The 44,299-nt window shown below is 70.4% G+C and carries 24 protein-coding genes and 4 pseudogenes; 7 read left to right on the top strand and 21 right to left on the bottom strand.

Annotation, left to right across the window (positions count from 1 at the left end; all coding sequences use genetic code 11):
* Positions 1–89: 89 nt before the first annotated feature.
* Positions 90–859 (bottom strand): annotated as a pseudogene (locus tag KUM03_RS38235) (IS5 family transposase); the annotation flags it as partial.
* Positions 860–880: 21 nt separating this feature from the next.
* Positions 881–4,453 (bottom strand): hypothetical protein, encoded by a 3,573-nt coding sequence (locus tag KUM03_RS11645; RefSeq protein ID WP_217246965.1) that lies wholly within the window; start codon positions 4,451–4,453, stop codon positions 881–883.
* 298 nt (positions 4,454–4,751) lie between these two features.
* Here KUM03_RS11645 and KUM03_RS11650 point away from each other — a divergent pair, with 298 nt between their 5' ends.
* Complete coding sequence (locus tag KUM03_RS11650; RefSeq protein WP_164273729.1) at positions 4,752–4,943, top strand: hypothetical protein; 192 nt, start codon at positions 4,752–4,754, stop codon at positions 4,941–4,943.
* 202 nt (positions 4,944–5,145) lie between these two features.
* Here KUM03_RS11650 and KUM03_RS11655 read toward each other — a convergent pair whose 3' ends face one another.
* The 5 genes from KUM03_RS11655 to KUM03_RS11675 are packed head-to-tail and all read right to left on the bottom strand — an operon-like array spanning position 5,146 to position 10,298.
* Positions 5,146–5,874 (bottom strand): type I-E CRISPR-associated protein Cas6/Cse3/CasE, encoded by a 729-nt coding sequence (locus tag KUM03_RS11655; protein ID WP_217246966.1) that lies wholly within the window; start codon positions 5,872–5,874, stop codon positions 5,146–5,148.
* Complete coding sequence (cas5e, locus tag KUM03_RS11660) at positions 5,871–6,716, bottom strand: type I-E CRISPR-associated protein Cas5/CasD (protein ID WP_217246967.1); 846 nt, start codon at positions 6,714–6,716, stop codon at positions 5,871–5,873. The genes KUM03_RS11655 and cas5e overlap by 4 nt, the downstream gene beginning before the upstream one ends.
* Positions 6,713–8,083 carry a type I-E CRISPR-associated protein Cas7/Cse4/CasC gene (locus KUM03_RS11665; protein WP_217246968.1) on the bottom strand — a complete coding sequence of 457 codons (1,371 nt, stop codon included), beginning with the start codon at positions 8,081–8,083 and terminating at the stop codon, positions 6,713–6,715. The genes cas5e and KUM03_RS11665 overlap by 4 nt, the downstream gene beginning before the upstream one ends.
* Positions 8,080–8,679, bottom strand: coding sequence for a type I-E CRISPR-associated protein Cse2/CasB (gene casB, locus KUM03_RS11670; protein WP_217246969.1), 600 nt, complete (start codon positions 8,677–8,679; stop codon positions 8,080–8,082). Before casB ends, KUM03_RS11665 begins: the two co-directional genes overlap by 4 nt.
* Positions 8,676–10,298 carry a type I-E CRISPR-associated protein Cse1/CasA gene (locus tag KUM03_RS11675; RefSeq protein ID WP_254399211.1) on the bottom strand — a complete coding sequence of 541 codons (1,623 nt, stop codon included), beginning with the start codon at positions 10,296–10,298 and terminating at the stop codon, positions 8,676–8,678. The genes casB and KUM03_RS11675 overlap by 4 nt, the downstream gene beginning before the upstream one ends.
* Before the next feature lie 392 nt (positions 10,299–10,690).
* On the opposite strand from KUM03_RS11675, the pseudogene KUM03_RS39190 reads away from it, so the two are divergent.
* Together KUM03_RS39190 and KUM03_RS11685 are read left to right on the top strand one after the other, a co-directional pair.
* Positions 10,691–11,096, top strand: a pseudogene (locus tag KUM03_RS39190) (Tn3 family transposase); the annotation flags it as partial.
* Between the two features lie 2,184 nt (positions 11,097–13,280).
* Complete coding sequence (locus tag KUM03_RS11685; RefSeq protein ID WP_217246971.1) at positions 13,281–13,418, top strand: hypothetical protein; 138 nt, start codon at positions 13,281–13,283, stop codon at positions 13,416–13,418.
* 495 nt (positions 13,419–13,913) lie between these two features.
* Here the strand turns inward: KUM03_RS11685 and KUM03_RS11690 are convergent, their stop codons facing one another.
* Positions 13,914–14,741, bottom strand: coding sequence for a sugar nucleotide-binding protein (locus KUM03_RS11690; protein WP_217246972.1), 828 nt, complete (start codon positions 14,739–14,741; stop codon positions 13,914–13,916).
* A gap of 146 nt (positions 14,742–14,887) precedes the next feature.
* Positions 14,888–15,103 (bottom strand): annotated as a pseudogene (locus tag KUM03_RS11695) (GNAT family N-acetyltransferase); the annotation flags it as partial.
* Between the two features lie 100 nt (positions 15,104–15,203).
* Here KUM03_RS11695 and KUM03_RS38240 point away from each other — a divergent pair.
* Positions 15,204–15,437 (top strand): annotated as a pseudogene (locus KUM03_RS38240) (DUF4158 domain-containing protein); the annotation flags it as partial.
* Positions 15,438–15,667: 230 nt separating this feature from the next.
* Here KUM03_RS38240 and KUM03_RS11705 read toward each other — a convergent pair.
* The 8 genes from KUM03_RS11705 to KUM03_RS11740 all read right to left on the bottom strand — a co-directional run bounded on the left by KUM03_RS11705 (position 15,668) and on the right by KUM03_RS11740 (position 36,601).
* Positions 15,668–15,808 carry a hypothetical protein gene (locus KUM03_RS11705; RefSeq protein ID WP_217246974.1) on the bottom strand — a complete coding sequence of 47 codons (141 nt, stop codon included), beginning with the start codon at positions 15,806–15,808 and terminating at the stop codon, positions 15,668–15,670.
* Positions 15,809–15,818: 10 nt separating this feature from the next.
* On the bottom strand, positions 15,819–18,125 hold the full coding sequence (locus KUM03_RS11710; protein WP_217246988.1) for a UvrD-helicase domain-containing protein: 2,307 nt from the start codon (positions 18,123–18,125) through the stop codon (positions 15,819–15,821).
* A gap of 119 nt (positions 18,126–18,244) precedes the next feature.
* Complete coding sequence (locus tag KUM03_RS38860) at positions 18,245–25,051, bottom strand: DEAD/DEAH box helicase (protein ID WP_217246975.1); 6,807 nt, start codon at positions 25,049–25,051, stop codon at positions 18,245–18,247.
* Positions 25,048–30,573: a hypothetical protein gene (locus KUM03_RS11720; protein WP_217246976.1), complete on the bottom strand. Its 5,526-nt coding sequence runs from the start codon at positions 30,571–30,573 to the stop codon at positions 25,048–25,050. The genes KUM03_RS38860 and KUM03_RS11720 overlap by 4 nt, the downstream gene beginning before the upstream one ends.
* Positions 30,570–33,707, bottom strand: a complete 3,138-nt coding sequence (locus KUM03_RS11725) for a DEAD/DEAH box helicase (protein WP_308406302.1) — start codon at positions 33,705–33,707, stop codon at positions 30,570–30,572. Before KUM03_RS11725 ends, KUM03_RS11720 begins: the two co-directional genes overlap by 4 nt.
* A gap of 119 nt (positions 33,708–33,826) precedes the next feature.
* Positions 33,827–35,062, bottom strand: a complete 1,236-nt coding sequence (locus tag KUM03_RS11730) for a serine/threonine-protein kinase (protein ID WP_217246977.1) — start codon at positions 35,060–35,062, stop codon at positions 33,827–33,829.
* Between the two features lie 262 nt (positions 35,063–35,324).
* Positions 35,325–36,032 carry a class I SAM-dependent methyltransferase gene (locus tag KUM03_RS11735; protein ID WP_217246978.1) on the bottom strand — a complete coding sequence of 236 codons (708 nt, stop codon included), beginning with the start codon at positions 36,030–36,032 and terminating at the stop codon, positions 35,325–35,327.
* A gap of 104 nt (positions 36,033–36,136) precedes the next feature.
* Positions 36,137–36,601, bottom strand: coding sequence for a hypothetical protein (locus KUM03_RS11740; protein ID WP_217246979.1), 465 nt, complete (start codon positions 36,599–36,601; stop codon positions 36,137–36,139).
* Positions 36,602–36,785: 184 nt separating this feature from the next.
* Between KUM03_RS11740 and KUM03_RS11745 the strand changes: the two genes are divergently transcribed.
* Positions 36,786–38,081 carry a helix-turn-helix domain-containing protein gene (locus tag KUM03_RS11745; protein ID WP_217246980.1) on the top strand — a complete coding sequence of 432 codons (1,296 nt, stop codon included), beginning with the start codon at positions 36,786–36,788 and terminating at the stop codon, positions 38,079–38,081.
* A gap of 105 nt (positions 38,082–38,186) precedes the next feature.
* Here the strand turns inward: KUM03_RS11745 and KUM03_RS11750 are convergent, their stop codons facing one another.
* The 3 genes from KUM03_RS11750 to KUM03_RS11760 form a co-directional block, all read right to left on the bottom strand.
* A complete protein-coding gene (locus KUM03_RS11750; RefSeq protein ID WP_217246981.1) occupies positions 38,187–38,963 on the bottom strand; it encodes a hypothetical protein in 777 nt (258 codons plus the stop codon).
* Between the two features lie 189 nt (positions 38,964–39,152).
* Positions 39,153–39,995, bottom strand: a complete 843-nt coding sequence (locus KUM03_RS11755; RefSeq protein ID WP_217246982.1) for a hypothetical protein — start codon at positions 39,993–39,995, stop codon at positions 39,153–39,155.
* 282 nt (positions 39,996–40,277) lie between these two features.
* Positions 40,278–41,006, bottom strand: a complete 729-nt coding sequence (locus KUM03_RS11760; RefSeq protein ID WP_217246983.1) for an SDR family oxidoreductase — start codon at positions 41,004–41,006, stop codon at positions 40,278–40,280.
* A 75-nt stretch (positions 41,007–41,081) separates the two neighbouring features.
* Here KUM03_RS11760 and KUM03_RS11765 point away from each other — a divergent pair, with 75 nt between their 5' ends.
* A complete protein-coding gene (locus KUM03_RS11765; protein ID WP_217246984.1) occupies positions 41,082–41,459 on the top strand; it encodes a MerR family transcriptional regulator in 378 nt (125 codons plus the stop codon).
* Between the two features lie 45 nt (positions 41,460–41,504).
* On the opposite strand, the gene KUM03_RS11770 is transcribed toward KUM03_RS11765, so the two are convergent.
* Complete coding sequence (locus tag KUM03_RS11770) at positions 41,505–42,887, bottom strand: PIN-like domain-containing protein (protein ID WP_217246985.1); 1,383 nt, start codon at positions 42,885–42,887, stop codon at positions 41,505–41,507.
* A gap of 502 nt (positions 42,888–43,389) precedes the next feature.
* Between KUM03_RS11770 and KUM03_RS11775 the strand changes: the two genes are divergently transcribed.
* Positions 43,390–44,299 (top strand): hypothetical protein (locus tag KUM03_RS11775; protein WP_217246986.1); only part of this gene is annotated, 910 nt, incomplete at its 3' end.

Here is a 44,299-nt window from a genome sequence, read left to right on the forward strand (position 1 = left end):
TTCGGATCCAGGTAAGCCATCAGGCCCAGGAATATCCCTCCAATTCCTCCCGGCTGTGCCGGGGATACAACAAGGCGCCTCGTGGCGCACATGCACCGTTCGATGGTGTTGCGTTGTTTGTAGATCTCTCGGTCGAAGGCCGGTGGCCTGCCGCCCTGGCTGCCGCGACGCAGCCGATGACGTTGCTGGTCCGCAGGGATGGGGATCACCGCTCGGATGCCGCGCTTGCGTAGGTGCTCGCGAATCGCACGGGAGGAGTACGCCTTATCCGCCAGGACCACGTTCGGCCTGGTGCGGGGTCGCCCACGGCGTCGGGGAACGCGTAGCCGGGCCGTAACGTCGGTGAACGCGGGTGCGTCGCCGGATTGTCCGGCGGTGAGAACGAAGGCGAGAGGCCGACGGTGTCCATCGGCCGCGAGGTGAATCTTCGTGGTCAGCCCGCCGCGGGACCGGCCGATGGCATGGTCGGTTGGCTCGTCGGCCAAGGCCCCTTTTTGCGGGCCCCAGCTGCATGCTGGTGGGCCCGCACGATCGTGGAGTCCACCGAGACCGCCCACTGCAGGTTCTCGGCTGCGTCGGCCTGGGCCATCAGCGCGTTGAACACTCGCTCCCACGTACCGTCGACGGCCCACATCCGCAGCCGGTTGTAGACGCCTCGCCAGTTCCCATACCTCTCCGGAAGGTGGACCCACTGCGCACCGCTCTGGAACTTGAAGGCGATGGCATCGATCACCTCACGGTGATCCCGCCATCGACCACCCCGCTTCGGCGTCCGGTCCGGGAGTAATGGCTCGATGTTCTCGAGGCCGTACTCACATCCGAGGGAGCCCTGTCCCGTCGGCCTGTCATAGGCGTGCATGTTCCGCCGTCACCTCGAAGGTCAGCGGTCCAGTACGGCGCGGGCATGTACGAGCAAGATGTCCCGGACGGGGGGTATCGCACTTGGTTCGACTTGAGCCAGTACCGGCAGGCCGTGGTACCAGCCGGAGGTGTTCAGCGCCTGTGAGAGGAAGGGGACAGCCGTTCTCCTGTCTGCCGAAGCGGAGGGGGTCACGGTCAGCGCGAGGTGCTGGATGGTACGGGTGAACGGATCCGTGCGGGCGGGGTCGGTGCCTGGGAGGGGGCGGGCCGGGATGCGGGTGAAATGGCGGGCGACCGCGCTCGACGCGGCTGCGCGGCGCCGCGGATCCGGGATCCGGCCGGCGACGCTCTCAGCGGCTTCGGCGTCACCGCGGGCCGCATGGAGGACTGCGAGGGCGGCGACGGGGGAGTGGGCGGCGCCGCGGTGTTTCATGTCCAGTTCCAGCCAGTTCAGTTGCCGGCCGGGGTCGTGGCCGTCGCCGAGGCGCAGAAGGGCGTGCACGAGGACCTCTTCGGGCTGCCAGGTCGGCGGGCCGCCTCTCGTCATGCGGTCGAGGGCTTCCGCCTTCACTTCCGAGGTCAGCTCCTGCGAACGACCAAGGCTGTGAGGAGTAGTGGCTGGTAGGAGTTCGGCGAGGCGGACCAGTAGGCCCTGGCTGCGGGGCGAGGTGCGGCCGGCGTGGAGTTGCTCGAGAAGCGGGAGCAGCAGGTCGGTGGACATCTGCGGGTGGCTGGGGCCGAGTTCCGCAGCGACGGCGACGCGGGCCGAGCGGTCCGTCTTTCGCCACTCGGCCCGCCGGCTGCGGTCGGCGGGCGGCCGCTGCTGCTCGATGAGAGCGAGCGCGGCTTCCGCGTCGCCCACGGCTGCCAGCGCCTGCGCCGCGAACGGCCAGTGCGTGTTCGGGGCCGAGCGGAGGGCCGCCCCCAGGGCTGCTTCCCGCGCGTGCTCCCGTGCCTGCGCGCTCTGACCGGTGTCCGCGTAGGCCAGAGCCACCGCGGCGTGGGCCCGTGTCCGGTCAGCGGGGCTCTGCGCCAGTTCGAGCAGCGCCTCGAGGTCTCCGGCGGCTTCGGCCCGGACGAGCGCGCCGGCGAGATCCGGCAACCAGACGGGCGCGTGGCCCGTGGCCGTTCCGGTGGACGGCAGGAAGACCAGCGCCTGCTCGAGGCAGCGCTCGGCTTCGCTGTCGTCGCCCTGGTCCGCGAGCCGGAAGGCTTCGTCGGCCAGCCGCTCACCCTCCGAGGCGTCGTTGTCGTCGGAGGCGTCCGGGAAGGTCCGCTCCGACGGGAGCAGCGCCTCCACCCTCGCCAGCACGTCGTCGAACTCTTCTCCGACCGCCCCGACGTCGTCGTGCGCCCGGGCGAGAGCGGCGAGCGTGTGGCGGAAGTCGAACTCGAGGTGGAAGGCATCGGCCGCAGTCAAAGGGTCGTCGCCCAGGACCGTGGAGGCGATGTGGCGGTGGGCTGTGCCCACCAGGTCGGTCGCCTCCTGCGGTCTGGCCTGCGACAAGAACGACGCGGTGGCCGCGAGGACGGCGACGTTCGCCAGAGTGGGCGCAGCCTCCCAGACCGCGTGAGCGTGCTGCAGAACGCGGTCGTACAGCCGGTTCACTCGTGTGTCGTCCGCCGCTGCGACGGTTGCCCAGAGTTCGAGGGCCACAGCACCGGTGCCGTCGCCTTCCAGGGCTTCGGCGGCCAGGGTCTCGGCCTGCTCCTCCAGTTCGTCAAGAAGCTCCGGACGACGCGAGGGCAGCATCCGCGCGGCTTCCGCGTAGGCCTCGTTCCGCGCGGTGCTCGAGCCGCGGGTGGAGCGCAGCAGGGCCAGACCGTCCCGCTCCTGCTCTGCCGCCAGCAGGGCGAGCGCGGCCTGCCCGGCGGCCGCCTCGGCCTCGTCCGTCGCGTAGTCGCGGCTTCCCGTCGCGGTGAGAGCCGTCCGGGCCCAGTGCGCCGCATCACGGGCGGTATGAGCGGCCTGCTTGTTTCCGATGGCAGCCAGTACGTGGGCCACGCCCGCCAGGTTGTCCGCCTTTGCCGCAGCGGATCCCGACGCCAGCGCCAGATTCCTGGCCCGGCGGACATCGCCCAACCGGGCGATGGTGCGAGAGACCGCGCCGGGAAGAGGGCGTACGCGCGGGACCAGCAGTTCCCGGGAGGCAGAGGCACGCGCCGCGGTGGAGAGGCTCGGCGACGAGCTGGACGGTGCGACGAAGTCCAGGTCCGCGAGGGCGACGTCCGGCCCGGAGCGCTCGGCGAGGCGGAGCTGGCGACGGGGGTCGAGTACGAGGTCTGCGAGTCGCCCGGTGTCTGCGCTTTCGCGGACGAGCCGGGTGTAGCCGGTCAGGAGGTAGTTGGGGGTGTCCTCCGGCCAGCCCTCGGCACGGAAACCGTCCGCCCAGGCGTGGAGTTGCATCGTGCAGGCGGTAAGGGTGGTCCTGCCGAGGGCGGTCACCGCGACCTTCTGCAGCTCGGTGTGGGCGAGAACGAACGTCTGGAGGCCGGCGTCGACTTCGGCCTGCAGCTGTGCGTCCAGGGGCAGGAGGTCGACGCGGGTCGGAGCCATGGAACGGCCGACCACGCTGCGCAGCTTCTCCTCCACCTCCAACGGCGGGATCCCGATGAGATCGGCAAGGTCCTGCCCGCTCAAGGCGCCCTGGGCGGAGGCGAGCAGCCCCAGGAGACGGCGGCCGACGGCCGGGTCCTTCACCAGCGCATTCAACTCCTGCATGGCGGAGTCCCGGATGATCCGGGCCGCAGGCGAGTCGGTCAGCCGACGAACGACGACGCCCGGGCTGCGCAGGGGATGGTCCGAGACCAGATCCAACGGAACGTGCGGGTGGTGCCGACCGGCCACGATGACCCGCATGCCGTGCGGCGGGTGCTTGGGCAGGAGCCCGGCGATTCCGTAGCCTTTCCGGTCGGCATCCGCGTCCTCGTCGAGCCCGTCGACGATCAGTAGCAGGCGTCGGTGCCGCGCCGCCCTGGCACGAGCGGCGGCCTCGTACAGGGGGCCGAGGTCCGGTGCTTCAGGGGCCACGGCCGGCGGTCGCCTCAGTCCGGCGGCGGACGCCAGCTGCTCGCCGACGACCCGGACGAACCCCTCGCGGACGTTGGTGCCGAGTCGGCCGACGATGAAGTAGTGCGCGGCATCCACCCCGGCGGGGAGGCGCTGAGCTGCGAACCAGGCGAGCAGGGCGGTCTTGCCGGCCCATGGCCCGGCCTGCAGCCAGAGATATTGCGGGGCACCGTCGGGTGCGGCGGCGAACGCCTCCAGCTCGGCGAGTTCCTCTTCCCGTCCGACGAAGTCGAGCGGAAAGACGTCTGTGAGGGTCTGCGACGCTCCCCTCAGAAGAGTGCCTCGAGAAGCGGCGTCGACGCGCGGCCCTCTACCTCCTTGCCCGCTTCTGCTGCGGGCCTGCGCGGCGTCGAGCAGGGCCTGCCAAGCCGCGGGCGGCTTCCGGCGGTGGCCGGGAGTGCGCCCCTCTGCCAGCTCCTCCAACCGTGGAATCAGCTTGTCGCGGACGTAGTAGTAGTGGCCGTTCTTCTTGTGCGGCACGCTCTGGTCGTTGAGCCATTCGCTGAAGCTGCTGTTTGACACCTTGTGGCCGCAGCTCCTGGCGTGGGCGACGAGGTCTCGCAGCCTGAGGTCCGTGCCTCCACCCGCGGCCTCGTAGAGCCGTTGCAGGAACTCGGCGAACGGTGTCTCCGGTCCGACGACGCTCTCCGCACCGTCCGCGGACGACTTCTCCGGAAGAATTCTTACCCCTCTCTGAGCTGCACCTGCACGGCCTCTCAGCCCTGTCGAACTTCCCCGGAACCTGGCCGGAAGGCCGATACCTGTGGAACCGCGCCCGGCGGAGCAGCCATCGGGCGACGACCCCAGGGGGATCCATCCCATGTCCGTCCTGCTGACCGTCCTCGAGTCCGTGCTCCAGGAGGCCGCCACCCTCTCCGCCGCCACCGGCCTCGCCTACACCGGCGGCGTCGTCACGGTTGCCGCGTCCTCCGTCCTCCTCCGCGACCCGCAGCGCCGGCGCGACGCCCGGGCGACGCTGCGGATCCTGGTCCGGCGCGGCGAGAAGCGCTGACTGCGGATGAGCCTGGCCCTACGAAGCCGTAGGGCATAGCCTCACCTGTGTTCGCAGCCCCGCGTACGCGGGGATGGCCCTCGTTACGGGCAGAGCCTCTCCTGACTCCCGCGCGTGCGGGGATGATCCGCAGGCCATCTGCGGGTTTAGCGGAGCGACCGACTGCTCCCCGCACCTGCGGGGATGATCCCCCGCACCGTTCTCACCGCGTGAGGACCAACCCGCAGCTGTACGCCCGCGCATGCCCCAGCCCACTCGCCAGCACCCCGACCAGCGTCTCCGGATCAGTGACCGTCAGGGACCCGCGGATCTCCGCCCGCCCGATCCGCACCGGCTTGCCGCGGTGTCCGCTGGAGACGGTCGGCAGCATGCGGATGCCGAGAGCGTCCGCGTCGGCCGTGGCGCCGATCCGGACGACGCCGTCCTCGGCGGTCGGCGGCTCGCCGTCGCCCTGGAGGCGGCGAACGAACCAGCGTTTCACGTGCTCCGGCGTCGTGTGGGCCGACCGCGTGCCGCGCACCTTCTCCGCAGTCGGCCTCCCCGGCCGGCTGCGGGTCGGGTTCACGACCGTACGGAAGCCCACGACCTCCCCCGCCTTGAACGTACGGTCCACGGTGATGACGTCCGGCGCCGTGGTGAACGCGGCCCGCGGTATCCGGGACCAGTCGCCCGGCACCCTGGACTGCACGACGAGCACCAGGGCGGCGGCCTTGAGATCCACCGACCACGTCGACAGGACGCCCATCTGGGACCGGGCGTCCGCGTCCCCGTCCTGGACCCAGCCGCGGAAGCCGCTCATGACGGTGCGGTGCATCTCCTGGGCGTCGACGAGCGATTTGGCGACGAGCGGGTGGCGGGCGTCGAGGGACAGGACCGAGTGGGTGGTCACGAAGCGCGCCGTGGAGGCGCGTGTGCTGTTCGCGGAGTTCACGGGATGAGGTCCCAATCGGTCGCGTTCGGGGCGATGGTGACGCGCGTACGGGTCTCCCAGCGCGTGGCGTGGGTGCGACGGGCCGGGTCGAAGGTGACGGGCTGGTCGTTGACCGGTGCCGCACCCCTGGTGCCGGGTGCCGCCTGGAGCCACGCCCAGGGCCGGCGACCGGAGGTGTCGGAGCCGTCGGGGCCCGGCAGCAGCCGCATTGAGGCGAACACCTCCGACACCGTGCCGGGCTCGATCCCCGCGGCGAGGGTCCCGGAGGGCGGGCAGGACTTCCGGCCGAGCCACAGCAACTGCTTCGGGTGCTCCAAGGCGTGCCCGATCTGCTCGAGCAGACCCTTGTCCTCGTGCTGGAGCCCCACGAGGAACGCGGCGTCCGACAGGTACCAGCGCTCGGTGATCATCGCCCGTCGCGAGAGCTCTCCCGAGACGAGAGTCCCGGACACCGGGTCGGCCGCGATCTTCTTCGGGGCGCCGTACCAGCCGGCCAGTTCGTGGTGGCCGAAGCCGGGGCCGTCGGCCGCCTCCATGCTCTCGGCGACGGCGGCGGCCCGCCGGTGGTCGGTGATGATGTCCCGCGGCCTGATGGGATACCTGCCGGCGCCGACGGTGTGGTAGTCCCGTACGGGAGTTCCCGGGTGGTCGGCGCGGACTCCGTAGACGAGCTCGGCGAGGTCGTCGATCGGGTCGGTCCGGTCCCGGCCGAGGGCCGCCGCGCACAGCCCGACGACGGCGGACTTGGTGGGGCGGGTGTGGGTGTCGCGCTGGGAGAACCGGGACACGACCCCCCAGGACTGCAGCGGGGCGGCCAGCCGGACGAGCAGGACGTGGCTCACGCCGTCAGCTCCTTGGCCGTGGTCACCGGGGTCGCGCCGAGGTCCCCCAGCGTGGTCAGGAGCTTCGCGATCTGCGGGTCGTAGGTCAGAACACGGCCGGAGACGATGTCGGGCCGGCGAGCGCTGACGAAGGCGTGGTGCTCCAGCAGCCGCCTGACCGCTGCGGGGCCGGCCGGCCCGTCGCCGCCGTTCTCGTCCTTGGTCGGGGGTCGCTCGTCGATCGGCGTCTGGAAGGCCGCAGCGTAGTTGTACGGGCGCTCCCCCTCGAAGGCGAGGACCAGCGCGGGCAGTGAGCCGGTGGAGGCGGTCGAGTTCCGCTTGGCCTCGGGGAAGGCGTCGACGAACGCGTTGACGAACTCCTCCTCCGCGGCGACGGAGGCCTCCTCCGCCTCCTCGATGCTCATGCCTGCGGCACGGAGGTTGTTGCGCAGTCGCACGCGATCGAGAACGGCGTGCCGGTAGAAGGTCCCGGTGATCAGCGACTGGTAGCCGGTCATGCCGGCGCCGGCGTCGTCGGCCGCGTCGAGGAAGTCCAGGGCGTTCTTCTTGCGGTCGAGCTTCGCGTCGTCGGCGGCGGCATAGAAGTCGTCGACCTGCTCCGCCTCGTGCACGGTGAAGGCGTGGCTGCTCTGGACGGCGCCGTCGACGTTCGGGGAGTCGGCGATCTCGGCGAGGAAGCGGCCGTAGAGGGCGATGTCGATGGCGTCCCGTGGGGCGAGCGCCGTGAGGACGGCAGCGCGAGTCCCGGAGGGCAGCGGGGGCAGCGGGGGCAGCTTTGAGTCGGCCGCGGCGTCTTCGACGGGCTCGTCTCCCTCACCCGTACCGGTGTCGGCGGGTTTGCGTCCGCCCTTCTTGCTCTTCTTGGCCGCTGCGGCCTGCGCGGCGAGGTACTCCTCCGTCCAGGACCGCAGCTCCTCGGCCTCCTCCTGGATGTGGGCGGCGATCCGCTTGCCCGCGTCGGAGGGGGCGAAGAGGAGCACCTTGGTCAGGTTCGCCACGGTCTTCTTCGACAGCTCGCCGAACTTCAGCCCGGTCGCCTCGATGACCGCACGAGCCGTACGGATGGCCTCCTCCCGGTCCCAGCCGTGCGTCTCCTCCAGCTCCCGGCCCGTGAGGAGCGCCCACTCGCGGGTACGGGTGCCGGTGCTGCGCCCCGCCAGCGAACCGACGCCGGCATTGGCGCGGTCCCGGGCGTGGACCCGTTCGGCCCGGCGCCGCGCCTGGCTCGTGATCATGTGCCGTTCGGCGCCGCCGTAGACGATGGACTTCGGGGAGCCGTTCTCGTCACGGACGGGGAGCACCGCGACCAGGGTCTCCAGCAGGTGCAGGGAGAGGAACTGGCTGCCGGCGGGGGAGTTGCTGGTCACGTGGTGGGGCCCTTCTGGCTCGTGTCGGTGGCGGGAGGCGTCTGCGGCGGGTTCCTTCTCGGCGGCGGCTCGTGGAAGGCCAGCGCCCACTCGTAGGAGACGCGCGCCTTGCGGTCGTGCCAGCGGCTGAGGTCGTCGGCGAGGTGGGCCCAGGACGGCGGCTGCCGGTCGCAGGCGCGTAGCCGGGCCACCGCGTGCTGCAAGTGCCGCCACGGGATGCGGCGGCTGGAGACGATGCGGTCGACGAGACGGGCCGCGCCCGGATCGTCGGGCCCCCGCTTGACACCACCGCCGATGCGGCGGGCGGCCTCCCCGAGACTCCCGTAACCGGGAGTGGGCTTGGAGCGGCCCTGGTGGTAGACCGCGAACAGGAAGGCGACCTGCTCGTAGACCTCCCGCTGCTCCGCGTCGTCGGTCGGGCTGTACCAGATGGCCCGGTAGTGGGGCTCCTTGCGGACGCGGGGCCGGCGGAGCTCGGCGAGACTGCCGTTGTCGTGATTGCGGACCAGAGAGATGAGCCACGAGGTGAGGGCGAGGGCGCTCTCGCTGGCCGGTCGGTCGGAGGCGGGCTCGGAGCTCTTGGTCTGGGTGGTCATGCCCTCTCCCTACGGAGTTCCTGGAATTCGGCCGGGGCCTTGGGCGACGCCAACTCGTCGTCGAACCGCCGCAACGCGGCGGCCCGTGCCTTCACCCCCTGCGAGTTCCGCGGCAGCGAGTCGAGCGACTCCGTGAGGAACCTTCGAGCATCGGCGGACACCCCGGCCGCGAAGTCGAGCAGGCTCTCCTGCACGGGCTCGCCGACGGTGGTGTCGTCCATCAGCAGGTCGAACGGTTCCCGCGTCGCCGCCCAGTGCCGGCCGCGTGCGTCGAAGCGGGCGATCTGGCCCGCCTTGTCGGCCGGCTTGGGGTTCGGATAGGCGACGGTCCAGGCCGCGTACGCCGCCTTGTACAGGGCCGAGGCCACGAACTCGGCGAGCTCGGACCCGCGGAAGGAGGCGTGGTAGAGCCTGGCCTCCAGACCCGGTGCGAAGGGGAACGTGCCGTCGACCCAGGTGATGGCCGTGGTCTGCTTCGCGACCAGCCCGACGGTCCACAGTTCGATGCGGCGCGCGGGCTGCTGACCGGGCTCCGGCGCCACGTCCTGCGGCGGGAAGAGAGCGAGGCGACGGTAGAGCGTGGATCCGTCGTTCCCGGCCTCGGAGGACCGGGCCTCGTCCACGGCGGCGTAGAGGGCATGGGCCTCACGCCAGACGGCCCGGGTCGCCGACGCCCACAACGGCTTCGCGCTGCCGTCGGCCTTCTTCGCGTACACGGCGTCCTGCATGTGCTCGCTGCGCAGGTCGAGCAATTCCCCCGCCCCGAGCAGGACCCGGTCCACGGCGTCCCCGTGCCGTGTCGGGCGGAGCAGTACGGAGCGGCCCAGACAGCTGTGCAGGTCGGCCGGGCCGCTGACGGGGCGGGCGTCAGGCTTGTGGGTGAAGCCCCGGCGCTCCTTCCCCGTCGTCCAGGAGAGGTTCAGCTCCCCGGGCGGCCCTGTGACGGGGGCGAGGTTGAGGCGCAAGGTCTCACCGAGCGTGGTGCCGAGCGCGACCACGCGGATCCGGGCGCCGAGGCGGGTGGCGGCGAGGTTCGTGATGGTGGCGCCGAGCGTCGCCTTCCCGGATATCCGGGCCCGTCCGGCCGGCCCGTACACGTGCTGCGTCAGCATCGCCCGGAAGGCCTCGGCCACGGGCAACGGACTGGAGTGGTCGAGGTGGTGGTGGTCGAAGAACTGGTTGTAGTCACCGACCCGCTCGATCACCAGCTGCGCGGGACCGGCACCGTGCTCGTCGAGGAACGGGGCGAGGAGGGCGTTCTGCCCGAGAGGGTGAGTGGGGTGGAACAGATCCCAGATCTCGTCGTCGGGACGCTGGGTGAGCCACCGGGCGGCAGGGCGGAGGGCGTGTTCCTCGTCCACCCAGGCCGGCCAGGCCGCGGCAGAGGCCGGGTAGACGCCCGCGGCGTAGCAGATGGCGAGCAGGAACTCGATGACCGCGACCTTCTCCCCGGGCGTCTGTCCTTCGACGGTCCGCAGCTCGTCGGCGTCGTGCAGGATCTCGACGAGGTTCCGCGCGACGAGCCGGCCGTCGAGCGTCAGAACCCGGACGCACGCCTCCTCCCGGGGGTCCCATCGGGGGCGTGTCGCCCCGGCGAGTGGTCCGCGTACGTCAGCCAAGGTGCATCGACCGCCTCTTTGCCCTTAACGGTTGTGTGCTGTGACGGGCATGACGCTAGCAAGCGGGAGGTGACCGCGTGAGGGATTCGATGACATCAACTCGTCGTTCACGAAACTGAGTTACGAGGTTCCGCTCGCCGTCCCTGCCTCCTTCGCCGTACTGCAGGTCCGGCTCCTTCTGGGGCTGCCTCTCGGCTCCCGTACAGAGGCTGAACAGATCACGACGACAGACCGGAAGGCCGCCGCGACGGCGGCACGATCCGCAGCACCTCCCACAGCGGTCGCCTCCCCGCCGCCCACTATTCGGTGCCGTCCTGGCCGTGATCGGCGTCCGGCAACGGCCCTCGAGCGACGTGGAACAGCCTCCCGGCCCATGACGGCCCGGCCGGCCGTTGCTGAACACGGCGAGGCGGAAGACGGAGAAGGAGCGGCTGTCGACGCACCCAGCTGGAGAAGGCGTCACGGGTGGTGCTCGCGCGGGCGGCGAAGGTGCTGCTTCGGGAGCTGGAGCTGGTCGAGGAGCACGGTGCGATGTGGACGTGGCCGCGCTGTGGTCGGTGGTGGAGGAGGTCACCCCGCGCGCCGCCGTGATGACCGCGGCGGCCACGGTGGTCTCGCTGGTGCCCGAGGACGAGAACTCGGCCGAGGTCGCCATGCGGGCCGTGCTCGCGAACCAGTACGCCACGGTGCGCCCGTTCCTGTCGCTGCTGGGCGAGTCGAAGGCGCTGGACGCGGCGAGCGCAGGGACGGGGCCTGGCCGGGGTCCGGGGTCTTCCGGCGCCGGCGCGGCGGAAGCTGAGGCCGCCGCAGCAGACGACGGCCTGCCGGCGCGGGAGCGCGTCCGCATCCGCCAGCCCGGAGAGCCGCTCACCGCCGAGGAGACGACCTACGCGAGCGACTCAGGCCAAGCCCCACCCGAACGCCGAGCTGCGATAGACCCGCCCATGACCTGCAGCGATCCCATGATCACCGGCTTAGCGTCAACCGCTGTACCGAAGCTCCCCGAGGCCGGAGTTGCATACCGCCCCTGGTGCTCACACGGGTCCTACGCCCACCAGCGAGCCATCGTGGCAGCCTGTCCTTCGCTCTCCCTCAAGGCCGGTGACCGGTTGTCGACCACCTGCTCCCGAACGACCGGGCCGCCCTCGCCCTTATGGGCCCCTGAGCTGCGGTTTCAGGAAACCGCGCACAGATATCAAACGGCGAAATCGTGCAGCGGGTTGCAGGCCCCACCTCGTCTTATCCACGTGGATTAAGCGGGTGGATTCGAAACACCTTCCCGCAGATGTTCCAGCGTTCACGACGTGGAGAGCATCACGCGGTTCGATAGTGTATTCTTCCGAACTGTTATCTCTTCGGTGCCCGGGTGGCATCCAGCTGGCTCCATCCGGCGAGAGGAGGTGACACAAGGTGGACAGCACCGCGCCTGAGCCTCGTAAGGGGGGCAAGGAGCCGGTGTGGACTCAGCAGCTTCGCCGGGCCGCAGACGCGGCCCGTCTCGTAGCAGCCGTCCTCCAAGCGCTGTACTACAGCCTGAGGATCTGGTGACCTGCGAGTGAAAGCAGATGAGCCCCCCTCGGCCAAGGGAGGCTCATCGTGAGTCCTACACCGCTTGGGAGCCCCGCACTTGCTGACAGGCGAGCCGCGGGGCTTCCTCATGTGGACTGTGAGACGACGACATCTAGTCGTCTGTGCGCCAGACTACCACGTCTCACTAATTTACCCATCCGGGGAAGCTTGGTAAATCTACAGCTTCCTAAGCGATCCATATTTGCTGGGACGCCATAGTTAGTCCGGAGCTAAAATTAGCGAACGGCCATGTTGCAAAAACGTGAGAGTCGCTGGATCTTGCATCTTGCAAAAACGCTCGTCCTGCGCAACCTCGAAGCTGGCTAAATACGTCAGGAACGGGATCGCTGCGTCTCCAGAAGATGCACATCACAGTCCGACCCAGTTCGCCGGCAACCGTCAGAGGCCCCGTCGACAGCGTTGACGCACGTCGGACCGTGACTGATGAACCGTCCTCCTTGACCCGCTCAACCGTCGGACAGCCCAGGGGCCAGCATCGACAGATGTATGACGCCCGCCGAAGGGCGTCATGCGGACGTCAGACAACGCGTTGCCAACGCCCGCTCTTGACTGGTGAACTGTCGTTGCCCCCCTCCAACGTGCGTCTGACGCCCCTCGACGGGCGTCAGACGGGCGTCAGACAACGCACCGGAAACGGTCGGACGGCGAAGGCCAAGGTGGTCCATGACCGAGCCTCGCAGTCAACTTCACCGTCCAGGTCGACGAGTCGCCAATCGTTGACCAGCGTCGTCGGGGGTCGTCAGCCACGGTGAGAGGGCCAGAAGGAGAGACCGGGTGAAGACCCCAGGCGATCGCACACGTAGACCTCCTGCGACTCCCCTTTCGCGAGGGGCTGGGGGTGGTTCCTCCACTACAGATTCAAGGCCTCCCGCACGCCTGAAGCCCCATCAGATCTGTTGCCGCCATGCTCCCTAGTCTCACCTGAATGGTGGACTGAAGGGCGGAGGGAGAATGACAGGTCACAGCCGCTACAGCCATAGCTCAACAGCAGCGTCACTGGTGCCCGACGGACGTCCGAATTAAGCGTGGACTCCTGCTTCCATACCCCCAACCCGAGTCGACTGACCACGTTTGATCAGCTCTGCTGGCGAGGCATCAGTCAGCCGCCGGCCATCCCCGCTCACTGGCCACAGGCTCTGGTGGAGAAGGTCAGGCCAGATTGAGGCCACCTCCCAGGCCGCGCCGGGCTCAAGAGGCGGAGGTAGAGGGGGCGTGACGGAGGACTGGAGACTACGTCCTGTAACGCCAGTCTGGTCGCCGGCCGACGGCGTCCTCGAGCCACGCCGTGCTCGGCGCTCCTCGATCTCCCGCATCATGCGCTCCCGCTCCTCCCGCACGGCCGGAACGGTCGCCTGCTTGTACCGGCCGACCAGCTCATCGAGGTGCGCGGAGATGCCGTCCAACGCCTCCTCCGGCCGCAGCGTCGGCCGCTCCCCCGCGAGGGACTCCGCCCACGTGGAGATATCGACGGTGTACTCCAAGGGCTCCACCGTGCCGTACGGGCCCTCGGCCCGGACCGTGAACACGTAGACGCTGGGCAGTTCGGTCCCCCACCGGTCGTGCTCGTCGAACAGGTAGGTCAGGTCGCCGCCCCGGCGGCAGCATCGGGATCGGACGAGTCAGTACCCGCTGGAGGATCTCGGCGGACTCCTCGCCCCAGGTCGTCTCGAGTGGCCGGTCCGCGCTGATCCGTACGTTGCGTGCGACCGTGGTGCCGATGTTCTGGATGACGAGAACCATCAGCGGGTGCCCGGGCATGGTGGGCTCGATGTCCACGATGACGTATGGCTCGTTCTGCTCGCGGTGGACGCGCTCCGCCAGCTCCAGCTGCTTCTTCACAGAACTGCGGGCGATGTTCGCTTGCCACGCGCTGATGAGGGCAGCGATGACGGCAACGACTGCGGTTCCGAGACCGATCCAGTCTCCGGCATCCAGCGCCTCGAGGTGATCCATGCGGGCACGCTATCGGCCGGTACCGACACCGGGGCGAGCATCCCGGCGATGGCCGGTACGGACCGGTCACGATCAGATCGCGGTCCTGCAGAACTCCCGCACGCCGCGCAGCGTCGTCCCCAGCTTCTGCTGGGTCGCCCGGCTGTCGAGGCGTACGTCCAGGGCGCCGGGCAGGGGGCTGTCGGCCCGCAGTCCGGCGGGCAGGCGTGAGGCGTCGAGGCCGTCCCGGCCGGCGATGAGCGTGCCCAGCTCGAAGCGGCTCACCGCGTCGGCTCCTGCGAGGTGGTGGATGCCGGCCGTCTCCAGCGACGCCAGCTCCAGCAGGGCGGCGGCCAGGTCGCCCACGTACACGGGGCAGCGGACGTCGTCGGTGAACAGGGCGCCGGCGCGGGTACCGGCGGCCAGCTGGTACACGGTCTGCTCGTGAGCGGACCGCCCGTGGCCGATGATCAGCGACGTGCGGGCGACGACGGCCTCCGGGTGCACGGCCAGGATCCCGGTCTCGGCCGCCGCCTTCGCTGCGCCGTACGGGGTGACGGGGTCCGGGAGGCAGGGCTCGTCGTAGTGCACTCGCGAGCCGGAGAACACGGCGTCGCTGGACACGTGGATCAGGCGGATCCCGTGCTGCGCGGCGGCCATTGCGAGCCGGATGGGGCCCTTGGCCGTAATTGCCCAGTCGGCGGCGCCGCTCGAGACGTTGATGATGACGCGTGGCCGGACCTCGGCCAGGACGGCGTCGACGAGCTCCGGGTCCCGTAGATCCAGGTGGTGCCAGGCCGCTGTGGAGGTGTCGCCCGGTTTCGTTGCGTACGTCGCGGCTGTGGGGTGGCCGGCTTCTGTCGCCTGCCGGACGAGTTCGGTGCCGAGGAAGCCGCTGCCGCCGATGATCAGAGTGGTCATGGTGCGACACGGTAGACCGCCCGGAGCCGGTGGCGATGGACCCTCGGCGGTCCCCAGAACGCTGCCGGCCCGTGGTGGCCACCTCGAAGTGCAGGTGACCGCCACGGGCCGACAGCGTTCGGTCCGGACGGGCGGTCTCAATCCGTCTACGCCGCAGGTGTCCAGACGTAGATGTTCGGCTCCCGCTCGTCGTTGCGGGTGCCATCGGTTCGGTCGGCCTCGACGAAGCCGTGCCTCTCGTAGAGGCGCTGGGCCGCACGGTTCACCTGGAACGTCCACAGCGTCAGTCCGCCCGGCTGCCGCTGCTTGGCCAGGTCCATGAAGCGGTCGCCCAGCCCGCGGCCGCGCCACGCCGGGTCCAGGAGAGTTGATCTTGAAGCCCTGAGCGTCCGGCCCGTCACCCGTTCGGCTCAGCGTCGTTGGTGGTGATGTTGACCATCGTCTTGGGGCCCGGGGTGGGTTGTGACCTCGATCGAGCGGACCGCGTATCCGCGGTTCAAGCGGCTGATCACCGCGCATGAGCTGCATCTGTTCTTCTCGCCGACCCGCGATGAGCTGGAGTGGGCGGCGGGGGCGGACAGGGATGAGCATCTGCTGACCCTGCTGCTGAAGTCGTATCAGCGCATGGGGTGCTTTCCGACGCTGGAGGACGTGCCGGAGCAGGTTGTGGAGTTCGTCCGCCGTGCGGTGGAGCTGCCGGAGGGCACGCTGCCGGTGTACCGGGCGGAGCGGACTGCCAAGCATCACCGGGGCCTGGTCTGCGGATCGGTCGGACGAGGTGAGAACGCTTCAAGAAACCCGAAGTTACGTCACAAGGTCACAGAGCACCCGAAGGAGGAAGAACCTCCTGGCCACGAGGCCAGAGACTCGGTGAGGCTCAGAGGAACTCACGGGATGTCGCACACTCGGGGCGGCGGGCTTCTGCCTCAGAACTTGAGCAGCAGCGCGAACCCGAGCCGAGCCACCCCGGACTTCTTCCGTAACCGGTCCATGTCGTCTTCCAGCGGCGTCCACACCTCGATCAGGTCCTCCCGTTCCCGGTCCTGCCGCGCCCCCGTACTCCTCACCCCGCGCCCATCAGACCGGCAAGTACGGGCTCGGCCTGTCGTACCAGCTGATGCGGAGCGCGTCGCGGGCGCGGGTCGCGGCGACGAAGAGGAGGGAGCGGGCCCTGAGTTCCTCGCGGGCGTAGCGGCGGGGGTCGGTGGTGCGGTAGCGCTCCAGGATGTCCGTGCGGGGGATGACGCCGTCGCGGGCGCCGACGATGGCGAGCTTCTGGTACTCGAGGCCCTTGAAGCGGTGCATCGTGCCGACGTGCACCTCGCCGTCTCCCTTGGGACCGTCCTTGGTGAGCTCGGCGACGGTGATGCCCGCCTTGGTGGCCAGGTGGAACATCACCTGGCTGACCATGTCCCGTTCCGCGACACACACGGCGATACTGCCGCGCGGATCGCGGCGCGGGCCGGCGCCGCCGTTGCCGGTGGTGATCTCCTCGCGCCAGGCGGTCAGGGCGGTGGCGAGCCGGTCGAGTTCGTCCTCCCAGGAGTCGCAGCGGACCAGGTCGGGCGCGGGTCCGCGCAGGACCGAGCGGTAGCCGTCGAGGGTGTCGGTGCTGTCGTCGAGGTCGTCGTAGGCGAGGTCCTTGCCGGTGAGGTCCACCACCCGCAGGGCCCGGGAGAGGATCTCCCTGGTGGTGCGGTAGCTGAGGGTGAGCCGGGAGGAGCGGCCCCGGATGTTGATGCCGACGGTGGAGAGGGTGACCTGCTGGTCGTAGATGCGCTGGTGGGTGTCGCCGGCGATGAACAGGTCGTCGGGGCCGGAGGCGACCATGGCGCGCAGCATCTTCCAGTGGGCGGCGCGCAGGTCCTGGGCCTCGTCGACGACGATGTGCCGGTAGCGGTGGTGAAGGAAGCGCATGCCGGAGCCGTCGTCGCGGTGGATGAGGTCCTTGCCGCCGACGGCTTCCTTGTGTTCCTGCCGGGCCCTGATCTTCGCGTCGCGTTCCGTCTCGAGGCGGGCGGCGCGCTCGGCGGCCTGACCCCAGGTCTCCAGGCCCTCCTTGTCCAGGCGGGCCGTGAACTGCTCCAGGATCTTCCAGATCTGCGCGCGTTCGGGGCGGGTGACGGAACGGCCGCGGCCGGCGCGACGGGCGTCGAAGTACGCCTTGCGGGTGCCGATGGACTGGCCGAGGACCACCTGGTCCCACTCCTCGTAGAGGAACTCGGCGTCCCAGCGGCGCTCGTCGAGCTCCAGCAGGAGCTGGCGCAGCACGGTGAGTGCGGTGCTGTCGTACACGCGCTGCCTGGCGGTGCCCTTGACGGAGTTCTCGCTGAGGACTCGCGCGGCGAGCTGGTCGATGTGGGCGATCTCCACGCGGGCGAGCAGCTCGGGTTCCATCAGCGAGGCGAGGCGGGCGCGCAGGTCGGTGGTGAGGTTCTTGGTGAACGTCGTCAGCAGGATGGGCTTGCTGTGTCCGGGCGGCAGCTGCTGCGCCAGGTGCTTGACCCGGTGCAGGGCGACGATCGTCTTGCCGGTGCCGGGGCCGCCCGAGACGCGGGCCGGACCGTTGTAGGCGCGGTGGACGAGCTTGGCCTGGGTGGGGTGCAGGAAGACCTTCCAGGCGCGGAAGTCGCCCTCCTCCAGGGCGGCCTGGATGTCGGCGTCGATGGTGGTGACGGTGGTGCGGGCGAGCGCGGCGCCGAGGTCCTGCGCGTAGTCCTGGCCGAGGTCGACCTTGACCGGGGCGGTGATCTCCTTGCGGACCTCGTCCAGGGGCATGCCGGCGGCGAGCCCGTACAGGATGTCCTTGGACAGCAGGGGCGCGCCCTCGACCAGCTGGTCGAGTTCGTCGCTGCCGGTTACGGCGAGCGCGAGGTCGATGAGCTGGTCGGCGACGCCGAGGTCCCGCAGGTCCTCCGCGGTGACGCCGGTGAGCAGGGGCGCGGCGGCGGGCGGGGCGGCCTCGGGTGCGGGCTGCGGGGCGGGCTCGGGCTCGGGTTCGGTGGGAGTGAGGGTGACGCCCGCGCGCCGCAGCACGCTCTCGCCCACCACCGAGAGGTCCACGAACTCGATCTCGCCGGTGATCCGGTTGATCGCGACCGAGAGTTCCTCGTAGACGTGCTTGCGGTGGCGCACTGCGATGACGAGCCAGTTCTCCTGGCCCTTGTCGTCGACGCCGGCCCTGGCCAGCAGGGCGCGGTACGACTGGTCGATCTTGGCGCGGAAGACGCGGCCGTCGCCCTTGAGGGGCTTGAGGTCCAGGCCTGGGTGGTCCGGGTCCTCGCGGAAGCGGTGGCAGAAGTCGTAGAACCTGCCCTTGACCGAGCGGTCGAGCTTGTACAGCTCCTGTTCGGCCTTCTGGTACAGGCTGAGCCGGGCGGTCATGGGATCAGTGTTGCCTTCCGTCGTCGGGGAGTCGCAGGAGTGGTAGAGGCCGTGGGAGTCGCTGAGGTCGTAGGAGTGGCGGAGGTCGTCACGGCCGGGGGAGTCGTTCGTGCCGGTGCTCACGAGGCATCGGGGAGCCTCTCGGTGAGTGAGTCGAGGTCGTCGAGCCAGTCGGCCGCTGTACGGGCCGTCCATCCCGCGTCGGCGTAGGCCTTGTCGCGGCGGAGGGCTTCCTCGTCGTCGTCACCGTGCGGTACGGCGACGACGGCCACCCGTACGCCGGAGTCCTTCCAGGCGAAGTCGGCCGGCCAGCCGCGTTCGCCGAGTTCGAAGCCGAAGACGGGGGCCTGCTTGCCGTGTTCGGCGAGCGCGCGGGCGAGCCGGGTGAGTGCCGAGTCCGGCTCGTCCTCCTCGAGGAGGGGCAGGATCTCCTCGTCCCAGGCGGCATCGCGCAGCAGCCGGGCGACGGCCCGCTCGGCCGCCGAACCACCGGCCTCCGCCTCGGCGACCGCGCTCGTGCCGGTGGGGGGCACCTCCCGCGCCACCGCCTCCTCGGCCGGCGGTGTCTCCCGCGGCCGGTGCACGGCGATGAGGGAGTCGAGTTCGCCGATGCCGCCGGTGACGGCCAGTACGTCGACCGGGAAGGCGGCCGCGCGGCTGCCGGCCAGTTGGACGCCGTCCCCGCCGGCGAACGCGAGGAACTGCAGCAGGTTCGACCAGTAGAGCCAGGCCCGCCAGCGCAGCTTGTGCGCGTCGGTTCCCAGGGCCTCGTCGCGGTCGTCCAGCACGGCCAGCGCGCTCCACCGCACCGCGTGCGGTTCCTCGCCGTCGCTCATGTCGACGGTGAAGAGGAGCGGGAGTCCGTACGCGTCGCTCGCCCGGAGCACCAGAACGGGCCCGTCGCCCGGGACCGGTTCCCCGGACGGCTCGAGGCCCGCGCCGTATGCGTCGAGCGCCGACCGCAGTGCCTGCCGCGCCTGGGCACGGTCCGCCTGCATGGCCAGGGGTGCGGGCTCGGCCATGAGGCCGGCCACCAGGGCCCTGGCGCGGCGTCCCCACCGCTCCTTGGCCGGGTCGCGCAAGTAGGCGAGGAGCGCCTCGACGGGGTTGGCGAACACGGCCTGTGCGAAGTCGGCGCGTGCGCCGCCCATCTCCTCGTACCAGTCCTTGGCCGCGTCCTGCGCGCTGCGCGGGTACGGCGGCCAGACCGGCTCGGCCCTTGCCGCCTCGCCCTTCTCGAACAGTTCCAGGTCGTCCCAGGTGAGCTGGAAGACGACGTGGTTCCTGTCCCGCAGCCGGTTGCGCTTCTCGCAGTCCGCGGCGATGCGGTTGTGTGCGCGGGTGGCGTGGTAGCGGTGGCCGTCGAGGTAGACGGTGACGTACTCCTTGGGGCCGTCCGTGGACTCGAAGGTGAAGTCGGTCCGGGTGTACTCCATGTCCCGCTGCGCGGTGAGCCGCCAGTTGGTGCCCTGGCCGAAGCGCAGGTAGCCGCTGGCCGTGCTGCTCTCCTCCAGGACGGCGTCCCGCTCCTGGCCGGTCCAGGTGCGCAGGGCGGCCAGGAACCGGGCCTCCAGGTCGGACTCGACCTGCTTGTCCAGGCCGATCAGGTCCGTGCTGGGCAGCTGGGCGACCTTCCACAGGTCGACGGGCCGCCCGTCCTCGTCGAGCACCGGTCCGCCGTCCTGGTCGACCGGGCCCAGCAGGTCGTTGATGATGCCCAGGGCCTCGAGGCGGGAGACGGTGTCCTGGTGCCGCTCCTCGGTGTAGCGGTGCAGACAGCGGTGGCAGGCGAGCCGTCCCTCGTCGCGGCACGGGCACGTCAGCAGCGCCCGCCGAGCGTCGGAGAGCGCCGCCCGGAAGTGCGCCGGGTCGGTGAGCCGGTGCAGGTAGCCGGTGCCGCCCGGCAGACGGTCGAAGAGCACCAGGAAGTGCCGTGTCTCGCCGGTGCCGTGGTCGGGCATGCGCGCCAGGGTCGAGTCCAGGTGCTGCGGGTCACCGCCGAAGTGCTGGTCGACGCCAAGCCGCAGGGCCGCCCGGAAGGAGTGGATCTTCTCGTCGACCAGGACGGTGGCGGCGGGCAGCAGCACCCGCAGCGCCTCGGTACGCAGCTGGTGCGCCAGCAGCACCGGCTCCTGCGCCACGTCCTGCGGGTTCTTCCCCCGGCGCAGCGGGCACCACGGCTGGTGGTGCTTCAGCTTCGGGTTGCGCGCCGCCGCGGAGTCCAGGGCGTCGGTGTCGTGGTCGAAGACGGGCCGCCCGTCGGCGGTCGCCGCGCCGCAGCCCGTGCACACGTGGAACGGCGCCATCCGCACGCTGTGCCCGGCGAAGTCGTCCTCGGCCTTCGCGTCGAACCGCATCGGGCCGACGTTCACCCGCCGGACGACGGCCGTGCGGCAGAAGTCGACGCCGAACGTCTCGGTCTCGTGCCGCCAGGAGGTCTTCGGTTCGATGTCCTCCTTCGCGATGTCGACCGCGTCGATCACCGTGTAGTACCGCTGCTCCCGGTCGTCCTTGTCATCGCTGATCCGGGCGTCCTCGCGTTTGTCCCGGGAGGTGACGACGGCGGGCTCGACGACCTTGTGCAGGCAGGAGCCGTCGTCCGCGATCCGGGCGCTGCCACAGCGCGGGCACGGCGAGCGGTCGGCCTCGGCGTCTTCCGTGCGCACGTGTCCGCACTCCTGGCAGAACCGCCACAGCCGCCAGTCGGGATCGGTGGCGGTCCCGATCTCCAGGCCGGTGACCTGGTGCTTGTAGCCGTTGACGTAGAACGTGTTGCCCGGCGCGAACTCGGACAGCGCGTAGCGGCGGGGCCGCTCGTACGCGCGCGGCTTGGACTTGTAGGTCTCCCGGCCGGTCTTCTCGTCGACGCCCTCCGGCCAGTAGAGCGTGGCGTTCAGTGTGGTCACGGCGTCGATGAGCGCGTAGTTCGGCAGCAGGCCGAGGTCGCACAGGGCCTGCTGGGCGGTGGTGAGCCCGAGGGAGAGTAGCCGTTTGCCGACCGACCGGTGCTCGGCGTCCAGCTCGGCCTTCTGCCGGGCCTGCTCGTCGTCGCTGTCGTGCAGTTCCTCGCGCGCCTCACCGATCAGCTTCAGCCGGCGGCGCAGCACCTCCTCGCCGCGCCGCCACTGGCGTTCGGCCTCCTCCGCCGCACTGCGCAGCCCGCGGGTGGCGTACGCGCGCAGTTCGGTCCGGGCCCGGTCGCTCACCCCTGCGGGGAACAGGTCCAGGAACCCGTCGACCAGCTGATCGGCGTGGGCGAGGGCTGCCTCGACCAGGTCGGTGAGGTAGCCGGAGGGGCCGAACAGCTCGGGGACCCTGGCCGGTATCGCGGCCAGGGGCTTGCCGTCGGGGCGCGGCAGGCGCCCGCGCGCGGCCAGGTCCAGCAGATGGGCCAGGTACTGGCGGCGCAGGATCTCGATCGCCGACAGATGGCTGCCCGGCGGCACGATCCGCCCGGCGATCATCTCGCGCGGCTGGTCCAGGAAGTACAGGTCGCGACGGCTGCGGTCGGGGATCGTCAGCAGGAACGCGTTGCCGGTGCGCCGACCGGCCCGCCCCACCTGCTGGGCGTAGTTGGCGGGCCTGCGCGGCAGCGCGGCCAGCACGACGGCGGACAGGTCGCCGATGTCGATACCCATCTCCAGGGTGGGCGTGCACGACAGCACGTTGGGGTCCTTGAACCCGGTGCCGTGCTTGAACGCCGCCTCGACCCGCTCCCGCTCCGGCCGGGTGAGCATCCCGGTGTGCTCGGCGGTGACGACCTGGTAAGTGCCCGCCTTGCGGTACAGCCGCCGGTAGTAGTCGTCCTGGTAGTTGCGGTCCCGGTGGTGCACGCCCAGCTCCCCCGGGCGGTCCCCGGCGACCAGCCGGCCCCTGCGGCAGCGGTACGAAAGGCACGGCTGCCCGTGCCACTGGTCCAACAGTTCCGGGTGGACGGTCTGCTCCCAGAAGCAGACCGGGCAGCGCACGAACGCCTGGTTGACGACGTCGTCGGCGAGCAGCCGCACGTCGACCGCGCCCGGCTGCAGCCCGTACACCCGCAGGCTGCCGTCGGCCGGGGTGCGCACCGACAGCAGGCCCGCCGTGACCAGCTCGGGCAGCAGCCTGTTCCAGAAGCCGGCCGTCTGCTCGCGGGGCAGGTCGAGGCAGCGCTGCGCCCAGCGTTCGTACCAGGACAGCCGTCCGGTCGCGAAGTCGAACTCGCTGTTCGTCTTGGGCTGGTCCAGGAGGAACACCGGGGCCGCGACGCCTCGGGGGAAGGCGCGCATGCCCACCGGCCGCTTGCCCCAGATGAAGTAGCGGCTGGTCCCGGCCTCCCTCAGATAGCCGTCCAGCCACTTGTGGCCGATCGCGCCCCTGGTGCGCAGCCGCTCCAGGAGGATCCGCAGGAACGCGAGGTAGCGGGCGTCGTCCTGCTCGACGGGCGGCAGCCCGCCGTGCCGTCCCTCCTCCGCCAGATGCGCGCCCTTCACGAGCGCGACCGCCGCGGCGACGTCCGCGATACGCACCTGGGCCGCCGCCGTCCGGGTCAGCTCCAGGGTGCGGCCGTTGCGGGAGCGGAACCCGAACTCCATCAGCGCCTCGAACGCGAAGCGCTCACCGATCAGGTTCCACGTCCTGCGGTCACCGCCGCGTCCCTGGCCGGACAGCAGCCGCTGGACGCCCCGGATGTCGTGCAGGTCGGTGGGGACGACCGCGGCGAGCGTCCTGCGGTCGGTGGTGGCCGCGACGACGTCCGCGATGAGGTCGTTGAGCGCGGTCGGACGCTCCTCCGACAGGTGCTTCTTGAACAGGGCGCGCAGGGAGAAGGTGTACGAGCGGGAGGCGACGAACCCGGCCCGGTGCGCGGCGTCCTGCACCGAGTCGTTGAACATCAGCGTCTTGTCCTCGCCCTGCTCCTCGTCCAGCTCACCTCCCGTGAACAGCTGGGTCACCGAGGCCGCGGCGAGCGCCGCCGCACCCGTACCGAGGAAGCGGATCGCGTTGCGCGAGCCGCATGCCGGGCACCAGTCCTCCTCGGCCGCCGTGTTCGCCGTCTCGCCCAGGTTGACCAGCACGAAGGCCGAGTCACCGGTGGCCGGGCGCGGCTGTCCGTCTCCGGGCGCGTAGTCCCTGACGGGATCGGGCAGCCGCAGCGTCCGGTTCGGCCCGTCCAGGACGCGCAGCTGCCCGCCCCGGCCGGCGGAGAGCGCGGAGACCGCTCGCCCGCCGTCCGCCCCGCGACCGGCCGACGCCATCGGAGCGGCACCGGAGCCCTCGCGGGCCTCGGCGTCCGTCGCCGCGATCAGATTGCGCACCCGCATCTTGTCCTGGCTGACCGAGGCCCGCCGGATCTTGTGCGAGTCGACCTGGACGTGGGTGTCGTCCGTCTCCGGGGAGAACACCGCCCAGCCCGAACGACCGCAGTCACGGCAGTAGACGGCGGGCAGGAACAGGTTCGCGGTCTGGCCGGCCGTCGCCGTGGTGACCGGCGCCGTCCGGGCGTGCTGCTCGCTCTGCCGGTCCGCCGTGCCGGCCGCGTCCCACTGGAACTCCGCCTTCGGCCACGGCAGCACCCCGCGTACGAGGCGGGAGACCGAGCGGGCCCACTGGTGCACCTCGATCTGCACCAGGGGCCGCGGCCGCTCTGGTGTGGACTCCGGGTCGCGGGCGACGGCCAGCAGTGCGACGAACCGGGCGAGGGCGGAAGCGGCGACCTCCGGCCGCTCGGTGATCGTCTTGCCCCACGACCGCGCACCCCTGCGCCACATCAGGTCGAGCACTTCACCGGTGGTGCGGACCTCGCCGTCCAGCGCCTGCATGACCGCGGAGGTCAGTGTCTGCCGCTTCAGGTTCCGGCCCAGCAGGAACGGGTCCGGGTCGCGCGTGCCGGTCACCGTCTCGACGAGATCGGCGAACTCCGCCTTCCGGAGGGACGGGTCGGGCAGCAGCGCCAGCTCGTCGGGGGAGGGGTCCGGCAGCGCCGGGTCGAAGTCGTCCGGCGGGATGAACTCGTCGACGCTCTGCCGGTCCTCACCGATGATCGCGCCTTCGGTGAACACGGTTCCGAAGACTTGGGTCGCGACGTCGAGGAGCTGACGCACCCCGTCCCCGTCCGTGCCGGACGCGAGCGTCGCGGACGTGGCGACCGGGCAGATCCGCCCCAGCGGGTTCCCCGGCTCCGACGCCCCGACGGCGGCGGCCAGGCGCCGCAGCAGCATCGCCACGTCGGTGCCCTGGGCGCCGTCGTAGGTGTGGAACTCGTCCACGACGACGTACCGGATGTCCGCGCCGTTCCACAGCGCGGCGTCCTGGGAGCGCTGGAGCAGCAGGTCCAGCATCTTGTAGTTCGTGATGAGGATGTCCGGCGGCGACACCCACATGTCGGAACGGCGGGTGTAGACCCGGTCGTACGTCGTCTCCGCCCGGTCGCCGATGTACAGGCCGGCGCGGAGTTTGCCGAGGTCCGCGTCGTGCGCGCACAGCAAATCGTTGATGCGCTGCGCCTGGTCGGTGGCGAGCGCGTTCATCGGGTACAGGAACACGGCCTTGATGCCGTTGTGGCCCGCGTCGCGCTCGCGCGCGCAGTGGTCCAGGACCGGGTAGAGGAACGACTCCGTCTTGCCGGAGCCGGTGCCCGTCGTGACCAGCGTCGGCTGCGGGGCGCGGCCGCCGGCCGACGACAGCCGCTCGAACGCCCTGGCCTGGTGGGCGTACGGGGTCCAGTCCTCCGTCCGCCGCCAGTCCAGCAGCTCCTTCCAGGAGTCGTCGGCCCGCGTGAACGGCGTCCGTATCCGCAGGAACGGCCCCCGGAACATCCCGGACGTCTCGTCCCCCAGGAACCGGTGCAGCGACTCCCGGGCGCCCTCGTCGGTCAGCGCGTACGTCGTCGACAGGTACTGCAGCAGGCTCTCCTTGAGCCCCTGCGCCTCAAGCGTCGGCCTCACGGCTCGGGCACCTCCTGCTTCACCGGATCCCACTCACCCCGGGCGACGGCCTCGTCCAGCCGCTTCTGGAAGTAGGCGTGCGCCTCGCGCATCTCCTTCTCCCGGTCGGCCTTGTAGAAGGGGGCGGTGTAGCCGTCGGGGACGGGGGCGTTGTCGGGGTCGGCGAGATAGGCCTGGAACTGGCCCCAGGTCTCCTTGCCCTGCCGCTGCCCGATCGTGCGGGCGTTCCCGGCGAGCTTCCATCCCTCGGCGTCGAACCAGGTCACCGCCTCGTACTTCTGCAGCACGGGGAAGCGACCCCGGTAGGCGGCGATGAGCGCGTCGGCGTCCATGCCGAGCCAGACGGCCACGAGGGCGTCGATCTCGACGAGGGCGGACCGGCGGGCGCGCTCGGTACGGAGGGGGGTGTCACGGTGCCAGTCGGGGGTGACGTCGTTGAGGGGCTGCAGGCCGGGCCAGGGGAGGGCCCAGGGTTCGTGGGTGGACCAGGTGGGGTCGTAGAGCTCCTTCCAGAGGTCGGCGTAGGCGGTGGTGAGGCAATTGAGGCGGAGGGTGCGGAGAAGGAGGGCGGAGGAAAGAGGGTGTGCACCGTCAGACGGAGCGGGAGTTGCTTTGGCGCTCCGGCCGAGGAGGTCGCTTCGGCCGGTGACTCGTAGGAAATAGTCGAGTGGGAGGGACGCCCAGAATCCCGCCACGAGCACGGTGTGGCGGTTTTCGGGCATCGCCAGACTGTTCATGGCATGGATGTGAGCAGTCCCGGGTGGGACCAGCGCCGCGTACAGTGCACGCTCGGTGTTTGGTGCGATCTGGCGACGCCAAGCCAGCCGGTAGAACGCGGCGAATCGCCGCTTTGACCGCTCGATCAGCAGAGCATCGATTTCGTCTGGATCGACGCCCTCAGGGGTGAGGTTATCCGATTGCGCAATCCGCTGACGGGCGCGCTCTATTGCTCTTTCGTCTGCGCGAAGACGTTCGAGGATGCGGTGATCGACCCAGCGTTCCTGAGCTTTGAGGTACGCCTGACTCCGCTCCCGCGCTCGCACGTACTCTGTGTCGGGTACGAAGTCAGATGAAAGCGTCACCAAGTCAGTACCGTACGGATCGTTGCTGTTGGCGTCATAGCGCTTGAAGATCGGCGTGGCAACGCTGATCTGCGTACCCTTAAGGATCACGTACCGCCAGCGGTCCGGCTGATACTCCAGACCAGTGGAAGCGTCCGGGCGGTTGTAGTCGATCAGCTTTTCTCTCTTGGCCCCACTCTCATCATAACCACGTGTCATCTGCGGCTCGAGTGCACGCAACCGAAGTGGGTAATCCGCCAGCGCACCGATCGCGCTGGCCTCCGCCGTGCTCACGGGAAACAGCAGCCGTGCCCGTTCGACCGGCCCGCCTTCTTCGTCCAGTAGACGTTGCCAGACAGCCAGCTGGGACGTATCTACGCGGACAACCCGCGACCGGTGTGGACGCTCGTCGAACTCGCCGTTGCGGTAACGGATGCCGGGCACGTCACCGCTGCCGTCATGCTCGGCAGAGAAGCGCAAGGCGTCTGCCGACACCAGCCAGGACAAGTGGTCGAACCCGATCTCCTGCGGGCGGCCATACACGTGCACACCGAAGTGCGCGGTGTCGCCCACCGGCCTCGGGAAGAACTTCTGCCCCGAGTTGACGAAGTCACCGTGAATGCGAAGCCTCCGGTAAGCGGCTTCCCGCAGCGCACCTTCCTTGTCACCGGTGAAGTGGGTATCAGGGTGGACCAGCCCCGTCGTTCCCGACGCCGACGCGTGGGCCCACACCTGGCACATGAAGGCCCGGTACAGGTCCGGCTGCGTGCCGGTCAGCAGCGGATAGACCTGCGACGCTCCGAAGACCGCGACCTGCCCGCTGACGTTGGTCAGCTCGTTCAGCACGTACTCACGTGCCTTCGGCAGCCGCAGAAGCTTGGCCCGCTCCTCCTCCTTCTCCGCCGTCGAAGCCCGCTCCGTGAGTTCGAACCACGGCTCGTGCTCGGCCAGCACCGAACTTTCGTTCCACCGGGGCCGCACCCACGGCGGATTACCCACCTGCAGATCGAACCCGCCCCCCTGCGCGAAGACCAGCGCGAAGTCCAGCTCCCAGTGCAGGAACCCCTGTTCCTCGGCGATGTTGGTGACCGTGTGCATCCAGGGGAAGCGGGTCTCCGGGTCCGCGAGGTCCATCCCCATCAGGCGGGGGAGGTTCTTCTCGAAGTCCTTGAGCGCGTCCAGGTTGTCGAACTCGGTGACCAGGTTCTGCTCGTCGGGATCGACGGTGCCCAGGAGGGCCTCGAGGAAGTCCAGCCAGTCGTCAAGCTCGACCAGCGGAATGGTGTCCCGCCACGTCCGCTGCTTGGACTGCTTCGGCGCACCGCGCCTGGACTGGCCGCTCGCCTCCACCGCCTGCAGGGCGATGAGCGGCTCGTCCTCCGCCGCTGCGGACACCAGCGTCTCCTGCGTCGGCCCCGACGCGAACAGCATCGTCTGCTCGGTGAAGCGCGGCTCCGGGACCACCGCCGTCGAGCCCTCGCTGCCCTCACCGCGCCCAGTCGCGTCCTCGCCGACCAGCGGCACTCCCAGCAGGTCACCGAGCGCGTCGGCCGAGGCCGCCGCCGGCACCGTGGCGTCGTACACCCCGTCCGTGCCGTCCAGCAGCGACGCCTTGTCCGCCGGCCAGAACCACAACGCGCACCACGCGTCCATGACCTTCTTCAGGCGCCAGTACGGCGTCTCGGTGGCCTCGAACAGGTCGGTCATGACCTGTTCCTTCGGCACCGCGCCCGCCGCCGTGCGCAGGAAGTCGTACTCGGGGTCGCCCGGCTCGGCGCCCCACACGTCGATCTTGCGGGCGATCGCCGCCTCGGAGAGCCGCATGCGCTTGATGACGAGCGACCACAGGAACTCCGCCCGCTTGGCCGCGTCCCGCAGCCGCGTGAACTGGGAGGGTGCCTCACGCCTCGGCCTGCCCGCCTTGTCGAGCTTGGGCGTGCCGTCCTTGTTCAGATGCGCGGTGCTGCGCTTCGGCCGCTGGAGGATGCCCTTCTTCCAGGCGGCCAGGCGCGCCACCTCGTCCTTGGCGAGTTCCTTGGCCTCCTTGGAGCCGGTCACGGCCGCCCACCCGGGGCTAGGCAGGAGGAACTGGTGGACCGCGTCGGCGGGCAGCGGCTGCGGCTCGCCGTCCTTGAGGAACGGCAGCGGTGTCGGAGCGAGCGTGTTCTTCGCCGCGAGCCAGGCCTTCGACGGGGAGGCGACGTCCTCGCCCGCGTAGACCGCCCGGCGGCCGCCGATCAGCGAGTTTCCTCGGCGCAGGTGCAGCCCGAACCACGGTGCCCGCATCCCGGGGTGCATGGTGTTGAGCCACAGGGAGACCTCGGCCAGCTCCACGCCCGTGGCGTTGAGGTCGACGCCGTACGCGTTGTGCAGGGCGACGTACGCCTTGACCTTCTGCTTCTCCGTCAGCGCGGACGAGGCAGGCATGGAGACGCCCAGTTCGTCCTGGCGGCGGCGCAGGTACTCCTCGGCGACCTGGTTGATCGCCTCGTTGAGGAACGCGCCGGAGCCCAGCGCGGGCTCGCAGATCTTGTACTTCAGAAGCTCGGACGCCCGCGTCCGGACGACCTCGCCGTTCTCGTCGCGTTCCTGGTCGAGGAGGTGCTTGAGCGCCAGCTCGACGGTCACCTTGGTCAGCGACTCGGGGGTGTAGTACGAGGCGGAGGTCTCGCGGTCGCGGCCGGCCAGCCGGTAGACGAACTCGCCCACCTCGTACTTCTTCGGCCCGCGCAGCCCCTTCACCGCGTCGTGTTCGTCGTATTCGACCCAGGTCTTCTCCGGGTACTCCTTCCGGCGGTGCGCGGGCACCAGCCAGGAGCCCTTCTCCGGGTCACCGCCCTTGGCGACCTCGCACAGCTCCTCCTCGGCGATGATGCCGGTGTACGACATCAGGCCCTCGTACACGGCGCCGAGCTGGTTGATGCCGAGGTTGCGGTAGGAGATGAAGCCGCCGCGCTCCCCGCGCCGCCTGGCCTTCTTCATGGTCAGCAGCCGCAGCACCTCGTGCAGGGCGTGGTTGCGCAGCCGCAGGTCCAGCCACTTCGGGTCGGTGTCCTCGTCGCTGCGGGGGTCGAGGACCCCCCGGCCGATGAGACGGATGGACTTCGGCTCGAAAAGCTCGCTGCGCAGCGGCTCGAAGCGCAGGCCGCGGTCCTCGCTGCGGCGCTTGGCCTTGAGCTTGCGGGTCTCCTCGTCGTCGTCCGGCAGGTCGTCGTCGGGTTCCGTGCCGTAGGGACGGTGGCCGCGGTTGACCTTGTTGAACAGGACGTCCAGGGAGGCGAAGAGGTGGTGGCCGTTCCGCGCCTCCTCCTCGACGAGCCGCTCGTCGCGCTCGACGAGCTCCCGCAGCCGCGCCACCGAGTACCCGGCCTCGTAGGTGCCGTCATCGGCGGGCAGGATGCCCAGCTCCGGTCGGGCCTCGGCGTACAGCAGGAACAGGATGCGGTAGAGGTAGCGCAGCGACTCGCGGGTGAGCTCCTTGGCGAACGGCAGCTTCGGGTCCTCGATCCGCCGGGGCTCGATGCCGGCCTGCTTCAGCCGGGCGAGGACCTCGTTGGCGATGATCTCGACCGAGCGCTGCAGCCCCTCGCGCAGTTCCCCGGAGACGCCGACCGCGTTGTCGCGGGAGGCCTTGACCAGGGCGTCGATGCCCGGTCCCTTGCCGTCCTCGGCGGGGGCGAGCAGCTCGTGGCTGAACAGGGCGGCGATGGTCGCCAGCTCGCCGCCCTGCTTGCGGTCATTGCGTTCCAGCGCGGCATCCAGGTTGGCGGCGAGGAAGCGGCCCTCGCCCCACACCTGGCGGTCGGCCAGGACGATCACGCCGCCGCACAGCAGCAGCACGAAACGGGGCGGCTCCCCACCCGGCTCGCCCAGTTCACTCTGGAAGAGCCAGGTCGCGAGGGACTGGCCGCTCTCGTAGACCTCGCTGCCGCTCACCCGCAGCGGGTGCTGCAGCCGGCCGGGGCCGTCCGCGTCCAGGGCCGTGTCGTTGCCGGCGGCCCAGCCACACTCGACGGCCACGATGCCGTCGCCGTGCCAGGCCGTGGCCACGGTGTGCTCGCGCCCGGCGCGGTGGACGGTCAGCTGCCGCCGCTCGGGGGCGGCGGCGAAGCCGAGGGCCGCCAGTACCTTGTCGTGCCAGGCGCTGAGCCGCTCGCGCCAGTCGCCGTCGTTGTAGGTATTGACTCGGGCTCCGGCGGCGGCGCTGTTCTCGTCGGCGTCGTCCTCGGCGTCCAGCTTGGCGCGTTCGGCGAAGAAGTTGCGGTACGCCTCCGAGAGGTACGTGCCGCGCAGGGCGCGCAGCATCTCCCTCGGTGTGGGACGCGGGTCCTTCTCGTCGCTCTCCCGGACCGTCCAGGTGGCGAGGAGACCCTTCTTGAGGTCCTGGCCCAGCTGCTCGGCGAAGTAGTGGGCGGACAGGTACTCGCCGCGGTTGGAGAAGGAGTCGAAGTCGGTGCTCATCGGGTGGTCTCCCCAGCGGCGGCGGTGGCGGCGATGGACAGGGGCTGCAGGACGCAGAGCAGGCGCAGCATGGGCGCCCCCGAGGTCTTCAGCGACTTGATGAGGGTCTTGCGGCGGCTGGCCGTGAGGTTCACGTCGTTGCGGTCCTTCGCCGAGCGGGCCGAGGCGAACAGGGCGTCCTGCTGCCACCGCGTCACCCGCTTCTCGTACGGGGCGAGCATGTCGTCGATGCGCCGCGCGTACTCGGCCTCCTGCTCGCGCAGGTGGCGCGCGGCCTCGTCGACCGCCCGGGGGACGAGCCGCTGCAGCACCTCGCGTTCCTCCTCGGACACGGCTCGGCCGGGCATCTTCGGCCCGACACCGCACGCGGCGAGGAAGGCGGCGTCCATGCGCACGACCCGGGGCGCGTCGGGCAGTCCGACGACGGCCATCCACTCCACCACGGTGGGGCGGCCCACGGCGTTGGAGTGGATGCCCTGCACGAGACAGACCGGCCCGGACAGCTCCGCCGGCAGGCGCGGGTCCAGCTTGGCCGCCGCCGCGGCGTCGGGACGGTGGGCGAGGACGAAAGCCTCGTCGTGCCGCAGGGAGGCGAGCGCCTTGTCGGTCACCCAGTCCAGGACGGGATGCACGTCCGAGACGTAGCTGACGTTGGGCCACTGGGTCTTGGACGACTCGCGGGCCGCCTTCAGCCGCTTCTCCCCGAGCCCCTTGTCGAAGGTGATGCGCAGCCGTCCGGGGGCCTTGCCCGTGGGCAGGATGTGCTGCTCGGTCAGGTACGACTTGGGCAGCGCCTTGAAGCGGTACTGCAGGTCGGCCGGCGGCTCGAACGCGATCGTGCCGTCGTCCTCGTGGCGCAGTTTCAGCTCGTTGTCCGGTCCCGTCGGGCAGATCTGGCGCAGGGCCTCCTCGAAGTAGGCGGAGGTCGAGCGGAAAACGCTCGGGACGGTCGCGGACGCCACGTCGTCCTGGGCCGACCGGGACCCGATGTTGCCCATCATCTTCCTGAGCAGCGACGAGGAGCCGCCGCTGGACTGCTTGATGGACTCCTCCACGGTGCGGCCTGCGAGCAGGTCCCGCGTCAGCCGGTTCTCCTCCTCCTGAGCCCGGTACAGACCGGTGACCGTCTCGGCCGAGCCGTCGATCCGGTGGGCCTCCTCCTCGCGCTTCAGGAGCTTGGCGCCGACCAGCCGGTCGTCGAGCGACAGGGCCTCCCCGGTCTCCGGAACGCGCCGCCACTCCACGTCGCTGGTGAGCACCAGGGCGCGGAACTGCGGCTTGTCCTTCTGCCCGTAGCGGTCGATGCGGCCGTTGCGCTGCTCGATACGGATCAGCGACCAGGGCAGGTCGTAGTGGATGAGCTGGTGGCACTCCTGGTGGAGGTTGACGCCCTCGGAGGCGACGTCGCCCGTGAACAGGATGCGCACCGGGTCGTCACGCAGCCCGAACTTCTCGACGATCCGCTTCTGCTCGTCCTCGTTGGTGGCCTCGCCGTGCATCACCTGCACCGCCCCGCCGTACGCCAGCCAGGGCCGGTCCTTCTTCTCGCCCGCCTCGACGGCACCGGTCTTCTGGAACCCGAGCCGGGCGGGGACGGCCTCGGCCAACCAGGTCAGCGTGGGGATGCGCTCGGAGAAGACGACGACGCGGGTGTCCGACCCCGGGCCGACACCGATCTTCTCCAGTTGCTCGACCAGCGCGTCCAGCTTCGCGGAGTCCTCGTCACCGAGTTCGCCGGCCAGCCGCTCCAACTCCACGATCGCCTCGCGCTCGACCTTGAGCGCGGCCTCGCGGGCGGCCGGGTCCTCGCCCTTCCTCCCCTTCGCGGGTCCGGCCAGGTAGCGGCGCCGTGCCTCCAGCGACTTCTGGAGCGCCTTGTGCGAGGAGAGGAAGGCCTTGAAGAAGTTGTAGGCGGCGAGCGGGTCGGCGCACACCGAGGAGACGGCCGGATCGCGCGGGATCCAGCGGGCGGCCAGCTCCTCGAAGACCGCGCGCTCCTTCGCGGTGGCCTGCGCGGGGACCGGCTCGGACGGACCGCGGTCGGCCCACACGCCCTTGAGGGAGTCGCGCACCTCCTTGTCCGTCTTGGTGCGCCGGATGTAGAGGTGGTCGAGGTCCTTCACGTCGTAGGCCGACGGGTTCGCGATCGCGGCCTCGTCCAGCATCCTGATCAGCTCGGCGAACGATCCGGCGTCGCCGTTGTGCGGAGTCGCCGAGGCGAGGATCAGCGCGTCGGTGCGGCGGGCCAGCAGACGGGCGAGATCGTTGTTCTTCGTGCCGCGGTTGACCAGGTTGTGCGACTCGTCGATGACGACGGCGTCCCACTCGGTGGAGTCCAGGTGGTGGGCGTACACGTCGCTCTTGAGCGTGTCCACGGAGATGATCGCCCGCTTGAAGTAGGCGAAGGGGTTCCGGCCTGCGGGGATGTCCTGCTGGATGCGCTGGATGCCCGTGGAGTCGAGCCTGACGAGCGGGATCGAGAACCGGGTCCACAGTTCGCGCTGGAACTGCTCCAGGACGTGCGCCGGCGTGACCACGAGGATCCGCTCGCCCCGCCCGCGCCGGATCAGCTCGGCCAGCAGGATGCCGATCTCCAGCGTCTTGCCGAGCCCCACCACGTCGGCGATGAGCAGCCGCGGCTGCGGGTTCTTCATGGAGAGGGCGAGCTCGGCCGGCCGCAGCTGGTGGGTCTGCTTGTCCATAAGGAAGCCGTCGGCCAGCGCGAGTCCGTGCTCGGTCTGGGGCAGCGCCGTCTTGCGGATCACCGCCTCCAGGTAGAGGCGGGCCTTGCGGTGGTTGGGGGAGCCGTCGGGGACCAGTTCGGTCTTGCGCGGGTCGAGCACCTGGATGTCGTCGAGCAGGCTGTAGAAGACGGCGTCGGTGCCCCGCACGAAGGACGAGACGCCGGTGACCTCCACCATCCAGCCGTCCCGCGCCGTGGGCGCGACCTTCCGGACGAGCCACTGCTCGTCGCGGATGCGGACCTGGGCCCCGGGCGCGTAGGAGACCGCCCCGCCGGCCGGCCGTGCCACGTTGCCCGACGCGTCGAGGGCGAGCCCGTCCTCGCTCGCCATGTCGAGCACGCCCTGGCCGTCACCGGCCGCCCCCGTACCGGTGGTCACCTGCTGCTCCACTTACCGCCCCTGCTTCTCCTGAACCGCCGTCGTGCACGGTTCGTACGTATCGATCTCAATGCTGCCTGCACCTACCGCCTGCCACAGACACCGCCCCGCGGCGCCATCGGAGGCGCGGCTCAGAGTCCGGGCTGCGCCGCGTACCGGCTCCGCAGGTCCTCGGCCACGCGCAACGACGCGGGCGGCCGCCCCGGCTTCCGGGGCACGGGTACGGAGGCCTTGTCCCCGGGTACGGGTGCGGGAGGTGCCGTGTCCTCCGCCGACGAGCCGGGCACGTTCTCGGCCCCGGCGTCATCGGAGCCCTCTGTGGTCTCGGCGGTGCCTTCCGCGCCCTCCGCGCCCGTTCCTTCCGCGTCCGGTCCCGGTGCGGCCGGTGGAGGACCGTCCAGAGGGCTGTCCGGCTCGTCCTCGTCGAGTGCGACCGCCTGCTCGGCGATCCGCCTCCACGCCGCCGACGACGGTTCGTTCCCGGGAGCCGGTCCCTTCTCGTCCGTCGCGGTGGCGTCGATCAGGGCGTGCCGGGCGGACATGGGGGAGAGCCCCGCCGCAGCCAGCACACCTGTGCATCCGGCCATCACCGCGTCGAGGGAGGGCCGGTCGGCCGGGTCGTGGGCCAGCATCGAGCCGATCAGCGGGTCCAGTGCCTCGGGGAGGCCGCTCAGGTCCGGGGCCTGGTCGGCGTTGGCGACCTGCGCGACGATCGCCTCCCAGCGCGCACCGTCGTAGGGGTAGCGCCCCGTGGCCGCGTACAGCAGGACCGTGCCGAGTCCGTATACGTCGGCGGACTCCTTGACCTTCGTCCGCCCCAGCGCCTGCTCGGGAGGCATGCAGCGCACCGTACCGATGATCATCCCGCTGTGGGACAGCGTGTCCTTGGCGGTGTCGAGGAACGCTCCGAGGCCGAAGTCGATCAGGATGGGGCCGTACGCCCCGAGCATGACGTTCTGCGGCTTCAGGTCCCGGTGAAGCAGCCCCACCGCGTGCACGGCCTGCAGCCCTTCCGCCAGCAGGGCGCCGAGGCTCGCCACCAGGGGAGCGGGCAGCGGACCGTTCCCGTCCACGTACGACAGCAGCGTCCTGCCCGGCACGTACTCCATGGCCAGCCACGGTCGTTCCGCGTAGGGGTCGGCGTCCAGGAAACGGGCGACCCGGTTCGTTCCCACGACCGTCCTGGCGATGAGCGCTTCCTTCTCGAAGCGCGCACGGGTGACCGGGTCCAGCCGGTCCGGACGGATCAGCTTCACCGCGACCGGATCGCCGGCGGGCGAGAAGGCCAGATAGACCTCACCCATTCCCCCCGAGCCCAGCTCCCGCTCGACCACGTACCGGCCGATCTGCCCGGGCACCCCGTCCATGAACCGTGCGCATCCTCTCGCCCACCGCGCGTCCCCCCGAGCGGCCTTCACCAGACCTACACCCTAGTCCCAGGGCGGAACCGGCGGGAGCCCCCGTTCTGTCCTTCACCAGGCGAAAAGGTCCTCGCCGGTCGCCGGTGGCGAAAACCGGGGATTCCGATGGTGGCGCTAGGGGTGGAGCCGGCCCGGGAGGTGGAGCGTCGTGGACGGGGCGCCCGGTCACCCGGGCGGGGTCGTAACCGTCACACGCGGCCGGAGTGCGTCACTCGGCGGGCCGGCCGGTGCGGAACGCGGTCATCAGAAGCGTGTCAGCGGCGCGCGGTCCGGCCCCGCCGGGCAGGGTCTCAGTGCTGACCCGGGTGAAGCCGGCCTCGTCGAGCAGCTTGGTCCACACCTGTTCCTGGAGGACCCAGCGGTGCATGGTGGCTGCCGCTCCGTCCGAGGTCCTCGCGCCGATCTCGGTGGGCTGCACGTCAGGGTGGGCGGGTTCACCGTCGAGATGGTGGGCGAGGGTCGAGAACACGAGGCGGCCACCCGGGCGCAGGGCACTGGCGGCTGCCGGCAGCAGCTCGCGCGGCTCGGCGAAGTCGACGGCTCCGAAGACGCTGTAGAGCGCGTCGTAGGTGTCGGCCACCGCGTGCAGGTGCCGGATCACGTCGGAGCGGACCAGGCGCAGCCGGGAGGCGAGGTGCCTGTACAGGTCGTCGGCCATCGCGTGCTGGGCGGGCGAGGCGTCGACGGCGGTGATGCGGGCCGGCAGGTGGTGGACGGCCAGGTGGGCGGCGTGCCGGGCCGCGCCGGCGCCGAGGTCGCCGACGCTGCGGCCGGTGATGTCGCCGAGGACTTCGGCTCCCGGGCCGCTGTCCTGGCCCCAGCTCCAGAAGAAGTGGGCGGGCACGGTGCGGTCGGTGGCGTGACGGGTGCGGCCGTAGTGGTGCCAGAGGTCTGCGGTGGGGATCACCCCGCCCATCGTGGCGGGCGGCGCCGCCGGGCGGGCCGGTTCGAGGGAATTTCACCCGACGATGCCCCACGGGCCCGGCAGCCAGGCCGGGCCCGTGGGGCACGTACGAGAGGTCAGTGCGAGTCGTTGCCCGGGTGGCAGGGGCCGCACTTGGCGGCGTCCGCCCACAAGGGGAGGTCGACCTGCCAGCCGTCGGCGGTGATCAGGTCCGCCGTCCTCAGCACCGACCCGTCGTCCTTGAAGTCGACCTCCGGGACGTGGTGGAGGTAGTGCCCGCCGTTGAAGCGCTCGCACAGCTCGAAGTAGCTGACGGTGTCGAGGATGACGGCGTGGACGCCGACGTCGACGAGCGTGCTCGGGGCGAGCCCGAGCCCTTCGCCTCGGTGCCGCATCGCGGTCAGCAGGTAGGCGTAGCCCTGGTCGAGGACCCGGGCCGCCATGACGGAGTCGTACGGGTAGTCCCGCATGATGAGGCCGACCTGTTTGTTCCACAGAGCGGCCGGCACGACCTCACGGGCGGGTCGGGCGGTGGCGGTCGTCGGGTCGATGGACACGGGGAGTTCGGCGGCGGTTGCCATGATGCCTCCGATGGACGGTGCCCCGCTGGCCGGGGCGACGCACCCAGCACACCGCGCCGACTGGCCGCACGGTGGTCATCTACCGTGCGGTGCAAGCCCTTTGCACGGTGTGCAAGCGGTCTCGACGCCGGTCGGCGGCGCCTTTACCGTGGGACGCCCCCGGTAGTGCGGCGTGGGAGGGCCGGTGCCCGTAGACCCGCTCTGGAACAGCACGACGGCACGCCAGTTGTCCGAGCAGCGACGCCCCGGCGCCCTGATCCGGCTCGGGCGCGAGCATCGCTCCTGGACACTGGCCGACCTCGGTGAGCGGATCGGCTGTTCAGCGGCAACGCTGTCCCGCCTGGAACGCCGTGCACGTGTCATCGACTTGGGGCTCGTGCACCTGGCGGCGGCCGAGGTGGGCGTGCCCCGACACATCCTGATGACATCTCTGGCGCCACCGTCCACGCCAGCACCGGCCGGCACTAGAGTGACGGCCAGCCCGCGTGACGCCGAGGAGGACCCCATGCGCCGCCGCACGCTGCTCACCGCCACGGCAGCCGCCGGACCGGCCGCCCTGCTCATGGGGTTGGACGAAGCTCTCGCCGCCACCCCGACTCCCACGACCGGCCTGGGACCCCTGGACGGCCGCCTGGCAGCCGCCCGGGAGCTGTACGACAAGGGCGTGCACGGCCGGCTCCTGGCCGTGCTGCCGGGCCTCATCGCGGACGGGCACCGGGCCGCCGCCTCCCGCAAGGACCTCGACCAGGCTCGGTTGTCCTCCGTCTACACGCTGACCTCCTCGGTCCTCAGCAAGATCGGCTCGTACGAGAGGGCACGGCTCACCGCGGACCGTGCCCGTACCTGGGCTGAGGTGTCCGGCTCCCCGCTCGCTGCGGCGGCCGCCGCCCGGGAGCTGGCGATCGTGCTCCGCCACCAGGACCGCCACGGCGAAGCCCAGCGCCTGATGACCTCGGCGGCGACCGATGTGGAGACGACGGGTCTGCGCACGGACGCTGCGGCGGCCGCGTACGCGCAGATGCTGTGCACGCTGGCGTACACGGCCGCACGGGGCGGCCAGCGCGCCGAGGCGCTGGCGATGGTGGAGGAGGCCCGCCGGTCCGCCCGCCGTCTTCCCGGGCCGCCCCCGCCGGGCCGTCTGTTTCCCATCAGCCGGGCCGCTGTCGACCTGTACGCGGTCGGTGTGCACTGGGCGCTGGGCGACGCCGGCGCCGCGCTGGAGGCGGGCAAGGATCTGCGCCCCGATCAGTTCCCGACCGCTGAGCGCAAGGCGCGGTTGGGCACGGACATGGCGCGGGCCTGGTGGGCGTGGAACCGGCCCGAGCAGACCGCCCGCGCCTTGCTGGACGCTCATCGGGCGAGTCCCGGAGAGGTCCGGGACCGGCCCGCCATCCGCAGCATCGTGACCGAGCTGGCCGAGCGGCACCCGCGCACCACAGGCGTGCGCGAACTCCACGTGGCCGTGCTGTCGGCCGGCTGACTGCCGGGACCGTGACAGGCCGGATGGAGGGGCAGTGGGAGAGCCGCTCACGGCAGTCGAGCAGGGAGAAGGTGCGTGATCCTGGCTGCCTGTTGGTCCGGACAGTCAGCGGGCGCGATTCCACCAGTCGACGCTCTCCAACGCCAGAACCCGTTCCTCCAGGACGCGGGCAGTCTCACTGTCTGCGGTGACAGCCCAGCAGACATACAGGTCCGCCCACGTCAAGGCAGCCTTGCCCCAGCCGGTCGCCCGCATCGGCTGACCGCTCTCGACTTCCGCAAGGCGCTCGCGCAACCAATCCGAGTCGGCCAGCGCCCGGTCGAAGACCGCCTCGCCCAGCCCAGAGGCCAACGCCTTTCCACTGGTGTACCGCCGTATCCGGCCCCGCAGCCCCTCGCCCTGGCGCTCACCCGACATGCCCACGTAGACAATCGGACCGTTCTGGCCCCGCCTGGCCAGGTAGACGCCTGGCAATCGCGGCACCTCAGCGCCGACCAACGGCACCCACTCGGACCACGCGGCCAAGGCCAGGACACCCTGACTGATCACCGGATGCACTCGTCCGACTCCGCCAGATGCGGCCGACGGTTCCTGCTCTTCGGCTTCCTCGCAGAGCTCGAGCAGGTCAGGTTCGCGGGGGCCGGCCTCTCTGGCTTTGGAGATGTCGTAGACCTTGGCGGTCTTAGGAGCGCAGGCACCCGACGGTGTCCAGGACAGCAGCCCGACAGGCGAACCTACCGGCTCCAGGCCAACGGCCCGGATCTGCTGCCACGTACGAAAGTGCGTGGGCAGCGTCTGAGGTGTGAACTCGCGCAGCTGCTCGGGCTCCGGTACCGCAACGTCGTCTTCGAAGTACGGGTCCCCGAACAGGTCGTAGCCCATCGGCTCACGGTGCACCATCAGTCCCCTGGCCGGAGGTGGGCCTCTCCTGTCGCACGCCAGCCCCTTCTGTCGATCTGTCGGTTCATACGATCAGTCAACGACAGAGCCCAGCAGTAGGAAACGGCAAGTCCAGACTCATCAGTTCCTACCGGCGGGCCACGTGCCCATGCAAGCTGGTGAACGACGCCGTCAGGAGCGGGGAAGGAGCGCGTAAGGGCGCAGGGGGACGCCGACGACCTGCAGGACGAGGTTGCGGTGTGCGGAGTGAAGGGTGCGCACGGCGGCTCTGGTCAGACCGGGCTTCGGCGGTTGGACGCCGGCGCGTTCCCGGCCGGGCTTCGTCGGGATCCACAGGAAGCCCGGGTCGCTGCCCTCCAGGGCCTTGGTGATTCCGGCGCGGACATCGAGCCAGCGGCGCAAGATCTGCACGGTGTGCTTGTCGAGCAGGTGCTCGGAGTCGTCGACCGTGACGACGGGGACGGGGCGGCGCTCCAGGTCGACGTCGGAGACGTTCAGCCTGTGGAGTTGCGGGACGGTGCGGCCGGTGGCGGCGACGAGGGCGGCCACTGCGGCGGTGCGGATGGCGGTGGCGGCGTTGGCGCCGGTGGGCCGCTTCACGGCGAGGGTGCGCAGGAGCGTGTGGGCCTGCTCGGGTTCCAGTCGGTCGCCGTGCCCGGACGCCGGGTAGGGCAGGGTCAGCGACAGCCCGAGGTGGCCGGCGAAGGCGTTGTACGTCTGGACGCGTGCGCGCTGGGAGTCGTGCGCCGCGGCGGCGGCCGGGCCGGTGAGGGTGTTGCGCCGGCGGGTCGCGCCGGCGCCTGCTGCGTCGAGCCAGGAGGCCGCTCGCTCGGGCTGGAGGAGTTCTTCGGCGGTGAGGGAAGGGACCTTCTCCTCGTGGAGGACGTGTTCCAGGTACTCGGTGAGGAGCGTGCCGCGCAGCCGTACGGTGTCGAGGGCGTACCCGGCGTCCTGCTGGGCCTTGGCGAAAGCGTGGATCGCGGCGAGGGCATCGGCGGTGCACGGGTTCGGCATGTCCGACAGCCTACGGAATCCACTCCCACCATTCCAGATAACAGCAAGAAGCCAAAGCCAGCCCACCCTTGCCAGCTGCAGGTCTCATCTCGGTCCGTGTCGGACCAGATTGTTCCGTACAGGTTCGATAAGGTCCTCACACGACCCCCGATCTATCCGGAGCAGGCTTCTCGGACTTGGATGTCCTCCTCGCTTCTTGCTGTTATCTCACCCAGGAGTCGGAGGCTTCGCGGCCCGAGGACATCCTTATCAGCCCCGGACACGCCGCTGCCCCTGGCCTCCTCAGCCTGCCGTCAGCGCCGCCAGGGCGCGGTCCATCGCGGCGTTGAACTCTTCCGGCGTCAGCGGCAGCCGGGCCTTGACGTCCCGGCTCCATTGGTCGGCGAGGACCTCGGCGGAGCCCGCCTCGACACCGTCGAGCGCCGCGTCGGCCAGGTCCGACGGAGCGATCTTCTTCACGGGCCAGCCCGCCGCCATGTCGGTGTCGGCCAGGCCGAGGTGTACCGCTGTGACGAGCGTGCCCTGCTCGGCGAGCTCCAGGCGGACGCCGTTGGTCATGGCCCAGGCGGCGGCCTTGGTCAGGTGGTAGGCATTGGCGCCCGCGCCCCCGAACCACGACATGGCGGAGAGCACGTTGACGATCGCGCCCCCGCCGTTCCTGGCGAGCGCCGGCGCGAACTCCCGGACCATTCCCAGGTGGCCGAACATGTTGGTCTCCAGCTCGTGCCGCACTGCGTCCAGCGAACCGGTCACCAGATCGGTCCCCGTCTGGATCCCAGCGTTGTTGATGAGTAGCGAGACGTCCGGGGCGGCCTCGGCGGCGGCCCTCACGGATGCCGGATCGGCGATGTCGAGGGGCAGCACCTCGACCCCGGGCAGGCCCACGGTCTCCGGTCGGCGGGCCGTCGCGTAGACCTTGTGGGCGCCCCGTTCGAGCAGGCGCTGGGCGAAGGCGCGGCCCAGGCCGCGGTTGGCTCCGGTGACAAGGGCGACGGAGTTGTTGATGTCCATGCCCGGTACGCTAAAATCTGACGCTGACGTCAGAGGCAAGTGCTGGCCGTCAGGACCGGGACGAGAGGAATCACCATGATCGTCACGGAGGCTGCGGCCGAGCGGCTGATCCGCATCGGCGAGGTGGCGCGGGGCGCCGGTGTCTCGGTACGCGCCGTGCGCTACTACGAGCAGCAGGGGCTGCTCGTCGCGGAGCGCAGCCCCTCCGGACAGCGCCTCTACCGGCAGGACACCGTCGCCCTGGTGCGCTTCTTCCAGCAGATGTACGCCGCCGGTCTGACCAGTCGAAGGATCACGGAACTCCTTCCATGCTGGGACTCCGGGCACACCGACGCCGAGCAACGAGCCATGCTGCGCGCCGAGCGCGACCGCATCCAGGCCAAGGTCGACGACCTGCAGGCCGCCCTGGACCGCCTCGACGAGATCATCGCGATCACGGACACGCACCCGTAGGCGCGATGGCTTCGGACCGCGCAACAGCGATGTACGGCTGGAGTATCAGCCCTTGTCGGAAGGTTCGCTCCCCGCTTCCGCGCCGTCTCGGGGCTGCCACAGGTCGCTTCCCTCGTACTTGCTCCGGAGCAGGGGAATCACCCCGCTCGGAATGCGAAACCCCTTCGCCCAGGAAGGATCGATGGCGTGGCCGTAGACGGTGGTGAGCAGGAAAGGCTCCCCTCCTGTCAGCACGCCTATCGCCTGTAGATCTCTCGACAGGGTGCCGATCGGTTGGGTGAAGCCGCGAAGTCTGCGTGTCTCGTCGTAGCCGGCAAGCTCGTAGACCGTCTCCCGGTCCACGAACCCGCCGTTCGCCGCAGCCGCAACGATTGCTTTGACTCGGGATGGATAGCGCCTCATCAGCTCGTCCATGAACGCCGCCAGCGAATCCGCCGTCCAGGCTTCGCCTTCGGAGTCCTTGTCGGCCGATGCCTCGCCCAGTTGCTCCAAGTCGCGCACGGAGCCCTCGTCCACATTCAGGTCGAGGAGTTCCTTGGCCCAGCGGAGCAACTCGCTTGGAGTGAGCATGTAAAGTTCCACGCCGGCCTGCTCCCGCAGTTCCTGAAGGAGTTCGGCACGGGGGCGGGGCGGGATGTCGTATCCGCGGTTGGTCCACCAGTCCTTCTTCACGTCCCCCGTGACCAGCAGAACGTCGCACCCGCGATGTCGGGCCTCCTCCATGAGCTGGACCCACACGAGGTAGTCACCGGCAGCCAGCTCGGGTTCCTTGGTGCGGAAGTCCTCGTGCCCCGGCGGTATCCCCTCGTCGGCGCGCTCCTGCGCCTCTTTCACGGCCCTGTCGTAATCGTCCGACGACAGGGGCTCGCCGACCCGGCCGTGCAGAAGCGGTTCGAGGGCGTTGAGCACCGGGTCAGTGTGAGTGGTGGCAGTCTCCTTGAGTGCGTCGCACTCGGCCTGCGCCCGGATGAACTTCTTGAGGCTGCCGGCTGCTTCGGCGAGCTCGGCCAGATCTCCGTCAGTCCGCTCCACAGCCTCTTCGTTGTCCTTGAGCTGGACGGCGGTCAGCCAGGTGGTCACGGCTGTCCGGGCGGCGTTGACCGCCTTGTCGAGCGCGGCGCTCGCCTCATTGGCCTTGGTCGCGTGGTGATGGCGTACGGTCGGCGACTCGCGGTTACGCCAGAACTCCGTGAGCACCTGGTGTGGAATCCACAGGCGCTCGCGGAGCCTGGCGAGGGCGGCAAGAGTGTCCCGGCGGGTGCTCTCGTTCGAGCGGTAGAGGTTGAGCAGCACATTGGTGTCGAGCACGATCAGACCGGAATCGAAGATCCGCTTGTAGTCGGAGCGGAGTGGGCTGCGATGGGCCGCGTCGCAGTCGAAGACGCCCCGGACTTGCGGCTGGTCGGACGTGGTGTGCGATGCTGCCATGAAAACGCTCCCCCGGGATCGTCAAGCGCATCAGCCCTCCCCGGCTGGGTGCGCGGGGGAAAGTCTAGGGCCGGATCGAGCCCTCATTGTGCTGAACGCTTCAGGCGCACGAGCTGACACCAGTGTCCATCTGCCGCCCATTGCATCCGACACGAAGTCGCGCTGGTCAGCGCTGCGGCCCGGGTGGGGGCGGCAACCAGGTGTGATGGCGTGGGCTTGGGCGGTGTTCCTGGCGGTCACGGTGTCCGCCTACTGAGTCTTCCTGCCACTCGCCGTCCCTCACGCAGGGGGCTGACCTGGGGTTTCTCTGTGACTCGTATAGGATCGCCGTCTCCGCCCCCGCTGTGACGCCTACGATGCGCCAGCCCTCCGGCGGCTCCGGATCACATCGTGCGGCAAGGGAATCATGCGCCTGTCCAGCTACCTCAAGAGGGCCGCCACAAGCGCGGCCACGATACCCCTCCTCGCCGGGTGCACAGGAGAACAGGACGCGGGCGGGGGCGTGGAGCAGGCCGCAAAGAGGCCTGCGTCCTGGACGGACCTGCCGGTGCGGACCGGCGCACGGGATGTCGTCCACACGGACACCGACGACCGGTCGTACAAGGTCAGGGTCACGGTCAAGAGCCTGGTCCGGGGTTCGCAGGAGGACATGCGGGGGGCGCGCGTGGACGAAGAGCTGAAGGGCATGGTTCCCCACTACCTCACCTTCGAGGTCACCAACACCGGCCCGAGGAAGCTCCCCGACGCCTACATGGTGGACAGCAACTTCGCGCTGAACGGCACCGACTGGGAGCGTGGGGAGGAGGTCTACCTGAGCGGCGGCAGGCCGGACGGGAGCGACCTGCCCTGCGCGGACACCGCGCCGGAGACGCTGCCGCCCGGCGACTCGTACGACACCTGCGTGACCTACGCGCTGCCCGAGGGGGTCGGCGTGCTGTCGCTGTCGCACATCGCCGACGGCTACCTCGATGAGGGCGGGGCGGTCGCCACCTGGCCTGTCGAGGGCGGCCTGAAGGCGGCGTCCGCAGAGCTGGCGGAGCCGGGCGACATCGTCCGCGTCCGGTGGAACGACCGCGAGGACGGCGTCCTCGAACTGCCCGCGACGCTGGTTTCCGTACGCCGGGGCAGCGCGGCCGACCTCGCGGGACTGGACCTCGACCTCAACGAGAACGAGCGACGCGGTGTCCCGTACTACGTGTCGGTCACGTACACCAACCCCGGGCCGGAAGACCTCTACGCCGACCAAGCCGACCGCGTCCGCCTGCTCACCGAGGGCGGCCGGCAGATACAGGGGAAGACCCCCTTCGGCCTCGACACGAGGATCCCCGGCTGTCCCTCCGACTGGGTCGCCCGGATGATCCCGCCGGGCGACAGCGTGACGGAGTGCAGCATCCACCTGGTGACGGACGACG

Source organism: Streptomyces sp. AC602_WCS936 (genome assembly GCF_019049125.1).
Classification (GTDB): Bacteria; Actinomycetota; Actinomycetes; order Streptomycetales; family Streptomycetaceae; genus Streptomyces.

Coding starts and splice junctions, on each gene's coding strand:
- KUM03_RS11650 (WP_164273729.1), top strand. CDS start 4,752: ATGTCCGTCCTGCTGACCGTCCTCGAGTCCGTGCTCCAGGAGGCCGCC.
- casB (WP_217246969.1), bottom strand. CDS start 8,679: ATGACCACCCAGACCAAGAGCTCCGAGCCCGCCTCCGACCGACCGGCC.
- KUM03_RS11685 (WP_217246971.1), top strand. CDS start 13,281: ATGCCGTCCAACGCCTCCTCCGGCCGCAGCGTCGGCCGCTCCCCCGCG.
- KUM03_RS11690 (WP_217246972.1), bottom strand. CDS start 14,741: ATGACCACTCTGATCATCGGCGGCAGCGGCTTCCTCGGCACCGAACTC.
- KUM03_RS11710 (WP_217246988.1), bottom strand. CDS start 18,125: ATGACCGCCCGGCTCAGCCTGTACCAGAAGGCCGAACAGGAGCTGTAC.
- KUM03_RS11720 (WP_217246976.1), bottom strand. CDS start 30,573: ATGAGCACCGACTTCGACTCCTTCTCCAACCGCGGCGAGTACCTGTCC.
- KUM03_RS11730 (WP_217246977.1), bottom strand. CDS start 35,062: ATGGACGGGGTGCCCGGGCAGATCGGCCGGTACGTGGTCGAGCGGGAG.
- KUM03_RS11735 (WP_217246978.1), bottom strand. CDS start 36,032: ATGGGCGGGGTGATCCCCACCGCAGACCTCTGGCACCACTACGGCCGC.
- KUM03_RS11740 (WP_217246979.1), bottom strand. CDS start 36,601: ATGGCAACCGCCGCCGAACTCCCCGTGTCCATCGACCCGACGACCGCC.
- KUM03_RS11750 (WP_217246981.1), bottom strand. CDS start 38,963: ATGGGCTACGACCTGTTCGGGGACCCGTACTTCGAAGACGACGTTGCG.
- KUM03_RS11755 (WP_217246982.1), bottom strand. CDS start 39,995: ATGCCGAACCCGTGCACCGCCGATGCCCTCGCCGCGATCCACGCTTTC.
- KUM03_RS11760 (WP_217246983.1), bottom strand. CDS start 41,006: ATGGACATCAACAACTCCGTCGCCCTTGTCACCGGAGCCAACCGCGGC.
- KUM03_RS11765 (WP_217246984.1), top strand. CDS start 41,082: ATGATCGTCACGGAGGCTGCGGCCGAGCGGCTGATCCGCATCGGCGAG.
- KUM03_RS11770 (WP_217246985.1), bottom strand. CDS start 42,887: ATGGCAGCATCGCACACCACGTCCGACCAGCCGCAAGTCCGGGGCGTC.